The sequence below is a fragment of the Stenotrophobium rhamnosiphilum genome (genome assembly GCF_003052265.1).
In the GTDB taxonomy this organism is placed as follows: domain Bacteria; phylum Pseudomonadota; class Gammaproteobacteria; order Nevskiales; family Nevskiaceae; genus Stenotrophobium; species Stenotrophobium rhamnosiphilum.
Window position 1 is genome coordinate 57672 of the sequence record NZ_QANS01000008.1, and the last position, 57671, is coordinate 115342.

The window sequence follows — 57671 nt, forward strand, 5'->3', positions numbered from 1 at the left end:
GGTGGATTCGTCAGGCCATTACGCGTTCGATCGCCGATCAGGCACGCACCATTCGTATTCCGGTGCACATGATCGAAACGATCAACAAGCTCAACCGTATTTCGCGCCAGATGCTGCAGGAAATGGGCCGCGAACCAACGCCGGAAGAGTTGGCTGTGAAGATGGAAATGCCGGAAGACAAAATCCGCAAAGTACTGAAGATCGCTAAAGAACCGATCTCGATGGAAACGCCAATCGGCGACGACGAAGATTCGCACTTGGGCGATTTCATCGAAGACGTTATGGCAGTTTCGCCTTTGGAATCGGCAACGTCATCATCACTCGCAGAAGCCACCCACCAGATCCTCGCCAGTCTCACCCCGCGTGAAGCCAAAGTTCTGCGCATGCGCTTCGGCATCGACATGAACACCGACCACACGCTGGAAGAAGTCGGCAAACAATTCGACGTCACGCGTGAGCGCATTCGTCAGATAGAGGCTAAAGCGCTGCGTAAGTTGCGCCATCCTAGCCGTGCGAACTATTTGCGTTCGTTCTTGGACGAGTAAGCAACACGCGACAAATAAAAAGCCCCGCAATGCGGGGCTTTTTATTTGTCGTAGGGTGCGCCGTGCGCACCGAGGGTTCGTGCAAAAACCACCAACGCGTGCGCACAGCGCACCCTACAACTTTATGCAGAGGGCGTCGGTTTCGGCGCTGCCCCAATCAACGGCCCCAACTCATTCAAAGCCCTGTCATAAACATCGCGCTTGAACTCAACCACTTCCGTCAGCGGGTGCCAGTACTCCACCCAACGCCAACCATCAAACTCCGGCGTCTCGCTCGCTGCAAAGTGCACTTTAGATTCTTCCGCAATCAGTCGCAGCGCAAACCACTTTTGCTTTTGACCAATGCACACACGCCCGCGACGGCGGCGAATGTAGCGGCTCGGAAGTTTGTAGCGCAGCCAGTCCTTGGTCACGCCCAGCACTTCAACGTGCTCGCGCACCAAGCCTAGTTCCTCATGCAGCTCGCGGAACAGCGCATCTTCGGGCGTCTCGCCGTGTTTGATGCCGCCTTGCGGAAATTGCCAAGCTTGCTGGCCGATACGTTTAGCCCACAAGACCTGTCCGGTACCACTGATGAGGATGATGCCCACATTGGGGCGGTAACCATCCCGGTCTATCACGTGAAGGTGAATTAAGAAGATTTGTCCCGATTCTTCCACATGCGGCGCGACTCAACAATGCGAATTCCGCAAAATCGCTACGTAAAGATGCGCTGTCACATAAAATAGCAGTATGAACCTCGCGATCTTCGACCTCGATAACACCCTGCTTGCAGGCGATAGTGACTACCTCTGGGGCCAGTTTCTGGTCGAACAGGGCCTCGTCGATGGCAGCAGCTACGAGGAAGCGAACCATCGTTTTTACGATCAGTACAAAGCCGGCACGCTCGATATCTACGAATTCTGCGCATTCAGCATGGGTCCACTGACCCAATACGAACCCGCGCAACTCTACGCATGGCGCGCGCAATTCGTTCGCGAAAAGATTGAGCCGATTGTTGCAGCTGGCACGCCCGCTCTACTCGAACGTCATCGCGCACAAGGCGATCGCCTGTTGATTATGACCGCTACCAATCGCTTCATCACCGAACCGATTGCTGAGCTGCTCAACATCGGCGACTTGATCGCGACTGATCCAGAAATGAAAGACGGCCGCTACACCGGCCGCGTTGCAGGCATTCCTAATTTTCAGGATGGCAAAGTGCAGCGCTTAGAACTCTGGCGCGCAGAACAAACCGAAAAATTTGCACACACCTATTTCTACAGCGATTCACGCAACGACATTCCACTGCTGCTGAAAGCAGATACGGCAGTGGCGGTGGATGCGGATGAGGTGTTGTTGGCTGAAGCAACCAAGCGTGGCTGGCCAGTGATTACCTTGCGCGGGCCACAACCCGACTAAACTTGTAGGCTGGGTTAGTTTCATCAACCCAGCATGTCTTGCTTGTTAGATAGATGCTGGGTTTCGCTCGGCAACTGCTCCTGCGTTGCTCTACCTCGGGCATCCATGCCCTCGTACGCTTCAACCCAGCCTACGGACTGATTAGTGCACGTTCAACCGCCAATCAGGAAATCAGCAGCTTGCTGAAACACGCTGGCTTTTCCGTGATACAGCTCGCTGAACTTACAGCGCACACAAACGACCGCTGTAAATCTTTGGTTCTGAAGATTGAATGCTGCACTCAGAAAACCGCCGGAACTACGCAGCTGGACTAGCTCACACTCAGCGTGACCACACTTTCCGCATTTGTAATTGAGGTTAGGCACTCGAGTTTGCATTTCTGCTTCTAGCACGGGGATCACTTCTCGATACTCCTCGCTATTAATCCGAGCCAGCCGAATGTGCTCCGCAAGCGCTTCGAATGAAAGCGCAGGAATTTGGTCAATCGTAGGCTTCATCTCTTAGGCTCCAAAGCCAAATCAGATTTCTATTTAAGCAACGAATCCCGCAACGGCGTGAGCTGTTCCATCGCATGCCGATAGCCACGCTCAACCACTTCATCCATCTTTTTCCAATCAAATAGCGCGATGCCTGTGACAGGCATACGCACGTAAGCATCAGCACGTGCTGCACGCGCTGCGGTGCCACTTTCGCTAGTGAGGGTGGCGGTGCGGAAGATGATGCTGAACAGGCCTGGGCGCTTCGCTGGTGCGTTCCAGCGCAGCAGGCCTTCTGGGTCTGGGCCTTCAATACCGGGCGCGCTTAGGTCGCCGCCTGCGGTGCTGACGTCTGATGCGACGATAGGGCCGCGGCGCATGGCTTGCATTACGTCTGTTGGCAGGCTGTTGATGACAGCGCCATCGACAAACAACTCATTGCGATACGCAATCGGCGGCGCAACACCGGGCACGCACATGCTGCAGGCCAGCCACATATAGAGCGGCCCACGGTCGTGCACCATCGGCGTACCGCGGGTGAGATTGGTTGAGACACAGAAGAATGGCATGCGTAGATGTTCGATCTGGCGCTCACCAAAAACATCGTGCAGCCGATTTACAAATTTGCGGCCGCGAATCAGTGCAACCATCGGCAGCATGTAATCGTTGAGATAGTTGTGCGAAACAAAAGTTTCTCGCGCGATTTCGGCGATTTCGTTGTAGTCGTAACCACAAGCAACCAACGCTGCGAAGAAGCCGCCCATGCTTGAGCCGCCGGTTAAATCGACCGGGATTTTTAATTCATGCAGCGCGCGCAGCAGGCCGATATGCGCAAAGCCACGTGCGCCACCGCCGCCGAGCACTAAGCCGATGCCGCGCCCCGTGAGCTGTCGCACCATCTTCTCTAGATCATCCGCATTGCCGGGGCGCAAAAAATAATGCGCGCTGGCGTGCGTGCATTCACGCCATGTCAGCACGTTGCCTGCGTCAGCACCTTCTGGGCGCAGCAATACAAGATCAACCGGAACACGCGCGCTGCCGCCGCTGCGCAAACGCTCGAGCATCGGCGTCATCTGCGGTTCTTTTGATGCATCAACAACGACGATGATGCGATCTGCCTGACGCATGCAGCGCCGTGCCCAAGAATCCGTTTCACCGCCAGCGGCATAGACCAGATAACGATGCTTGCTCTCAATATCGCCCAGCATGGTCATCATGCGAGCGTTGGCTTCATCTTCCTGAAAGGGCTTGCGTGAGGAACCGTATCCGAGTTCCGCATCAATTAGCACGTCATCAATCAGTTTGACGGTGTCGTGCTGCGCGAGAGCCTGACTGAAGCGCTCTGCAAAATCGTGGGCATCGACGTCACCGCTGGCTGGAATCACTGCGAAGGTATGAACGCTGCGTGCGCTTTCCAAAGCCTTGTCGCGACTCGCTTGTCGCATGCGCGCAATCATCACGCGCGACATCTCGATCAGTGCCTTGGGGTGCGTCGAAATAAAGCGGATTAAATCAGCACGTACCAGCTTCAGAAGAATCGAATCACGCACGGCATGCACCGTGGCGCTGCGGCTTTCATCAGCGATGATTCCAATCTCGCCAACCGGTTCATAACGACCGATATCGCCAATCACTTCGCCACTGTCCAATACCGCGCGCAGACGGCCGGTTGCAACGATATACATGCAATCGGAGATATCGCCTTCATTGAAAAGCACGCCACCGCTTTTGATTTCTCGCACGGTGATGTGTTTGATCAGTGCGTCCATTGCCGTCGGCGTAAGCCGCGAGAACAAGCTGCACTGATAGAGGATCGGCTGTAAGTCCATTTGGTCGATTCTGCGATTTGTTCGAGTCTAACGGATGCGCTATTGATCGCGTAAGCCATTGACTCCAGAACTGACAGCCTGCGCTACAGGGCTAAGAAGCCCCGCTCCTGCGCATCCATGCGCCCGAGGGGTGCCGTACATCCTGTACATAAAAGCGGCGCAATCCTTGCGCCGCTAAGTACCCTGATGCCGCTCCCTTCCCCCAATTATTCGGTCACTGCAGGCGCCTCTGGCACCTTATCCGCAGCAGGCTCCCAGCCACAGCTTTGGTTTTGATTCTGCTGCTTCATATACGCCATCAGCGGCGTGAAGTATTCGATGATCGCTGACGCATCCATCTGGCGTGTGCCGGTCAGTTTCTCCAGCGTTTCCTGCCAAGGCTTGGATGCGCCGGTGCTGAGCATGTCCATAAACTTCTTGCCCGCATCCTTGTTGCCGTAGATATCGCATTCATACAGCGGACCCTTGAAGCCGGCCGCATCGCATAGCGCTTTCTGGAACTGGAACTGGATGATGAAGCTGAGGAAGTAACGCGTGTATGGCGTGTTGCCGGGCACGTGATATTTAGCGCCCGGATCAAAGTCTTCTTCGCTGCGTGGCAATGGCGGTGAAATGCCTTGGTACTGCTCACGCAGCTTCCACCAGCCTTCGTTGTATTGCGCGGGCGTAATCTCGCCGGAGAAAACCTTCCAGCGCCATTGATCAATCAACTTGCCGAATGGCAGGAAGGCGATCTTGTCGAGCGCCACTCGCATCTGTGTATTGATTGTCGCCTTCGGATCTTCTTTCTGCGACGACGCCAAACCCAGCTTGGCCAAATGCGCAGGCGTCAGTGACAAGGTGATGGTGTCGCCGATGGCCTCGTGGAAACCATCATGCGCCGCGCCTTGGAATAGCGGCGTCAGCGGGTTGTACATCAGGTCGTAATAGATGTGACCCAACTCGTGATGGATGGTCTCCAGACTTTCAGCATCAGGATCAATACACATCTTGATGCGCACATCGCCCTTCATGTCCATGTCCCATGCGCTGGCGTGACAAACCACATCGCGATCACGCGGGCGCAACAACATCGATTTTTCGTAAAAGGATTTCGGCAACGGAGGAAAGCCAACCGAGGTGTAGAAATCTTCTGCGATCTTGGTCATGCGCACGGCTTGAGCGGCGTCAGCCTGATGCTCAAGGTCGGAACGCTGCATCGGCGTTGGTGTGCCTTTGAACGCCTTGAGCAATTTGCGCAGCTCTTCATCGCGTTGTTTCTTCAGCGCTGGCGTCACATCAACACTGCGTACGCCTTTATACGGCTCGACCTGATCGTAGATATTGCTCCACTGCTGCGCCCACATATTGCCGAGCAGCTGCGCAGGGATGGTGCCGTTCTTCGACACCACCGCATCGCCATATTTCGCATTGAGCTTGCCGCGCACATAGCAGTGCAGTTCTTCATAGAGCGGCTTGACCTGCGCCCAAAGACGATCCGTTTCCTTCTCGAAATCTGCGGGACTCATGTCATAGCCGGAGCGCCACATTTCGCCAGTGTTGGCGAAACCCATTTCCTTGGCGCCTTGGTTGGTCAACTCGACAAAGCGTTGGTAATCCTTGCGGATGGATTTAGAAGTGGCGTGCCAACCGGCCCAAGCTTCTGCACGTGCTTGTGGCGTCTGCTTCGGATCGTTAAGGATTTTTTCAATCTGATTGAGGTTGAGACATTCCTCTTTGCCGTCGACGGGTCGGCACCATTTTCCGGAGCCATAATTCGCCTCCATGCTCGAAGCCAGTTTGGCGAGCTCTTCACGCTTGGCCGCATCACTTGGCGGTGGCATTGCGGTGCTGAGTTTGAGCAAGCGCATGCTGCGCTCCGTATCTCGCGACATCTCAACGCTATTGAATCGCTTGGCGTCTTCAATGGTCTTGCCGAGATATTCCATCCACTGCTCATTGGCGGTGGAGGACAACAGCTCTGTGTCGTCAGTGATGTAAGTGGATTGCACCCACTGCGCTGAATTCAGAAACGGCATCTTCTTGCGTAGATCAGCGTTTACATCGGCGATGAACTTGTCGGCATCAATCGCTGTGGGGCCTGTGTTCTTCAGCGGTGGCGCCGGAGGCGGCTCGTGCTTGCCGCAGGCAGCGAGCGTTGCCAACACGAGGGTTAAGGCCAATTTCTGATAGCGCACGTTTAACTCCAAAAAACGTATGACTTGATCATAACTCTATAAGCAAAAAGGCCACGCAACTTAACATTGCATGGCCTCTGTTTACGCCTTGCAAGAGTGGGTTTCCCCAGCCTCGCAATCAAATCTTTAGTGGATGCTCAGGGCGCCTGCCTTGATCACCTGGATGAAAGGCTCTGGGTAGATGCCGAGCAGCAGCATCAACAACATTAAGCCCAACACCATCACGCCACCCGCCTGCTGTGCCCAATGCAGCGGCGCGGAGAAGCGGCGACGCTGTGGATCAAGCAGATAGAGCGTGATCATGACGCGTAGGTAGTAATAGAGGCCAATCGCACTGCCCGCGACAACCGCAGCAAGCAGCAGCCACTGATGCTGATTAACACCGGTCGCGATGATGTAGAACTTGCCGATAAAGCCTGCGGTGAGCGGAATGCCTGCAAGCGACAACATCGCCACGGTCAAGATTGAGGTCAGGAAAGGGCGGCGCCAGAACAGACCACGATAGTCGTAGATCTGTGCAGCATCGCGCTCGCCAAACGGGCTCGACATCAAAGTAACCACACCAAACGCGCTGAGCGTGGTGACGACGTAAGTCAGCAGGTAAACACCGACGGCTTCAATCGCGAGCGGGCCGCCAGCAATCAGCGCGACCAACAGATAACCGAAGTGCGCAATCGACGAGTAGGCCAACATGCGCTTGATGTTGCCTTGGAACAAAGCCAGCACGTTGCCAACAATGATCGAAGCGATCGCAATGATCGTCAGCACATCGGTGAGGCCAACGTAGCGATAGAGGCCGCCATCAACGAAGAAGCGCAGCAACACGGCAAACACAGCCGTCTTGGATGCGGTAGCGAGGAAACCAGTAACCGGCGCGGGTGCGCCTTCGTAAACGTCTGGCGTCCACAGATGGAACGGCACCACCGACAACTTGAAGCCAACGCCTGCAAAAATCATTGCGACGCCGGTGAGCGCAATCACTGTGCCGCCGCCGGTTGCTGATGCCCAAGCTGCAAGCTGAGCAAACGACAGAACGCCCGACTGCGAATAGATCAGCGCCATGCCGAATAGCAAGAAAGCCGAAGCGACTGCCGACAACACTAAGTACTTGATGCCGCCTTCCAGCGAGATACGCGACTTGTGTGGGTACGCCACCATTGCGTAGAGCGGAACCGACATCAGCTCAAGGCCGATGAAGAACGAAGCCATGTGGCTAGCGCAGGCCATCACCACGCCACCCAGCGCAGAAATCGTCAGCAAGAGATAAATCTCTTCCTTATTGCCTTGGTAGCCTTCCATGTACGCGTGCAGCAAGGTGCCGGTCGCCAACGTCGTCGCAAGAATCAGCGACATATAGAACAGCGCGTAACCGTCAACGAGCAGCAAAGGTGTGATCTGTTGCGGCACGAACGGCGGCAACAATCCAACCATTGGGCCGAGCAAGAACGCAGCGCAGACCAGCAATGCAATGTTGAGTACGGAAACGCCGAGCGTGGCGTTCCACCAGTGATGGCGTTTAACCGAGATCGCCGCCATCACCACAATCGGCGATGCGCCGGTGATCAGCAGCGGCAACAGAGCGAGCCATTGAGCTTCAGTAAAGTTCATGGCAAGACTCCCGCTGCGGTATGCACAGCCTGCTGCGCTGGCAGATAGATCGCCTGCACAGAAGCCATCGACGCCGCCGAAGTATCCAGCACGATCTGCGGATACAAACCGAGGCCCAACAGAATCAGCATGAGTGACATCATCAAAGCGAGTTCGCGTTTGGAGAGATCCGCCAAAGCGTGATGCTCTTCTCTGGGTGCGCCGTGGAATGCGCGCTGCACCATGATCAGCGAATACACAGCAGCAAGGACCAAGCCGCTAGAGGCGAAGATCGTCACCCACATATCAACTTTCCACGTACCGAGCAGAATCAGGAATTCGCCAACGAAGTTGCCAAGACCTGGCATGCCCAGCGATGCAAAACTGAAGAACAGTGCAATCGGCGGTAGATACGGTAGTCGCGACCACAGGCCGCCCATCTTGCGTAGATCACGCGTGTGCAGACGCTCGTAAATTTCGCCGCAGAGCATGAACAGCGCGCCAGCAGAAATACCGTGCGCCACCATCTGAATCACGACGCCTTGCAGCGCCTGCGTGGTGCCGGCGTAAATGCCGATCATCACGAAGCCCATGTGCGAGATCGAGGTGTAAGCAATCAAACGCTTAATGTCGGTTTGTGCAAACGCCATGAACGCGGCGTAGATGATGCCGATCACGCCCAACCACATTGCGATCGGCGCGAAGCTGGCCGAAGCATTGGGGAAGAACGGCAGCGCAAAACGCAGCAGACCATAAGCCGCAGTCTTCAAAAGAATACCGGCGAGATCAACCGAACCCGCGGTTGGTGCCTGCGAGTGTGCATCTGGTAACCAGCTGTGCACCGGGATCAACGGCATCTTCACTGAGAACGCGATGAAGAAGCCGAGCATCAACATGTACTCAACCATCGGCGTCATCTGCGTTTTCAGCAGATCTTCGTAGTCGAAGCTCAGCACGCCGGTGCTCTGATAATTGACGAATACCAAGCCAAGAATCGCGACCAACATGATCAGGCCTGAAGCCTGCGTGAAGATGAAGAACTTGTTCGCTGCGTAGATGCGTCCTTTTCCGCCTGGTGCGTTATGGCCCCAGAGCGCGATCAGGAAGTACATCGGCACCAGCATCATTTCCCACAGGAAGAAGAACAGGAACATGTCGAGCGTGAGGAACACGCCAACAACGCCGCCGAGATTCCACAACAGATTGAGATGAAAGAAGCCGACGTTCTGCTGAATTTCTTTCCACGAGCAACCCACGGCCATCACGCCAAGGATGTTGGTCAGGATGACGAGAATCAGCGACAGACCATCCATACCCAAGTGGAAGGAAATGCCGAGGCTTGGAATCCAAGGTGCTTGGTATTCAATGGTCCAGTTCGGATGCCCCGTACCCACTTGCGCCAGCGAGTAATCGCCAGTCGCCCACAACCAAATCGAGAGACCGAGCGCCGTCAGCATCGTGAACAGCGCAATCCAACGCGGCACGGCAACGCCGAGCGCACGCTCGCTTATCCAGCACAACAGGCCGCCAATGAACGGCAGAAGAATCAGCCAGACCAGAATCATAGGAGCACCACAACAATCACAAGACAGGCGCCGACGCCCATCGCAAACGCGTAATTGCGCATGCGTCCGTTCTGCGTCGCGGCGAAGAAGCCATGTGCAGAGTGGAAGGCATTAGGAATTTTGGTGATGACGACATCGACGATGTCGTTGCGGTTGATGTGCACCAGCCAGAGGAAAGGCTGCACAAACAACTTGTCATAGAGCCAGTCGAAACCAAACGCGCTCTGCCAGAACTTGCCGATGTACTTCGTCACGGCGCCGTTCTTCAAACGCTCAGGCAGCGCCGGGTTCTTCAGGAACAGATACCAGCTCAGCGCGATACCCATCAGCGTCACGATCAGCGGCAGATACTCGATGAACGCGCCGCCCTTGTGGTGATCAGCAATCACGGCATGCGGCAACACACCATCCAACGGAAGATGGATAAAGCCGCCGAAGATCGCAAGCGCTAACAGCACCAGCAATGGGATGTGGTGATCCAGCGTTTTGGCGCCATGCGGATTTTCATTCGCGGCCAAGCCGTGGTGCGCTTCATCAGCGTGCGCGTCATGCGCATCATGATGCGCGTGTGACTCTTTGCGCCAACGCTCAGGACCAAAGAAAGTGATGAAGATCAGACGGAAGCTATACACGGCCGTGAGGAACGCGCCGAACAAACCAGCCAGCCACAGATCAGTGTGCCCAGTCAGATAAGCCTCGTGCAGGATTTCGTCTTTGGAGAAGAAGCCCGAGGTGAACGGCAGCGCCGTCAGCGCCATGGTGCCGATCAACATGCACCAGAACACCAGCGGAATATGTTTGCGCAGGTTGCCCATCTTGAAGATGTCCTGCTCGTGATGCATCGCCAGAATCACCGAGCCTGATGACAAGAACAACAGCGCTTTAAAGAAAGCGTGCGTCATCAGATGGAAGATGGCGGGTTGGTAAGCACCAACGCCGAGCGCCAAGAACATGTAACCGATCTGGCTCATGGTCGAGTACGCGAGAATTTTCTTGATGTCCGTTTGCATCAGCGCCGTGAAGCCCGCCATCACCAGCGTGACCGCGCCAACAACACCAACACACTGCAGCGCGAACGGCGACAGTTCAAACAGAACATGCGTACGTGCAATCAGGTAAACGCCTGCGGTCACCATCGTTGCAGCGTGGATCAACGCGGAGACAGGCGTAGGACCGGCCATTGCATCTGGCAACCACGTTTGCAGTGGCAGCTGCGCCGATTTACCAACCGCACCGCCGAGCAACAACAGTGCTGCAATCGTCAGCGTCGTCGAGCCCTGCGGCCAGACAACAGCCGCACGTGCCATCACGTCTTGAATGTTCAGCGTGCCGAGTTCATGGAACAGAATGAACAGGCCGATCGCCATAAAGGTATCGCCAACACGCGTCACCACAAATGCTTTGCGTGCAGCCAAACCGTTGGCAGGATCCTTGTACCAGAAGCCGATCAACAGATAGCTGGCAACGCCGACGCCTTCCCAACCGAAGTAGAGGAACAGCAGGTTGTCGCCGAGCACGAGGAACAACATGCTGGCGATGAACAGGTTCATGTACGAGAAGAAGCGCGCAAAACCTTCATCACCGCGCATATACCAAGATGCGAACAGGTGAATGAAGAAGCCAACGCCAGTGATGACCGACATCATCACCAATGACAGGCCATCGAGACGCAGTGAGAATTGCGGCGCGAAACCGCCAACGTTCATCCACGTCCACAGTAGCTGCGTGTACGCGCCACCTTCCGGCGGATGCGTCAGGAACTGGAAGCCGAGCAGTGCCGTCAATGCAGCCGACAAACCAATCGAGCCAACACCAATCACCGCTGCAGCATTTTCAGAAATGCGGCCACGCGAGAACGCCAGCGTTAAAAAGCCGAGCAGTGGGAATAGGAAGACTAAAAACAGGAGATTGAAACTCATCCGCGCATCTCCCCTGCAGCGTCGACATCCAGCGTCTGGAATCGACGATAAAGCTGCAGAACCAAGGCCAAACCAACGCTAGCTTCAGCAGCTGCGAGCGTCAGAATCAGAATGAACATGATCTGTCCGTCAGCCTGCTGCCAGCGGCTACCGGCCACAACAAATGCCAGCGCAGCGCTGTTCATCATTACTTCAATCGACATCAGCATAAAGATGATATTGCGGCGCACGAGTACGCCTGCAAAACCCAGTGCAAAAAGCACTGCGGCTAGTATCAGCCCATGCTCCATCGGTATAGCGGTCACTTCCGTCATCGTTCCCGGTTCCCGTTATTCGTGCTTGCCGAGGGCGAGCCGGAAAGAGATGAATGTCCAGTGGACATTCATCCCGGCGAGCGCACGGCCATGGATGGCCGGGCCGGACGCAGCGCCATGGACGGCTCGTACGAAATTATTTAGTTTCTTATTCATGCTTGCCCAAATGATAAGCCGCAACCAGCGCACCCAAGAGCAGCATTGATGCCAATTCCACTGCGAGCAGATAAGGCCCGTACAACACGATGCCAACCTGCTTGGGGCTGATCGTAGTCGCACCGGCCATGTGTAAATCACTCGGCACTAATACATAGAGCAGCAGTCCGAGCAGTACCGACGACAACAACGCAGGCCCGATCCAGGCGCGTGGCGTCAGCCAAAGTTTTTCTTGCTGCACCACGGCTTCACCGAGGTTGAGCATCATCACCACGAATACAAACAACACCATGATGGCGCCGGCGTACACGATGATTTCCAGCGCACCCGCAAACGGCGCGCCGAGCGTGAAGAAAATCATGGCAACTGCAAACAGAGAGACCACTAAGTACAACAGCGCGTGCACGGGATTCTTTCCGGTAACAACTAGAAAGGTCGACAGCACAGCCACTGCAGCGGCAGCGTAGAAACAAATTTCGATAATGGTTGGCATCATGTTCTTGCGCTCCGCATCAAGGCAGCAGCGACTTGACGTCGACCGGCTTGGATTCGTTCTGCGCAGCGCCTTTGGGTTTGCCCGAAATCGACATGCCTGAGACGCGGTAGAAGTTGTAGTCGTGATATTTGCCGGGGCCGCTGATCAGGAGGTCTTCCTTCTCATAAACGAGATTCTGGCGGTTGTACTCGCAGATTTCGTAATCAGGCGTCAGCTGAATCGCGGTGGTCGGGCAAGCTTCTTCGCAAAGACCGCAGAAAATGCAGCGCGAGAAGTTGATACGGAAAAATTCAGGGTACCAACGGCCATCATCCCGCTCTGCTTTCTGCAGCGAGATACAACCAACCGGGCAAGCCACCGCGCAAAGGTTGCAAGCCACGCAACGCTCTTCGCCATCAGGATCGCGCGTCAACACAATGCGTCCGCGATAACGAGGTGGGATGTAAGGTTTTACTTCCGGGTACGGAATAACGTCGCGCTTGCGCCAGCTGTGGCTGAAGATCATCGCGATGCTTCTGAGCTGGGTATAAACGCCGTGAATGAGTCCCACGATCAAACTCCCGAATTCCAAAGCACTACCGCCGCCGTCAACAACAGATTGACGAGCGTCAGCGGCAGGCAGAATTTCCAGCCAGCAGCCATGATCTGGTCATAGCGTGGGCGCGGTAGCGCTGCGCGTACCAAAATGTAGCTGCACATAAATAAGAAGGTCTTAGCGCAGAACCAAACCAAGCCAAGGATTGGATACTGCTCAGCGCCCGGGCCATGCCAGCCGCCGAAGAACAGCGTCGTTGTCAGGCCTGACACCATCACGATGCCAACGTATTCGCTAACCATGAACATGCCGAACTTCATGCCGGAATATTCAGTGTGATAACCCTGCACCAGTTCTGATTCAGCTTCTGGCAAATCGAAAGGCGTACGGTGCGTCACTGCGAGTGCGGCAGGCACCCATGCAAGGAACGCGAGGAACTGTGGAATGACATTCCACATGCCAGCCTGCGCATTAACGATATCGCGCAAGCTGAATGAACCAGCCTGCATCACCACGCCCATCAGTGCGAGACCCATAAACACTTCGTAGCTGATTGTCTGTGCGGTCGAACGAATACCGCCGAGCAATGCGTACTTGCTGTTGCTAGACCAGCCACCAAGCATGACGGCGTAAACCGACAAGCCAGCAATTGCGAGGAAGAACAACACGCCGATATTGAGATCAGCAACGCCAAGTGTCGGAGAAAGCGGAATCACTGCGAAGCCGAGCATCATCATGCTCATCGCGATCACTGGCGCGATGATGAAGGTTGGTTTGTCGACAAACGACGGCACCCAATCTTCTTTGAAGAAAATCTTGAGCATGTCGGCAACCACTTGGCCGAGACCAAACGGACCCACACGATTCGGGCCATAACGATCCTGCCAGAGGCCGAGCAAGCGGCGCTCCAACCAAATCATGTAGGCAGCGACGATCACCATGATCAACAAGATCGCGAGTGTGGTGAGGGCGGTGAAAATAAACGGCAGCCATGGTTCCAGCCACGCCATGATCGGCGCGAACCACGCTTGCAGCTTGGCAAGGAATCCTGACATCAGTGTCCCCCGCTCACTTGTGCGATGGACTGCGAATTCAGCATCGGCAGTTCAACTAGACCCGCTGGCAAACCGACAACGCCTTGCGGCAAGGTTTTGCTGATCTGCGTTGGCAGCGTGACGCTCACGCCTTCAATCGTGACCGTTGCCTTGCCATTGATGCCGAGGCGCTGTGCATCGGCAGCATTGAAGACAACCGTTGCAGGTGCAGCACGATCCTGAATTGGTTTTGCGCGCGACGACAATTCTTCAGCGCCGAAGTGGCGATGCAACACGAGTGCACGCAGACCATTGGCCGAAGGTGCAAACGCAGCAGGAATATTCTTGAAGTAAGACGGCTGACCCGTGCCAGAAACAAACACGTGCACGCCAGCATCGCCACCGCGCATATGGCCGCCAACTTCCGTCTGGAATTTGTTCCAAGCCGATGGCGAGTTCCAACCTGGTGCCCATGCGTAAGGCACGAGCGCGGCAGGGCGATCCAACTTGCCGGTGCCGTTGTAGCCTTCCATCGAGAAGTTCAGCGGGTTGTCGATGTCTTGCGGCTGACGTGGTTCATGCACGCTGATGTTGGCGCGCATGGCAGTGCGTCCGCTGTAACGATGCGGTTCGCGTGCCATCTTCATGCCATTGACGCGGAACTTGGCGCTAGGCGCAGCTTCCGTGATCTTGGCCAACGCTGGCAGCGCAGCGGCGACAGCAGCAATCACATCATCAACAATCACCGCCGAAGCGGAGTTCTTCAGTTGAGACAACCAACGCCAAGCTTCCGTCGAAACGAAGTCTTTGTTGTAGTACGCCGAGTCGTAGACCTGATAGTGACGCTGCGCGCGGCCTTCCATGCTGACGAAAGTGCCGTCGCCTTCAAACACGCTGGCAGCAGGCAACACGATGTGCGCCTGTTCAGCCGTTGCCGTCATTTGATGATCGAGAACAATCAAGCTCTTCAGATCTTTCAGTGCTGCATCGACCTGCGCTTTTGGCGCGCGGCGGTACAAATCATTTTCCAACACGACCAGCGTGTCGGCTTCGCCAGCATTGAGTCGCTTGAACGCAGCATCAATATTGCCGGCATCCATCATCGACAGGCCGAGGCTGTTGGCTTCTGACAGTGCGAGTGAAATATTCACTGCTGAGCCTTTGCTCTTCAGCGCAGTCGCAATGTTCGCAGCCGCTTCAATCACGGCAGCCGATTGCGCGCCAACGCCAGAGACGATCAACGGGCGCTGTGCCTTGCCGAGTACATCTGCGATTTCTTTAGCGAGTGCCTGCGATGCAGCCGACAGACCATCAACCTTCGGCGCTGCGCCATCTAACAAATTGGCGATAGCAAAGCCGAGGCGCGCGATATCTTCTGGCGCAGCCTGCGCGGTTTTCTGTGCAACGTCGTCGAGACGCGTTACGTCAGTGCTGACGATGAACAGCGGGTTCTTCTGCTTCTGCACGAGGTCAGCAAGTGCAATCACCTGCCAATCCGGCACGTTCTTCTTAGCGCCGAGTTCCTGCATCTTGCCGCGTACTGACTGACGAATCGCCAGTGCCACGCGAGCTGCAGTGCTGGTGACGTCTTCACCGAGCACAAGAACCGCGTCAGCCTGTTCAATCTGTTCAATGCTTGCAGCAGCGACCGCACCACTACGCAATACATTGAGTACGGCTGCAGTGAGATCGTGTTCCAGCGACGACATGCCGCTGTAGAAATTTTCTGCGCCGACCAACTCGCGCAATGCGTAGTTGGACTCCACCGATGCACGCGGCGAACCAATGCCGAGCACCTTCTTGGCGTTGCGAATCATGCTGCCGGATTGCGCAAGCGCTTCGCCGTTTTCAATCAGGATGTGACGACCGCTATGACGCAGCAGCGGACGACGTGGGCGATCCTTGTTATTGGTATAGCCGTAACCAAAGCGACCGCGATCGCAGAGGAAGTAACCGTTCACTTCACCGTTGTAGCGATTTTCGATACGACGAATTTCGCCATAACGTTCGCCGGGAGAAATGTTGCAGCCGACTGCGCAACCGGTGCAGATGCTTGGCGCAAACTGCATGTCCCACTTACGGTTGTAACGCTCGGAGTGCGTCTTGTCGGTGAACACACCGGTTGGGCAAACCTCGGTGAGGTTGCCGGAGAATTCGCTTTCGAGCGTGCCTTCTTCTGCACGGCCGAAATAAACATTGCTTGCCGAACCAAACACGCCAAGATCGGTGCCGCCTGCGTAGTCCTTGTAATAACGGACGCAGCGGTAGCAAGAAATGCAGCGGTTCATCTCATGGCCAATGAACGGGCCGAGATCCTGATTATTGTGCGTGCGCTTGCTGAAGTTGTAGCTACGGCTGTGGTGGCCGGTCATCACCGTCATATCTTGAAGATGGCAGTGGCCACCTTCTTCGCAGACTGGGCAGTCGTGCGGGTGATTGGTCATCAAGAATTCAACAACAGCACCGCGGAACTGTTTGGACTCATCATCTGCAATCGAGATGTAGGTACCGTTGGCAGCAGGCGTCATACAAGACATGACGATGCGACCCATCTTGTCGTTCTCGTCCTTGTACTGCTTCACCGCGCATTGGCGGCAAGCGCCAACCGAACCAAGCGCCGGGTGCCAGCAGAAATAAGGAATATCGAGGCCCAGCGACAGGCAGGCCTGAAGCAGATTGTCTGCTCCGCTGACCTCATACTGCTTGCCGTCTACGTGTATCGTCGCCATGTATTTCTAACCTGTTATGCCGCAACTGGCGTTTTAGCGACGCCAGCTTCCGTTGGCGTTTTCGCAACGCCCGCTTCGAATTCAGAACGGAAGAATTTAAGGGCCGACTGCAGCGGCTCCATCGCGCCCGGTGCGTGCGCGCAGAACGTGCGGCCCGGACCCAAGTAACGCGTGAGACGCTCAAGCTGTGCGATGTCTTCTGCACGACCCTGACCGCGCTCCAGCGCCATCAGAATTTTCACGGACCACGGCAAACCATCGCGGCACGGTGTGCACCAGCCACAAGATTCGCGTGCAAAGAATTCTTCAAGATTGCGCACAACAGAAACCATGTTCTGCTTGTCATCAACCACCGTCAGCAAACCCGTGCCCATACGTGAGCCCGCTTGGCCGATGGTGTCGAAGTCCATCGCCAGATCCAGATGCTCAGGCATCAAGAAATCGGTTGATGCGCCGCCCGGCAACCAGCACTTGAGCTTGTAGCCGTCTTTCATGCCACCGCCGTGATCTTCGAGAATCTCACGTGCGCTGGTGCCAATCGGTAATTCATAAACGCCGGTGCGCTTGGCGCGACCGGAAACACCGTAAAGCTTGGTGCCGCCATCTTTCGATTTGCCTTGCGACAAACCACGGAACCATTCAGAGCCATTCACCAAAATCGCAGGCACGTTGCACAGCGACTCGACGTTATTAACGACTGTCGGACGGCCCCACAAACCAGAGATCTGCGGGAACGGTGGCTTGGCGCGCGGATTGGCGCGACGGCCTTCGAGTGAATTGATCAGTGCGGTTTCTTCGCCGCAGATATAACGACCTGCGCCGGTGTGCACGAAGCAGTCGTAATCCCAACCGCTGCCAAGAATATTTTTGCCGAGCAAACCAGCAGCGCGCGCTTCAGCGAGCGCCTTGTTCAAACGCTCTGCTGCAACAACGTATTCGCCGCGTAAGAAGATGTAACCAGTGCAAGCGCCAACAGCGAATGCCGTAACGATCATCGCTTCGACGAGCTGGTGCGGCGCACCTTCCATCAACAGACGATCTTTAAACGTGCCGGGTTCCATTTCGTCTGCGTTGCAGACGACGTACTTGGCGCCAGAGTCTGGGCCCATTGGCACCAACGACCACTTCACGCCAGTAGGGAAACCCGCACCACCGCGACCGCGGAGGTTTGCTTCTTTAACTTTGGATTGCACTTCTTGCGGCTTGAGATCTTTGACCGCCGTACGCAGCGCGACATAACCGCCGCTTGCTTCATACGCTTTGAGATCCTGCGGCTGCGCGAGATTGACGCGCGCCGTCAGCGGCTTTACTAACAGGTCTTGTTCCAGACTCATGCGTACTTCTCCAAGAGTGTGGAAATGCCCTGCGGGGTGAGATCACCGTGCAAGTCGTCGTCGATCATCATCGTCGGGCCTTTGTCGCAAGCGCCAAGGCAGCAGATCGGCAACAGCGTGAAGCGGTTGTCGGTCGTGGTCTGGCCCATACCGATGCCGAGATTTTTTTCGAGCGAGGTTTTGATTTCTTCGTAACCGGTGAGGAAGCAAGAAATGCTGTCGCACACTTTGATTACGTGACGTCCAACTGGACGGCGATAGATCAGGCTGTAGAACGTCGCAACGCCTTCCAATTCTGCAGCGGAGATGCCGATCATTTCGGCAATCGGCGCAATCGCTTCATCCGGCACCCAGCCACGATGTTGCTGCACGATCTTCAGTGCACCAATGCTCGCAGCGCGGCCATCAGGATAGTGACCGAGCTCGTGCTCGATTTCGTGGCGCTCGGTCTCCGTCAACGCAAAAGGCTGTGCCTTTGGCAGATCAGAGAGCTTCACGGTTGAGTTTGAGTTAGCGGTCGACATCGGCCATCACGAAGTCAATAGAAGCGATGTAGGCAATAAGGTCCGGAATCATGGCGCCCTTAATCACCGACGGAATTTGCTGCAAATGTGCGAACGACGGCGTACGGATGTGCGTGCGGTAGCTCATCGTGCTGCCATCGCTGATCAGGTGATAGCTGTTGATGCCTTTAGTGGCTTCAATCATCTGGCTTGATTCGCCAGCCGGCATCACCGGACCCCACGACACGCCGAGAAAGTGCGTGATCAACGTTTCAATATCTTGCAGCGTGCGTTCTTTCGGTGGCGGGCAGGTCAATGGATGATCTGCTTTGTACGGGCCAGCCGGCATGTTTTCGAGGCACTGCTTGATGATGCGAATGCTCTGGCGCATTTCTTCAACGCGCACAACGCAACGATCGTAAACGTCGCCGCCGGTTGCTGTCGGCACTTCAAAATCAAAATTCTCGTAGCCGGAATACGGACGTGCTTTACGCAGATCGAAGTCGCTGCCGGTAGCGCGCAGGCCTGGGCCGGTGACGCCCCACTCCAACGCATCTGCGGTGTTGTACTTGGCAACGCCACGCGAACGCATTTTGAGAATGCTGTTTTCGAGTGCGGCCTTCTGGTATTCGTCGAGACGCTTCGGCAGGTACTCCACGAAGTCGCGCACCAAACGATCCCAACCCTGCGGCAGATCGTGTGCAACGCCGCCGATGCGGAACCATGCCGGGTGCATACGGAAGCCAGTGATGGCTTCGATCACGTCATACGCTTTCTGACGATCAACGAACATGAAGAACACCGGCGACATTGCGCCAACGTCCTGACAGTAAGTGCCGTAATACAGAAGATGTGAAGTGATACGGAAGAATTCGCAAAGCATGATGCGGATGGTTTTGACGCGATCCGGAACTTCGATGCCTGCGAGTTTTTCCACTGCCAAGATATACGGCAGGTTGTTCATCACGCCGCCGAGATAATCGATGCGGTCGGTGTAAGGAATAAACGTGTGCCAGCTCTGACGTTCGCCCATCTTTTCAGCGCCACGATGGTGGTAGCCGATGTCTGGCACGCAGTCGACGATCTCTTCACCATCAAGCTGCAACACGAGACGGAACGCGCCGTGAGCCGAAGGATGGTTAGGACCGAGGTTGAGGAACATGAAGTCCTCTTCTGCGGTGCCGCGCTTCATGCCCCATTCTTCTGGGTTGAAACGCAGGGCTTCCTGCTCCATGTCCTGCTTGGCGACAGTCAGTGCAAACGGATCAAACTCAGTCGCACGCGCTGGATATTCCTTGCGCAGCGGATGGCCCTGCCAAGTACGCGGCAGCATGATGCGTTGCAGATTCGGGTGACCATTAAAGGTGATGCCGAACAAATCCCAAACTTCGCGCTCGTACCAATTGGCGTTCTGATAAATGCCAACGATGCTGGGCAGCGATGGATAATCGCCGGTCAGCGCGACTTTCAGACGAATGTCAGCGTTACGCTCAATCGACAGCAGTTGATAAACCACTGTGAAGTCTGCCGCTGGCAGACCAAAACGATTCTTGCGCAAGCGCTCGTCCACGGCCGTGAGGTCGTAGAGCATCTTGAACGGACGTGAGATGGTGTTCTTGAGATAACGCAGCACTTCGCCGAGACGCGACTGATCAACCCAGAGGGTCGGTACGCGATCAACAGTGTTCTGCAAAACAAAAGGACTTTCGCCAAAACGGGAAAAGAGCTCGCGCACGATCTCGTGCGGAGTACCCTTATCAGCGTGGGGTGCGTTGCCGTCTGCGGTCATACTGAATCCGGCGTCCGAAGTTTGGTCACTGCCATGCGCTCTTCGCGATGCTTATCGCGCTGCGACGGCATGTTGGCTTTGTAGACGCCTTGATCGCCGATCACCCACGACAGTGGGCGACGTTCTTTACCAATTGCATCTTGCAACAGCATCAAGCCCTGCAAAAATGCTTCAGGACGTGGTGGGCAGCCGGGAATATAAACATCGACCGGCAGGAATTTATCAACGCCCTGCACCACCGAATAAATGTCGTACATGCCGCCCGAGTTGGCGCATGAACCCATGCTGATCACCCACTTGGGTTCCAACATCTGCTCGTACAAGCGCTGCACAACCGGTGCCATTTTCTGGAAGCAGGTTCCGGCGATCACGATCACGTCGGCCTGACGTGGTGACGCGCGAATCACTTCTGAGCCAAAACGCGCGAGATCGTGCGTTGGCGTAAATGCTGTCGCCATTTCGACGTAACAGCAGGACAGGCCGAAGTTGTACGGCCAGATTGAATTTTTGCGGCCCCAGTTCACGGTGCCTTTCAACATATCTTCGAGCTTGCCGAGGAAGATGCTGCGATGCATCTGGTCTTCCATCGGGTCACGTACCGGCTCGCGCTGTTCCTGCGGGTAGCGCGGGCCATCGGTGTCGATGCGGGTAAGGGTGTATTCCATAGGATTACTTCGTCTCGGACTGCTGCTGCTGCTTCAGACGCTTGCGCGAATCTGGCGCCCACTCAAGCGCACCAATGCGCCAGAGATAGACCAAGCCAGCAAGCAAGATCGTGATAAAGATGACTGCCTCAGCAAAGCCGGCCCAGCCCGCTTCTTTTACCGAGACGGCCCAAGCGTAGAGAAACAGCGCTTCGGCATCGAAAATTACAAAAAACATGGCGACCAGATAAAACTTGGCGGACATGCGCATACGCGCACTACCCACGCCAACGACGCCGGATTCAAAAGGTTCTTCTTTGGCGCGGCCTCTAGCACGGCCGCCGAGCAACCACGACATCCCAATCATCAATCCGCAGATACCAAAAACGCAGATGACATAGAACGCGAGGCTAAAGAGGTTTAGCGTGTCCCCCACGGGAACATCTCCTTCAAAGGAATTAGCATAGTTTAACGAATCGGATCGCAAATCAGCTATTCGTTTAATTATGTTTACACCCTTGACGCGAGCTTAATCTGACGGTGCAACTCGCTTTTTCAGAGGCCATTTGCGAGTCACTCTCATTTGGGCCGCCTTATCTCAGACTATGGGGGGCTCTTCCACTTCCCACATGCTGATCTCAGCTCGCAACAAACGCACGGCTTGAGCGGCGGCCTCAGGGTCTTCGAACCTTGCGACATGGAACAGCGCATCACCTTCGTTGACCAATGGCAGCTTGAGGCGGCCGATGACAATACCTTCGGCACCACTAACGACCGGCGTCTCCAGTTCTCCGAAGGGTTCGCCAACCACACCAAGCACTTGCCCCACACGCACCAGCTCGCCCAACTTCGTCTGCGCTCGCAGAATTCCACTGGCTGGCGACCGCACCCAGGCGCTGGATCGAGCCACAACGGAAGCCACTGTTCGCGAAGGCTCTGCGCTGACACGCGAAACCATGCCGAGCTCTGCCATCACATTCATCACGCCCTGCACACCGATGCGAATGCACTGCTCATCAAACCGCAGCGCCTCGCTGGACTCATATAAAAGGACCGGAACGCCCTTCTTCGTCGTGTGCTCACGCAGCGTGCCTTTGGTAGGCGTGGAATTGAGCATCAGCGGCACGCCGAAAACATGGGCAAGACGCAGCGTCTCTGGATTGCTCAAATCTGCACGAATCTGCGGCAAGTTGGGGCGATGAATCGCGCCCGTGTGCAAGTCGATCCCGTAAGCACTTTTGCCGACAACCTCTTTCAAGAATAGATTGGCGAGCCGAGCCGCCAAGGAGCCGGTTTCGCTACCCGGGAAGCTGCGATTGAGATCGCGGCGGTCCGGCAGATAACGCGATTGCTGCAGAAACGCCGGCACATTCACCACCGGCACCGCCAGGATCGTGCCGCACAATTCATCGCGCTCACGCAGTTCGCGCAGACGCAACAGGCGGCGAATGATTTCGACACCAATGATTTCGTCACCATGCAAAGCCGCGCTGACAAACATCACCGGCCCCGGCTTTTTGCCACGCACCACGCGCACCGGCAGGGTCACCGGCGTATTGGTGTAGGTGTTGGCAACAGGGATATGAACGATGCGACTTTCGCCAGGAGCGATGCGTTGACCTGCGATTTCGAAGGGCTCGGTCACTATTGGTCTTGTTGGTGATTCCACGTCTGCCATCCTCGGCGCAACTTCATATCAACATGTATTGCCGCGAGCAGTGCTCGCGAAGCGCGACGCCTTACCCAGTACCCCGAGTTTTGGTCTTACCCGGCGCGGCATTGTTCTCAATAAACTCAATAATCTGATCCGCAATATCAATGCCACTCGCGGCTTCGATACCTTCAAGACCTGGCGAAGAGTTGACCTCTAAGACCTGCGGGCCTTTGTCAGTGCGCAGCAAATCGACGCCAGCGACATTGAGACCCATGATTTTTGCAGCGCGAATTGCCGTGCTGCGTTCCTTGGCAGTGATCTCAACCGCACTGGCCGTGCCCCCGCGGTGAAGATTGGAGCGGAACTCGCCCGGCGTGGCCTGACGCTTCATCGCGGCCACCACTTTGTCGCCAATCACAAAGCAACGCAGATCACTGCCGCGCGCTTCTTCAATGAATTGCTGCACCAAGAAGTAAGCGTCGAGATTTCGGAAAGCCTCGATCACCGACTCCGCCGCCTTATCGGTTTCACAAAGCACAACGCCAACACCCTGCGTGCCTTCGGTGAGTTTGACCACCATCGGCGCGCCGCCGACGAGGTTGATCAAATCTCGTGTGTCATCTGGTGAATGGGCGAAACCCGTCACCGGCAAGCCTACGCCTTTGCGCGCCAACAACTGCAGCGCTCGCAACTTGTCGCGCGAACGCGAGATCGCGACGGATTCATTCAGAGAATAGACGCCCATCATTTCAAACTGACGAACAACGGCCGTTCCGTAAAAAGTGACAGACGCGCCGATGCGCGGAATCACCGCATCAAAGGTCGGCAAGCGCTTGCCGCGGTAATGCACCTGCGGATCGTGTGGCGCAATATTCATATAGCAACGCAGCACATCAATGGTCTGCACCTGATGGCCGCGTGCTTCGGCGGCTTCGATCAAACGTCGAGTCGAGTACAGATTTTTATTGCGCGAGAGCATCGCAATTTTCATTTTCGCTTACCCATCAAGAATGACGCGGCGGGATCAACCACATAGCGATCTTCCAGCGCCGTGCGTCCAAGCAGCATACGAAAAAGCATGTTGTCACGTGCGGTCAGTGTCACTTCAATTTGCCAACGATGCGGGCCGAGAATCAGCGGCGTGTGGATCACCGGTCGCAGTTCGCGATGACCACCCGAATCCGACACCCAACGCTCATCAATCAACTCCGCCTCGCACCAGATTTCTTCCGTCGATTTTTGCAGCGGCCGCACCGCAAAGCGCACGCGCTTCGGCGATGGCCGCTCAATCCGAACCGCATGGATCGCCGAAGTCCGTGCGCCGGTATCGACCTTGGCCTTGATTTGCCGAATACCCAATCCCGGCAAAGACACCCACTCACGCCAGCCGAGTGCAGGCAGCACCATGGCAACCTTGGTACTCCGCTTAGCCTTCAAAGGCCGCTCCCCCGCTTTGATTTTTATCGGCATGCGCTTTGTTTTTTATTATTGATTAATATTTAATTAAAAACACTTTTAAAACAATCGAGCCGTGAGCCAGATTTCCTGCCATCGCAGCAGCCATCGACTCCTATAATGAGTCCATCAGCCAGCCGGAGCCCATCATGACCGCCGCAGCCAAACCAACTTTCAACAGCTTCTCCGATTTCTACCCCTACTACCTCGAAGAACACGCCAACCGCACCTGCCGCCGCCTGCACTTCATCGGCACCACGCTGGTCATTCTGACGGCACTTTACGCGGTTTTCACCGCTAGCTGGGCTGCACTTTGGTTGCTCCCCGTTGTCGGCTACGGCTTTGCTTGGGTCGGCCATTTTTACTTCGAACACAACCGCCCCGCGACCTTCCAACATCCCTTCTACAGCTTCGCTGGGGACTTTGTGATGTACAAGGACATTCTTACGGGGAAGATTGCGTTTTAAGGATAGTAAAACGCTGCTGGAGCTAAGCGTGAAACAACTAGCGCTAATCGTCACTACGTTATGCATTGCAGCCTTCGTTACAGGATGCGTCACCATGACTGATCCAGTATCGATGGGAGAAAACCGCTATCTGGTCACTCTCAATGCTCGCGGTGGATTCCAAAGTGACGGAGAGTTACTTTCGCGCAGCATTACTAAGGCGAATGAGTTTTGCCAAGCCAAAGGACTGCGCGCTGAAATCGCTGATACGAAAAACACTGGAGTCCAGATGTGGACGCCACAAAACAACCAAGTCATCTTTTCGTGCATCTAACGCTTAACCCTTAGATTGAGCCCGTAGGCTGGGTTGAAGCGTAGCGAAACCCAGCATCTATCTAACCAACGGCACATGCTGGGTTGATGAAGCCAACCCAGCCTACGACACGCCAAACCACGTGTCCGAAAACGGCTAGTCACGGCCATCAGCCTGCGTATCATGCAGGCCATGTCACTCGATACGCAGACGCCGCAAGCCGACACTTACTACCTAGCCCTGACGGCTCGGGACGCGCGCTTTGACGGCTGTTTTTTTATTGGCGTGACCTCCACCGGCATTTACTGCCGCCCGGTTTGCAAAGTCCGCACGCCCAAGCGCGAAAACTGCCGCTTCTATACGCATGCAGCACAAGCGGAGAGCGCGGGCTTTAGACCTTGTCTGCGTTGCCGCCCAGAACTCGCGCCTTACTCGCTCACTTGGTCCACACAAGACGCCAGCACGATCCTCGCGCAGCAAGCAGCGCGCTTGCTAGATGAATCGCAGGGCTGGGGCGAGGCCGCACCTTCCGTACAAAAGCTCGCCCAGAAACTTGGCGTGACGGATCGCCATGTACGTCGCATTTTCGAAGCGCAGTTCGGCGTAACGCCGATGCAGTATTTGCAGACACGCCGTTTGCTCACCGCCAAACAATTACTGGCCGATACCAATCTGCCAATCACACAAATTGCACTTATCAGCGGCTACGCCAGCGTGCGGCGCTTCAACGCTGCATTCGCGCAGCACTACAAACTGAATCCAACACAACTACGCCGCGATGGCGCCAATCAAACCAGTGGCGACGGCACTCTGGTGCGCCTTGGCTATCGCCCACCGTATGACGTCCACGCGATGTTGGCTTTTCTAAAAACGCGACGCATCAATGACGTCGAGTTTGTCGCCAACACCGCAGATGACCTGCGCGTCGGTCGCACGCTGCGACTTGAAGCGAACGGCAACATCGCGAGCGGTTGGATCATGAGCAGCTTTGATCCAGTGCAACATCAGGTGCTGCTGCGCGTCAGTGATTCCCTGCGCAGCGTTTTGCCTGCGGTGATTTCAAAGCTACGCGCTGCGTTGGATCTCGACGCCAATCCGCAAACCATCAATGCCGTCTTGCATGACAGCTTCCCGAACGATGATGGCCTACGCGTGCCGGGCACAATGGATGGTTATGAACTTGCTGTACGCGCTGTGCTCGGACAGCAAATCACCGTTGCTGCGGCCCGCACCTTGGCGCAGCGCATCGTCGATAAGTTTGGCGAACCGATTGAAACGCCATACCCAGAAATGACGCGCCTGTTCCCTGCGCCTGCCGTGCTCGCACAAGCCGAAGGCGATGCACTCGGACAACTCGGCATCGTCAAACAAAGACAAGCCGCGATTGTTGGTATTGCGCGCGCTGTAGCGGAAAAACGCATCGCGCTTCATAGCGGAGTTGATGTGCCCGCAACCATTGAAGCCCTGAAAGAATTACCAGGCATCGGCGACTGGACCGCGCAATACATCGCGATGCGCGCGCTGCGTTGGCCTGATGCATTTCCCGCAGGCGATATCGCACTTCACAAAGCGCTAAACGTGAAGGAAGAAAAAAATCCAACCCGTGCAGCCGAAGCTGCATCGCAAATCTGGAAACCCTGGCGCAGTTACGCCGTCATTCGCGCATGGAATGGACTCAGCGCCACCAAGAAGGAACCGTCATGAAATTCGATCCCTCAATTGTTCAGACTCGTTACGAAAGCCCACTCGGCCCGATGATTGTCGCGGCGACGAGCAAAGGTTTGGCGGGACTTTGGTTTGATGGCCAACGTCATCTGCCGAACACGCTGGACTGGCCGCACGATGCAAATCATCCAGTGCTGATCAAAGCCGTGAAGCAATTGCGCGAGTACTACGATGGCAAGCGCACAAACTTTGATTTGCCGCTTGATCTGCAAGGCGGCACCGAGTTCCAGCAATCGGTGTGGCAGGCGCTATTGAAGATTCGCAGCGGCGAGACGACGAGCTACGGACAACTCAGCAAATCCATCGGCAAACCAGCGGCCGTACGCGCGGTGGGTTCAGCCGTCGGCCGCAATCCAGTCAGCGTAATCGTGCCTTGTCACCGCGTCGTCGGCGGTGATGGCTCACTCACCGGTTACGCGGGTGGACTTGATCGCAAAACGGCGTTGCTCAAACTCGAAGGCGCAACGCTTTTGTAGCCCGGGTGCAACCCGGGTTTCACCCGGACTACGGACAACTTACTTGCGTAGGCGCTGGATCAGCATCACCACTGCAAGAACAAGCGCACCCGCGATAACACCAAACACTGCTTCCAACACCGTGCCAGCGATTGCCTGCACCAACACATTAACGCCAGCAATCGAAGCTGAAATCGCAACAATCGCGTGATGCACAATCGGCAAGCCGTGAACCAAAATGCTGCCGCCGACCATGAACATGGCGGCGGTGCCGACAACCGATAAGGTCTTCATCAACATCGGCGCAAAAGCCAGCAATCCACGGCCGAGCAACTGTGCTGCGGCATTCGCTTTGCGACTGAAATAGAGGCCAGCGTCATCGAGTTTGACGATGCCCGCCACCAAGCCATACACGCCGACCGTCATCACCACTGAGATCAGCGAAAGCACAGCAAGTTGTTTCTCGAAGGTCGCACCTGCAACCGTGCCGAGCGCAATCACAATGATTTCGGCAGACAGCACAAAATCCGTGCGCACTGCACCTTTCACTTTGTCTTTTTCAAACGCGACGATATCGACGCTGGCATCTGCAATCGCTTTGAGGCGCGCCTCTCGTTGCGCCTGATCTTCATCCGCATGATGCAGAAACTTGTGCGCAAGTTTTTCCACGCCTTCAAAGCACAGATATGCGCCGCCCAACATCAGCAGCGGAATAATCGCCCAAGGAATGAACGCGCTGATCGCCAATGCTGTGGGCACCAGAATCAGCTTGTTGATTGCCGAACCTTTAGCTACTGCCCAAACCACGGGCAGCTCACGATCCGCATTCACGCCAGAAACTTGCTGCGCATTCAGCGCGAGATCGTCACCGAGTACGCCTGCGGTCTTTTTAGCCGCGACTTTGGTCATCACAGAAACGTCGTCGAGTATCGAGGCGATATCGTCAATCAATGCCAACAAACTGCTACCCGCCATACATCACCTTTTTGTAAAAATTATTTCTAGAGTGCTTCAAAAATTGTCTGCATCAGCGCGCGATAAAACGCCAAGCGTGGGAAGTCGTTATTCCCGAGATTAAAAGTCTTATAACTCACACCCCAGTGATGCGTACGCACGGCGCCGAGGTGGATATTATTTTGAGCAGCGATCTGAGGCACTTTCGGCACTAGGTTATCGCTGAGCACGACCTGACCATCGTTGTAGATTGAGACCGGCTCCGACACGAGCGCCTGACGATACATGGCGTAGTCATCGAGATTGAACTGCCACCAGTGCCGCTTGTAATCCTTCAGCGGCAACACCGCGCCAATTGAAAAGTATTTGAGTTGCGGCGGCAGCTTCGGCGCGTAGTCGCGCATGCGTGACTGACGCTCCTCGTGTGCAAGCGAGCCGATGCCATCGGCCATGTCTTCACGTAGCTGCGGCGTACCAAGACCGGCCAATTTTCCGATCAGCGGATGACGACTACAGAAGTCGATCACCTTATGAATGCTAAATAACTTTGGCTTGGGACTCAGCAAATCGTCGGCCAGATATGAGCCGCCGATATCGCCACACAGCCCAAGGAATCCACGCGTGTTTTTGAGAATGAAGCTGTCGGCGAAACGGCCCGCGTGCAGATCAGCCAGCAGTTCCAGCGCCAGAGGCGAGCCATAGGAATAGCCGATAAAGAAAAGCTTGTATCCCTCGTCTACCCACCCGCGCAGACTCGGGCTGTTGTGCAGCATCTCAAACAGCGGCTCATTGATATGCCGCATTGCTGCATTGGAACGCGGGTATTTCACATAGAGCAGCTTGAGGCCATCGCCGCACGCATAAACCTGCTCTTCTGGCGCATCGCTCGTTGGGCCCGGCTTGAGCATCACGACGTGATGCGGTGAATCCTTGCGTTCAATCGACTCATGCCATGAAAAATTCTTCAACGTTTCATGGGTAAACCCGGGCAGCATCACCAGCACGATTTTCTGCTTGTGATAAAGATCCTGATTGGCTGCGACGCCAGCAGTAGAGGCCAGCGCGAGTCTTTCGCGGATCTCGGTTGGACTCAATTCGAGCTTTGAATAGTCCAGGTCACGACCTGCACCCGTGATACGCAGCTCGTCCAAGCGATACGGCTTCCATGCCCATTGCGCGATTTGTTCGGCGCTAAAGCCCTGCGCCGCCAAATGGCGAATGAAATACTCCGAAAACCGCTGTGCCCAATCCGTCATGGTTCTGCCTTATTTTTTATTGCGCGCAAATTAGCACTCCGCAGGGCAGAAGTAGCCTGCATTGATCACTTTTTACTCAGATCAGCGTAAAATCCGCGCCCTTAGCGAGTTGACCCATGTCTGAACACCACCAATTTGATGTGATTGTCGTCGGCGGGGGCCATGCCGGCACCGAAGCCGCGCTCGCGCCTGCCCGCATGGGCCTGCGCACGCTGCTGCTCACGCACAACATCGAAACGCTGGGCCAGATGTCCTGCAACCCCGCCATTGGCGGCATCGGCAAAGGTCACCTCGTTAAAGAAGTCGACGCCCTCGGCGGCTTGATGGCTCGCGGTGCGGACCACGCCGGCATCCAGTTCCGCATGCTCAACGCCAGCAAAGGCCCAGCCGTTCGCGCCACTCGCGCTCAAGCAGACCGTGCGCTTTACAAAGCCTTTGTACGTCACGAACTGGAAAACACGCCGAACCTGACGCTGTTCCAACAGCCGGTCGACGATCTGATTCTGGAAGGTGAACGCATCACCGGCGTCATCACACAGATGGGCCTGAAATTTTACGCGCCTGCTGTCGTGCTCACGGTTGGCACCTTCCTCGCTGGCCGCATTCATATCGGCATGGAGAACATGCCCGGCGGTCGCGCAGGCGATGCGCCAAGCAATGCGCTGTCGGTGCGACTACGCGAAGCACTTCCACGCATCGGCCGTCTCAAGACCGGCACGCCGCCACGTCTTGATGGCCGCACGATTAATTGGGATGTGCTGACACCGCAGCCGGGCGACACACCGACACCGGTGTTCTCTTTCATGGGCTCGCGTGCGCAGCATCCACAGCAGATCAACTGCCACATCACGCATACCAACGAGCAGACGCACGACATTATTCGCAGCGGCTTTGATCGCTCGCCGATGTTCAATGGCGTGATTGAAGGCGTGGGTCCGCGCTACTGTCCGTCCGTTGAAGACAAGGTCAATCGCTTCTCCGACAAACTCTCGCACCAGATTTTTCTGGAGCCAGAAGGTTTGAGCACGACGGAAATTTATCCGAACGGCATTTCGACTTCGCTGCCTTACGATATTCAAGAACGCTTCGTGCGTTCGATCAAAGGCCTTGAGAACACGCGCATCGTGCGTCCGGGCTACGCGATTGAATACGATTATTTTGATCCGCGTGATTTGCAGAATTCCCTACAGAGCAAACACATCAAGGGTCTGTATCTCGCTGGCCAGATCAACGGCACCACCGGTTACGAAGAAGCCGCCGCGCAAGGTTTGCTCGCCGGCATCAACGCGGGTCTGCAAGTTAAAAACGAAGCGCCGTGGACACCACAGCGTCACGAGGCTTATATCGGCGTGCTCGTTGATGATCTGATCACGCGCGGCACCACCGAGCCGTATCGCATGTTCACTTCACGCGCCGAGCATCGCTTGCTGCTGCGTGAAGACAACGCTGATCTTCGTCTCACCGAACTCGGCCGCAACATGGGCTTGGTTGATGACGCGCGTTGGCAGCACTTCACACAGAAGCGCGAGGCCATCGAACTAGAACGCACGCGTCTTGATCAGCTCTGGCTCAAGCCAGCGCAGCTCAGCACGCCAGAAATCGTTGAAGTGTTTGGTCCCGCAGCCGTGAGCAGTGGTTTTTCCGCATTGGAATTGCTGCGTCGCCCTCAAGGTGATTACGCAACACTGGCGCGCTTAGGCATGGGCGCTGACGGCATTGATCCGGACGTTGCAGAGCAAGTCGAAATTCAAACCAAGTACGCGGGCTATATCGATCGTCAGCAGCTAGATATCGAACGCAGCCGCCGCCATGAAGATGCCCCGCTGCCGCTTGATTTGGATTACACCGCCGTGACAGGCCTCTCCAACGAGGTGCGCGTCAAACTCGTTCAGCATCGCCCACAAACCGTGGCGCAGGCTTCGCGCATTCAAGGCATCACGCCTGCGGCGGTGTCGCTGCTGCTCGTACACCTCAAAAAGACCGGCCAGCTCCGCAAAGCGTCTTAATGGGGGCAAACCCGGCCAATAAGCCGGGTTTTGGGCATATCGAAATAATGATTGTCAGATCGGCGACCTGATTCATAGATCGTTCAGAATTTGACCGTAATATGCATCCCGTTCCACCCGCATTTAGTTTCAACCACACCTATAACGAGGATCACTCACATGAAAAAATTCGCACTCGCTGCTGCCGCTGCTGCTCTGGCTCTTTCTGCTCCGATCTTTGCTGCCGGCCTCGGCGCTTCGGTTGGCCTCGACACCTCTGGCGTGACCGATGCCGCTAAGGGCACCGTCAGCGCAACCACCGACGCCGCCAAGGGCGCTGCTCACGGCGCTAAAGACGCTGCAGGCAAAACCGTTGACGCAACTAAAGAAGCCGGCCACAAGGCTGCTGACGGTGCCAAGGGCGCCGCTGCAGACGTTAAAGCCGAAGGCAAGGACGCTGCTGCTGAAGCCAAGAGCGAAGGCAAAGCTGCCAAGCACCGCGCCAAGAAGAACGCTGCCAAAGCAAAGGCTGATGCAGAAGCCAAGGCTTCAGCAGCAGTTCCTTCGGTTGACGCTAACGCCAGCGTTACCACGAAGTAAGCTTCACCCTTCAAACAAAAAGGCGAGCCTCGGCTCGCCTTTTTGTTGTCTGAAAGAAAGTGTTAGTTCGCGCTGCGCGAACTCGGCAAATACAAATGCAATCGCGCGCCCTGATCACGCAACCAAGTGCGGTGCGTATCAAAGTCTGGCATCTGTTGTTCGACCAACGCCCAAAATGCGTCGGAGTGATCGTGATGCTTGATGTGGCAAAGCTCGTGAATCACAACGTAGCGAAACACTGCGGGCGGCGCCATCACCAAACGCCAAGACAAGCTGATGCCACCATCAGCAGCACAGCTTCCCCACAAAGTTTTTTGATCGCCGATACGCGGTTCACCGACGCGAATACCTAGGCGCGCGGCTTCTTCGTTCATCATGCGTTGCGCGTCTTGCCGCGCTTGGCGTTGCAGTTCTTGCACCAACACACGCTGCAACTTTGTGCGATCGCCCAGTTGGGCAGAAGGAGAGAACACGCTGATTGCTTCGTCATCAACTCGCACGCTGATGTTGCGCATGCTGGTGCTGACAACTCGGAGCGGCAGATCAATGCCACGCAGTGGAATGCGATCGCGGTTGTCCCAATTCAAACGCTGCGGATCAAGTGGCGCATCCGCATGACGCTGACGCATCTCCGCAATTTTTTGTTGAATCCAACCTTCGCGACTTTTCAAAAAATCGCGCGCTGCATATTTGGGCGCATGACGTGGAATCACCAACACGACTTCGCGCGGCGAACGGACTTCGATGCGAATGTTGCGCGACTTGGCACTGACCCGCTCGATGACTTCGTAGCGGTCGTCAAACAAATCAAACTGGAGCTTCTGCACTTCCAAAACCGCCTCCAAACATCCACCCGCACTGCCGGTTGGCAGCTTTAGGGTTGTGTGCAAATAATATCATTACTAAAAATTAGTAAATACAAAAAAACAAACCGTGCTGCATTTTAATGCACCGAAACTGTCGCTACGGTTGCCGGGTCACATAACGGTAAAAAAATCGTCACGTGCGGAGCAAACCCTTTAACTACCTGCATTGCTGCGGTGAACATCAAAGCTTATCCACAGCTTTATCCCAACCTTCTGTCGATAAATACTACTCGTTTAGGTAGACCCTTTTGGTCAGCGACATGCCGACTGGCTCCACCCATCAATCTGCCGAATAGCCGACCTTTGCGAGCACGCCATCCAGCTCATCGAGAGAGTGAAACTTCACCTTCAGTTCACCCTTACCTTTTTTGTCTGCACTGACCAAAACGCTGCACCCGAGCAGGTCTGAGAGATCACGCTCGAGCTTTTTCCAGTCACCTGGCTTGGTAGGGTGAAACACAATCTTGCTATCGCGTACCGCCGCAATCTTGCGCTCCAACATGCGCACGGTGAGCTTGTGACGAATGACTTCGTCTGCCCAACGAATCTGATGTTCCAGCGGTTGGCCCGCCAACACTTTGGCGTGGCCGAGCAGAATGTGACCTTCATTAACCAGCGCCTGCACTGTCGGCGCGAGATTGATCAAACGCAGATAGTTAGAGACGTATTCGCGTGATTTGCCAACGCGCTCGCCAATCTGCTCATGCGTCAGCGTGAAAATTTCTGAGAGACGTTTAAGGCCCGCCGCAGTTTCCATCGGCGTGAGTGACTCACGCTGCAAGTTTTCGATGAGGCCAACAACGAAGGCCTCGTCATCGGTCAAATCATCGCGAATGATCGCCGGAATATCGTGCAGGCCCGCTTGCTGCGCAGCGCGCCAACGGCGCTCACCCGCCAGTAGCTCATAACCCCAAACCTGTGTACGCAACACAATCGGCTGCACCACGCCGGACTCGCGGATGGACTCCGCCAGATCACGCAACGCATCCGCATCGAAATGCCGACGCGCCTGCTGGGACCCGGGACGAATCAGGTCGATCGGGACTTCTTTAATGACGGTATTTGGACGCTTGGACATGAACCACGAGCTGAGCAGGTATGGGACAATCTACGGCGAAATCAGAAGACGAGCGCCGCAATGGAAGCACAGTTTAGAGCCATCATCGAAGCCGTAGGGGAAAATCCTGAACGCGAAGGTCTCGTTCGCACGCCTTTGCGTGCCGCCAAAGCCATGCAGTATCTGACGCAGGGCTATGAGCAGGACATCAACGAGATCGTCAACGGCGCCATTTTCGAGTCTGAAAATGACCAGATGGTGATCGTGCGCCATATCGAGATGTACTCGTTGTGCGAGCATCATCTGCTGCCCTTTATCGGCAAATGCCACGTCGCCTACCTGCCGGATGGCAAGGTCATCGGCCTGTCCAAGATCCCCCGCATCGTCGATATGTTTGCCCGCCGCCTGCAGATTCAGGAAAACCTGACCAAGCAAATCGGCGAATGCGTGCAAAACGTCACCGGCGCCAAAGGCGTGGCGGTTGTCATTGAAGCGAAACACCTTTGCGCCATGATGCGCGGCGTCGGCAAGCAGAATTCGGACATGGTGACGTCCGTGATGCTGGGCCGTTTCCGCGAGGATTCCCGCACTCGCCAGGAATTCCTGGATCTAATCCGCTCTTAAAGCCGTATAAAGGCTGGTGCGGACTCAATTCGCGGGTTTACTGCACAAGTGTATATTGCGCGCCACTGCACAAGTGTATATTGTGTAAACATGCATCGGCTTTCGATGCGTGCTTTCCCTAGCTAGAGGCCTCAAGCCGATGTCAGCCGTTATGTCGTCCAGCCGCTTTGGCACACCCGACCAGATTGAAGTTCTGGTCCACCTGGAACCGCTAGTCCGCGAGCAGATCGAACTGCACAAGGGCGGCCGCAAGCTGTGGTTCCCGAATGACCTGCTTTGCGCCGACGAAAAAGCTGGCGAAGAAACGGAAGCCGAGATCCTTCGCACCCGCGACGCCGCACGCGGCATCCCGGACACGGTTCGCGTTGCACTCGCATTGAACCTGCTGACGGAAGAAGGCCTACCGCACTTCCATCGCCTGATCGCCGTGTACTTGGGCAACGAAAGCCCTTGGAGCACCTGGAACAATCTCTGGACCGCCGAAGAAGATCGCCACGGCTGCGCCATGCGTGACTACATCCGCGAAGTGCGCATCCTTGATATGAGCGCGTTCGAGCGTCGCCAGTTTCAGTACATCGACGCTGGCTTTGAACCGGAATGGGAAAACGACCCGTATCGCTTGCTCGCCTACACCTCGTTGCAAGAAAAGGCGACGCAGGTTTCGCACTCCAACACCGGCCGCATCTGCGGACAGTACGAACCACGCGGCCAACGCGTGCTCGCACACATCTCGGCAGATGAGTCACGTCACTACGCGTTTTATCGCGCAGCGTTCGACGGCATTCTGAAAATCGACACCAACCGCGCACTCAACTCGCTGCTCAAAGTCGCCACTGGTTTCGCTATGCCCGGCCACGCCATCACTGGCTTTGACGACATGAGCGAAGTGCTGCGTCGCGCCAACATCTTTGGCACGCGTCAGTATCAAAAGATTTTGGAAGAACTGTTGGAGTTCTGGAACATCGGCTCGCTCACCGGCCTCAACGACCTCGGTCGTCAGTGCCAAGAAAAGCTGATGAAACTCCCAGCACGTCTTGCACGTTTGGCCGATTACGCCGACGCAAAAACCGTGAAGCGCGGTTTTGCTTTCGACTTTATCTACAATCGCGGCATCGAAATCTAAGCAGTACGCTTCAAAGAAAAAGGCCCGCATTGCGCGGGCCTTTTTTTGTTACTGCGATGAATCAATCGCCGCCAAGAATAAACGACATGCTGCCGCGCACTGCTGCGCCGCCACCTTGTGGTGAATAACCAACACCAAGGTTCAAGGCGCTATGCCCGCTTTCATTGAAACGCGAAACGCTCAGACCCAAACCATCTTGTCCACGATAGTGGCCATAGCCTGTCGTCACCGAATACTGACCCGGCTTGAGCATGATCGGATTCGGCGTCGTTGCCATCGCGATTGCAGTACCGCGATAAGCCGCATCGGCGACACGACCAATGAGTGCACCCGAGCCGCTCACAGCGTCTTGCAACTGTTTGAAGTTCACAGCATCTGTAGGGCCGGTGCCCGCAGCGACATTAGTGATGCGGCGTTCATTGCCAGCTGAGCCAATACTCAAGGTGTTCGCTTGATCAGCGATAGAGCCATTACCCAAGGCGATGCTGTTCGCAGCCGCGGCGGTGGTCTGGGCATTGTTGCCAATCGCGGTGGAGAGATTGCCATTGGCCACCGCGTTGTCACCTACCGCCGTGGTATTGGTGCCTAATGCTTGTGCGCCAGTGCCCACAGCGACGGAAGACTGCGCAACGGCACCGTTACCAATAGCCACCGAATTTGATGTCACCGCCCTAGCGTTGTTACCGATTGCCACAGCACCAGCAGCTTGCGTTGTGGCACCTGTACCCAGCGTGACCGTGTTGCTTCCGCCAGCACTCGCACCTTCACCTGCAGTCACCGTATTCACCGCTCCCGCCGTAATGCTGACGTTCTGAAGATGCAGCTTGGTTTCAATATCCTGATCCTTGGCTTGCATCGTTGTAATGCTAGTTTCGGCAGTTGTCAGACGCGTGCCTTGCGATGAAACCGTGCCCTGCAGTGTCGTGATATTGCCCTCGGCAGTCGTCACACGTGTGGCCACTGCGTTGACTTGGCCAACGTTGGCAGCATCGGCGTTTTCGATGCCATCAGCGACATGGACGATGCGGCGTTGGTTGCCGACTCCACCCACCGAGAAAGTATTATTTTCAGTCGCAGTACTGCTATTGCCGATGGCAACCGCATTGGTCACTCCATTCAGCACGATGGAACCATTGCCGATGGCAACACTGTTGGTCGCACCTGACTGCACATTCGCACCAGAGCCAATGGCGACTGCGCTCACCGCGTTAGCGGCGGCGTTAGAACCCAAGGCAGTACCGGCCGTGCTGCTCGCGCGACTATTAAATCCAAGCGCGATGGACGAAGAACCTGCTGCGACTGCAGAGTCACCCACCGCCGTTGACGAAGTCCCTCTGGCCTCACTCTCCACGCCGAGTGCGCTAGAACGATTGCCCTCAGCAACGGCACCACCATTGGTGTAGCTACCATCCGGCTGAAGCACGGCAAACGAACTGCCGCCACCGACGGCTGTACTTAAACTTCCCTTAGCTTCTGCGTAAGTACCAAAGGCGCTGCTCGCAACACCCGAGGCATTCGATGATGTACCGACCGCCGTCGCATTGCCTTGGGAAGCGTTGCTACTGGTGCCATAGGCCGTGGAAAAATCCGCAGTCGCTTGAGCAGCGCTACCTGTCGCTGTAGCGTTGGCGCCGGCGGCTTTAGTCAGGCGTCCAATAGCAACGGAATCTTGACCACTCGCAATACTGCTACTACCGACGGCACTAGCGCCGAATTTTGTCGCTGAGGCGCCATTGCCGATGGCTGTCGAGCCTTCGCCTTTAGCAGAACTGGCATTGCCAAAAGCACTGGCTCTCAGCTCGGTCGCTTGGCTACCAAAGCCCACTGCCGTGGCAGCACTCTCTGTCGCTTGGCTATGCGCACCCACGGCAACAGCGCCGTAGGCGCCCGTGGCACGCGCGCCTTTAATCTGATTAGTCCCATTAATCGGGTCATTACCATTCTCAAACCCGCCACCAATCGCGACATTGCCCAGTCCACTAGCGGAAGCAGGATCAATCTGAGTCCCACCCTGTGAAGTTGGACCGCTTCCGATTGCGACAGCCCCTTCCGCAAGTGCCGTCGTGCTGTTTCCTATTGCGATTGAATTTTGGTCCTGAGCTATTGCACCTGGCCCTACGGCGACAGAACTGGGATCGGCGGGGACATTCGCGCCATCGGTCGCACCTGCAAACACCGCCGGTGCAAAAAAGCTCATTGCAATAACCGTGGCGACCAGATGGCGCCGAAATGTTGGCGCAGCGTCGCGCGAACTCTTTGTTTTTATTACGTGCTGATTCGTCATGACCATCTCCCTGAAAGTTGAGTTAGCCGCGACAGGTGGATGATGCAATTTGCTCATTCCTGTCCCGCGGCCGCGTCATAGAGATAGCCTTGCATCGACTTTTGCGCCCCATAAGGGCTAATAGGGATTGCTTAAAGTCCTTGTAAAAGCTACTAATACAAGCAAGCTCAAATGGATAAATGAGCTACCAGAGGGAAGGACCCCCGGCAGAAATGCCATTGGTGATTTGGGGAATGTGATGTCGATTCTCAAAGCCGCGACGCGTGCATCAGCGCGGATTCGGCAATTAGCAACGCTTGATATCAGTGGCCCGCAACTCGCGCCGCTGGTACTGCAAGAGCTGCATGCGCTGCTGCCGTTTGAAGTGGGCATCTATAACCACACCGCAGCGGATGGCAGCTATCACTACTTTGTAGACGAGCAGAATGCGGATCAGGTTTTAACGCCGATGAGCGTTGATCCCTATTTTTTTCAGCTCGAAAATGAAGTGGTGCGCCCAGAGAGTGAGTCTGTGCTTTGCGAATTCGGCCCCACGCCGATGACAGAAGCCTTGCGCATCTCACGCTCGGAATTTCTACAGCACCCTTACTACAACGAAGCATTGCGCCTCGCCGGTGGCGATGATGGCGTAAGAATGTTGCCGCGCTCACGCGATGGCCAACCCGTTGGCCGAATCCTGATTGGCCGCGACTCGCGCAAGCATCACGATCAACTGATTTCACGCGCAGATTTGCAAGCAATGACACGCGTACAACATTGGATCTCGCACGCGCTACAACCGCGCGAACTTACACCAACGCTCGAATACGATACAAACGATGTCGCCCTGCTCGTCGTTGGACACGATATGCGCTTGCAGCACTTATCTCCCAATGCAGAGCGCCTCGTATCGCTAGCCTTTGGTGGTCGATGGAGACGCCAAGGCAGCTTGCCTGAAGCACTTGTGCAAGTTCTGCGCGGCCTGCGCCAGCTGAACAAATCAGAACATCACGCTTGTCCGCCAGTGCTAGACAAAATCAGTCCCTGGGGACGTTTTAGTTTCCGCGCGCATCTATTGGATGCGACGCCCGCAAATGTCTCCGAGCTCATTTCAAACAATTCACATATCAGTGCCTACGGCATCACCGTGACGCATGAAGTGCCGAAAGCATTGCGCTTGATTACCGCCGTGCAAAAAACCGACCTGCCGCAACGACAAGCCGAAGTTTGTTATTGGCTCGCGAGTGGTTACACGCATCAAGACATTGCAGACCGCAACGGCATCAGCATCAACACCGCGATTTATCACAGCCAACAGATCTACTCGCGATTTAACGTTAGCAATCGCAAAGAATTGGCTTTGCAGTTATTAACAACGAGTGCGACACAACATTAAACTGCACCAGGCCCCACCCCTCTAACCGTTAACACCTCCGCTGGCTTTACGGAAGATCGATGTCAAATTTCAGAGCAACTGCCCGCGCCTCTGCACGGTTGAAACAATTAGCAACACTAGACATCAGTGGCCCACAACTGGTGCCGCTTGTTATGAATGAGCTGCATGGGCTGTTCTCGTTCAACGTCGGCATTTACGACCACACGACAGCCGATGGTGACTATCACTTTTTTATCGATGAGCAGAATGCGGACAAGGTTCTGACGCCGATGATCGCGCATCCTTATTTTCTGCAACTTGAGAATGAGGTGATGCGTTCGCGGCGCAATTCTGAGCTCTATGAATTTGGCCCGACTCCGATGACGGAATCCATGCGGATTTCACGTTCGGAATATCTGCATCATGCATTCCACAACGAAGCGCTGCGCCCCGCTGGCGGCGACGATGGCGCTCGCTTGCTGCCACGCTTACGTAACGGTCAACCACTGGGCCGATTGATTCTGGGACGCGACTCTCGCAAACATCACAACCAGCTCGTCAGCCGCGCCGAACTACAACCGATGGCGCGCGTGCAGCATTGGATCGCTCACGCACTGGAGCCACGCGCCCCGACAGCAACACTCGAATACGACAACAAGGAATGTGCGCTGCTCATTGTGGGTGGCGATATGCGTCTGCGTCATTTATCACCGAACGCTGAGCGGCTGATGACGCTCGCATTTGGTGAGTACTGGCGTCTGAAAGGCTCACTGCCAGAGGACCTGCTGCGAGTTCTGAGCTCAATACGCCAGATCAATCATCAGGATCATGCCGGGCAGCCGCCCGCTCTGGATAAAAATAGTCCTTGGGGGCGATTTAACTTCCGGGCGTACATTCTCGATGCAACGCCGGAAAATGTCGGAGAACAAATTTCTAACGGCAATCACGTCATTGCCTACGGCATCACCGTGACGCATGAAGTACCCGTTGCATTGCGTTTGATCGAAGCGGTGCATCACTCCCGACTGACGTCACGACAAACTGAAATTTGTTATTGGCTGGCGCGCGGAGCGCAGCATCGAGAAATTGCCGATCGCTGCGGCATCAGTATCAACACCGCGATTTATCACAGCCGCCAGATTTACGCGCACTTCAACGCCAACAATCGTCAGGAACTGGCGACACAATTATTGGCGAAGAACGCGACTCGCCATTAGCTTCAGCGGCGCACTTCAAATCCAAGCGCGTCCGGCTGGGTGTCGTTGATGATCCACTGTATGCCATCGACTCGCGCTAACGTCGGGCCGTGGCGCATCCAGGCTTTCAAGGTTTCCAATGCAGGCCCGGGGCCGCTGACCAAGCCCTCGACGCGGCCATCCGGCAAATTACGGACCCAGCCATTCAGTCCTAACTGGCGCGCCTGTTCTGCGGTGGACTGTCGGAAATAGACCCCTTGCACGCGGCCGGTGACGATAAAGCGGTAACATTCGTCTGTCATTTTTGTGAAAGCTGCTTTGGTCTTATCTCATGGGCATTTTAAACCGCATCCGCAAAGGTCTTGAGGTCATTGGCGTTCGCTCGTCCGAAGACGACCTGCCGATGAAGGATCGCGAAGAACTCTCGTTTGCTGCCGAAGTACCGGTTGACGGTGCTAATGCGCCCCTGTGGCGCGTTAATGTGCAGCTGGTCACGGAGCCGCATGGCGATGGCGAACGCGTGCGTTTGCGTGCACATGTGCAAACCAATTTTGCTTCGCTGCGCCCGGCACTCACCGCGACGAGCGGCAAGAGCGACACAAAGGCGATTGGCAATGGTCGCAGCGGAAAATCGCTAAGCCTTACTCAACGCACCACCGCATTGGCGCAACGCGCGCTGGAAAATCCGGTGGTTAACTTCTTGGCGCAGCCGCTGCTCAAGCACGATTTCAATACCTGGATTGATTTGCAGGCCTCGACCGCTTCACTCGACGCTGGCGCTCACGCGCTGGTTCCGCAAAGCGAAAAGCTCACCGCAATGGGTATCCGCCCTGCACGCAGCAAAGATGGTGGGCCGGTTGCGGAGTCGTGGTCGGGTCAGTCACCCAACGGCTCGGGCTTTGCACAGGTCTCGATTATTCAGATGGAAAAGAAACATCTGCCGGCACAGCTGGTGAAGATGTTGGGCGACAAGCCGTTTCAGATGGCTGGGGCGATTATTAATACCGTCGAAGAGAAATAGTTGTTCGTAGGAGCGCCCGCTTCTGCGCTGCCTTTTAAAGCCAGCATCTCTGCACAAACACCTCCGCTCCTGCGCATCCATGCGCCCGCGAAGGTACCGTACATCCTGTACATAACTTAACCCTTATATAACGCGGCTTTGCACGCGCTTTACATTAATCTAGGCCCCTAAGTGCGGGCCTGCGTTCAGACGGCATCGATCTGAACAAAATCCTGTCATTCGTTTGATGCGCATCCAGCCAAAATCGGCGGCGCACTATTTACTGATTAGGATTTCCTCAGATGAGCGCAGGACCGGACCAAGCCAACTCGTATCAGCGCGCCACTGGCGCCCCACGCAAACGCCGCAGCAAATGGTGGTGGCTGGTCGTTGTGGTGGTGATCGCCAGCATCGGCTGGATCATCTGGTCTGCCAAGCATCAGCCCGCACAAGCAGCCGGTGGCCGCAAAGCCGGCATGGCTGGCAAGGCGATGACCGTGAACGTCGCTGCCGCGCGCAGTGGCGATATCAATCTGTATCTCTTTGGACTCGGCACAGTCACGCCGCTGGCAACCGTTACGGTGAAGCCACGTGTTGATGGCCAACTGATGCGCATCCTGTTCAACGAGGGACAGGAAGTGAAAGCAGGCGACCTGCTCGCAGAAATTGATCCACGCCCTTTCCAGGTTCAACTCTCACAAGCACAAGGCCAGCGCGCACGCGATCAAGCCCAGCTCGAAGCAGCGCGTCTTGATCTGGAGCGTTACAACACGCTCTACACGCAAGACTCCATCGCCAAGCAGCAAGTTGATCAGCAAGCGTCTTTGGTGAAGCAATACGAAGGCACGGTCAAAACAGACCAAGCCGCAGTCGACGATGCCAAATTGCAGTTGACGTATTCACGCGTCACCGCGCCAGTGAGCGGCCGCGTGGGTCTGCGTCAGGTTGATCCAGGCAATATCGTCAGCACTGGCGATGCCAATGGCATTGTTGTGATCACACAGCTCAAACCAATCAACGTTCAGTTCTCGCTGCCAGAAGACAATTTGCAAAGCGTGCTTGAGCAAATCCGTGCAGGCACCAAGTTGCCCGTCGACGCATACGATCGCGCGCAGACCACTTTGCTCGACAGTGGCTCGCTACTCACCATCGACAATCAAATTGATCCGACTACCGGCTCGGTCAAACTCAAATCTACCTTTGCGAACAAAGCGGAGAAGTTATTCCCGAATCAGTTTGTCAACGTGCGCATGCTGTTGACCACTAAGCGCGGCGTCACGCTGATTCCGAGTGCGGCGATTCAGCAAGGCGCAAGTGCGGTCGGCACTTATGTCTACGTGCTGCAACCCGATTCAACAGTGAGCGTGCGCAAAATCAAAGCTGGCACAGTTGAAGGTGACAACACCGAAGTAGTCAGTGGCCTGAAAGTTGGCGAGCAAGTGGTGATTGATGGCGTCGACAAATTGCGTGAAGGCGCAAAGGTCGCGCTGCCCAATGCCAAGCCTGCTGATGGCGCGCCAGCGACCGACGGCAAAAAGAAGAAGCGCGAAGGCGGCGGTGACAAGCCACGCCACAAACGTCCTGCTGCTGAATGATGGCCGCGCCTTTCGCGCTCGCCCTCATCCATAGCCGACTCTGATCATGAATCCTTCACGCCCCTTCATCCTTCGTCCCGTCGCCACGACGCTGATGATGGCTGCCATTCTGATTGCGGGCGCGCTCGCATATCGATTGCTGCCGCTTTCTGCATTGCCAGAAGTGGATTACCCAACGATACAAGTTGTAACGCTTTACCCCGGCGCCAGCCCAGAAGTGATGACCTCATCCGTCACCGCGCCATTGGAGCGTCAGCTTGGACAGATGCCAGGCCTCAATCAAATGTCGTCGACCAGCTCCGCTGGCGCGTCGGTCATCACGCTGCAGTTCAATCTGGAATTGAGCCTCGATATTGCTGAGCAAGAAGTGCAGGCAGCGATGAATGCTGCAGGCAATTTGCTACCGGCCGATCTGCCCGCGCCGCCGATTTACAGCAAGGTGAATCCCGCAGACACGGCGATTCTGACGCTGGGCCTCACCTCTAAAACCTTGCCACTCACCGACGTCGAAGATATTGCCGACACCCGCCTCGCACAAAAAATCTCGCAGCTCAGTGGCGTCGGTCTTGTCACCATCAGCGGCGGCCAACGCCCTGCCGTGCGCGTGCAAGCCAATGCCAAAGCATTAGCCTCTTATGGTCTCAACATCGATGACCTGCGCACTTCGATTGGTAACGCCAATGTGAATGGCGCCAAGGGCAGCTTTGACGGCCCAACTCGCGCTTACACGATTGACGCTAACGATCAGCTCAAATCTCCAGAGGAATACAAGAACATCGTTGTCGCTTATCGCAACGGCGCGCCGATTCATTTGTCGGATGTTGCAGACGTTATCTCCGCTGCCGAGAATATTCGTCTCGGCGCGTGGATGAATAAAACGCCTGCGGTGATTTTGAATATTCAGCGCCAACCCGGCGCCAATGTCATCGAAGTGGTTGATCGCATCAAAGCCTTGTTGCCCGGCTTGCGTGACAGCTTGCCGAGCTCGGTCGATGTCAGCCTGATTTCGGATCGCACCACCACCATCCGCGCATCCGTGCATGACGTGCAGATTGAATTGCTGTTGGCCGTGGGCCTCGTCATCGCAGTGATCTTCGTATTCCTGCGCAGCGTTCCTGCCACCATTATTCCGAGCTTGTCGGTGCCGCTGTCGCTGGTCGGCACGTTTGCTGTGATGTATCTGGCGGGCTTCTCGCTGAACAACCTCACTTTGATGGCGCTGACCATCGCGACCGGTTTCGTCGTCGACGATGCCATCGTGATGATCGAAAACATTTCGCGTTACATCGAGAAAGGCGACACGCCGATGCAGGCTGCGCTCAAAGGCGCGGGCCAGATCGGATTCACGATTGTGTCCTTGACGGTGTCACTGATCGCCGTGCTGATTCCTCTGTTGTTCATGGGTGATGTGGTTGGCCGCTTGTTCCGCGAGTTTGCGATCACGCTCGCCGTGACCATTGTGATCTCCGCAGTTGTGTCGCTGACGCTGGTGCCGATGCTCTGCGCCAGACTGCTGCATCACACGCCAGAAGCACAGCAAGGTCGCTTCTATAAAAAAGCGGGCGCTGTGATCGACGGCATGATCGAGCACTACAGCCGTTGGCTGACGTGGGTTCTGGATCGCCAGAGCGCAACGCTGTGGGTTGCTGTCGGCACCTTGGCACTCACCGCGCTGCTCTACATCGCAATCCCTAAAGGCTTCTTCCCGCTGCAAGACACTGGACAAATTCAGGCAATCACCGAAGCGCCACAATCCATCTCTTACGCGGCTATGGCGAAGCGTCAGCAAGCCTTGGCCGAAGTCATCCTTAAAGATCCGGATGTTGATGCACTGTCATCCTTCATCGGCGTTGATGGTGCCAACAGCACATTGAACAGCGGCCGCATGTTGATCAGCCTCAAGCCACATGATCAACGCGATGGCGCGCCTGAAGTGATGCGTCGCCTTCAGCAAGAAGCAGAATCTGTCGCGGGCATCTCTCTGTATCTGCAGCCCGTACAAGATCTCACCATCGAGAATCGCGTCAGCCGCACGCAGTATCAGTTCACGGTTGAAGATCCAAACCCTGACACGCTCGCGCTGTGGGTGCCGAAGTTGCTTGAACGTTTATCCGAGCTGCCGCAGCTGGCCGACGTTGCCAGTGACTTGCAACAAAACGGCCTCGCCGCATACATCAAGATTGATCGCGACGCCGCAGGCCGCCTCGGCATCACACCAGCCGCAGTCGATAGCGTGCTCTACAGCGCTTACGGCCAACGCTTGGTGTCGACCATCTTCACGCAAGCTAATCAGTACCGCGTGGTGTTGGAAGCCGCAAAGGGCCAGCGTGAAGGTCCATTAGCGGTCAACGAACTCTACGTCGCTGCTTCTGACGGCCAGCAGATTCCGCTTAGCGCGATTACAACCATCACCGAACGCGCCGCACCGTTGGTGATCAATCACCTCAGCCAGTTCCCATCGACCACGGTGTCGTTCAATCTCGCACCGGGCGCTTCACTCGGCGATGCCGTTCAAGCGATTAAAGACGCTGAAGCTACGATGGAAATGCCCGTCAGTATGCAGACCAGCTTTCAGGGTGCGGCATTGGCGTTCCAAGCTTCGCTCAGCAATACGCTGCTGCTGATTCTTGCTGCGATTGTCACCATGTATATCGTGCTCGGCGTTTTGTACGAGAGCTTCATCCATCCGATCACGATTCTGTCGACGCTGCCATCGGCGGGCGTTGGTGCATTGTTAGCGCTGATCATGTTTGGCAATGATCTGGGCATCGTCGCGATCATCGGCATTATTTTGCTCATTGGTATCGTCAAGAAAAACGCGATCATGATGATCGACTTCGCGCTCGATGCTGAACGCAACGAAGGTAAATCTGCACGCGATGCAATTTACCAAGCCTGCTTGCTGCGCTTCCGTCCGATCTTGATGACGACGCTGGCCGCGCTGCTCGGCGCATTGCCACTGATGCTCGGCACAGGCGTTGGTTCTGAACTGCGCCATCCGCTTGGCGTCAGCATCGTTGGTGGTTTGATTGTGAGTCAGGTGCTGACACTGTTCACCACGCCTGTGATCTATCTGGCTTTTGATCGACTAGCGAAGCGTTACGGAAGTAAGGCTTCGCCAGAAAACGAAGCCAGCCTTGGTGATTCGTCGCTGTGAGTATTTCTGCGCCCTTCATCAAGCGCCCAGTAGCAACCACGCTACTGACAGCAGCGATTGCTTTGGCGGGCGCGCTCGCGTTCCGCTTGCTGCCAGTAGCGCCATTGCCGCAGGTAGATTTTCCAACGATCTCAGTTCAAGCCTCATTTCCGGGCGCGAGTCCGGAGACGATGGCCAGCAGCGTCGCGACGCCGCTAGAGCGTCAACTCGGACGCATTGCTGGCGTCAGCGAAATGACTTCGTCGAGTTCACAGAACTCGACGCGCATTACGCTGCAGTTTGAGCTCGACCGCGATATCGATGGCGCAGCGCGTGATGTGCAAGCGGCGATTAATGCGGCGCAAAGCCAATTGCCTACCGGCATGCCGAATCGCCCGACGTATCGCAAGGTGAATCCTGCGGACGCGCCGGTGATGATCCTGACGCTGACTTCCAGCACATTTAGTCAGGGCCAAATTTACGACGCGGCTTCCACCATCCTCGCGCAAAAGCTTTCGCAGGTATCAGGTATTGGTCAGGTTCAAGTCGGCGGCAGTTCTTTGCCAGCCGTACGTGTTGAACTGAATCCGACCTCGCTCAATAAATACGGCATTGGCCTTGATCAAGTTCGCAGTGCGATCTCCACCACCAATGCCAATCGCCCCAAAGGTTCGGTTGAAGAAGGCGATCGTCACTGGCAGCTTTACACCAATGAACAGTCACGCCAAGCCAGCGACTATCGCTCACTGATCATCCGCTATCAGAACGGCAGCGCCGTTCGTGTATCGGATGTCGCAGAAGTCACCGACTCGGTTGAAGACCTGCGCAACCAGGGCTTCGCGAATGGAGCGCCATCCGTTCTCGTCATTCTTTCTCGCCAACCCGGCGCCAACATTATTGAAACCGTTGAGAACGTCAAAGCGCTGTTACCCGCGCTGCGCGCTTCAATTCCCGGTGGCATCAGCCTGAATGTGGCGATGGAGCGCACTGCGACGATTAAGGCATCGCTGCACGATGTTGAACGCACTTTGGCGATTTCAGTCGGGCTCGTGATTCTGGTGGTGTTTGTATTTTTGCGGAACGTACGCGCCACACTCATTCCTGCCGTCGCGGTGCCAGTGTCTTTGATCGGCACTTTCTCCGTGATGTATCTCTGCGGCTACAGCCTCGATAACTTGTCGCTGATGGCACTCACCGTCGCTACGGGTTTTGTCGTCGACGATGCGATTGTGGTTTTGGAAAACACTTCGCGGCATATGGAAGCGGGCATGTCGCGCATGGAAGCCGCGCTGCTCGGCGCCAAAGAAGTCGGCTTTACCGTACTGTCGATGAGCTTGTCGCTGGTTGCCGTCTTCATCCCAATCTTGTTGATGGGCGGCATTGTCGGTCGCTTGTTCCGTGAATTCGCGGTGGTCTTGTCTATCGCCATTGGCATTTCATTAATCGTTGCGCTGACCACTACGCCGATGCTGTGCTCGCGTTGGCTACAGTCACCGAAGGAATATGAGCACGGTCGTTTCTACCGCGCCAGCGAGCGCGTGTTCGTTTCGATGCTGTCTTTCTACGAAGACACTCTGCGTTGGGCCTTGCGCCACGGGCGCTTCATGATGGTGCTGTTGCTCGCAACCGTCTGTCTCAACGTTTATCTCTACACACTCGTGCCCAAGGGATTTTTCCCGCAACAAGACACCGGCCGCATCATGGGCGGTATCCGTGGCGATCAAAGCATTTCGTTTCAAGCGATGCGCGGCAAGCTTTCCGAGTTCATCGGCATCATTCAGAAAGATCCGGCAGTCGCTGATGTCGTCGGCTTCACCGGCGGCGGTCAGCGCAATAGTGGCAATATTTTTATTTCGCTCAAACCACTGAGTGAACGCAAAGTCTCTGCTGATCAAGTGATTGCGAGACTACGACCGCAGTTCACCACCGTCGCCGGAGCCAGCGTGTTCCTGCAAGGCGCGCAAGACATTCGCGTCGGCGGCCGCATGGGAAATTCTCAGTACCAATACACGCTGCAAAGCGACAGCCTTGATGAACTTCGCACCTGGACACCCAAACTCGCTGAAGCATTGCAGAATTCAACAATTGTCACTGACGTAGACAGCGACCAGCAGCAAGGCGGCCTCGAAACCATGCTGACGATTGATCGCCCCACCGCGACACGCTTGGGCATCAGCACGCGTGATATCAACAACGCGCTCAATGACGCTTTCGGCCAGCGCCAAGTCGCCACGATCTACAACGCGTTGAACCAATATCACGTGGTGATGGAAGTCTCGCCACAGTATTTGCAGAGCCCGGAATCACTCAGAGGCGTTTATGTGAAAACCAGCGATGGCACGATGGCGCCGCTGATGTCCTTCGCGAGTTTCCAGCCCGCCAATGGTTCCCTGTCAGTCAATCACCAAGGCGAATTCGCGGCATCGACGCTGTCATTTAATCTGCCCGAAGGCGTGGCACTGAGTGATGCGGTTGCTGAAATCAAGCACACGATGGATAACATTGGTGTACCGACACCAGTGCACGGTAGCTTCCAAGGCACCGCGAAAGCATTTCAAAAATCGCTTGAGAGCCAACCTTGGTTGATTCTCGCGGCCTTTATCGCGGTGTATATCGTGCTCGGCGTTTTATACGAGAGCTACATCCATCCGCTGACGATTTTGTCGACGCTGCCTTCTGCTGGCGTTGGTGCGATTTTGGCTCTGCTCGCTTGCAAGAGTGAGTTCAACATCATCGCCATGATTGGCGTTATTTTGCTGATTGGTATCGTCAAGAAAAACGCGATCATGATGATCGACTTCGCACTCGATGCCGAACGCACGCGCAATTTGACGCCTGAGCAAGCAATCTTCGAAGCCTGCCTCAAGCGTTTCCGCCCGATCATGATGACGACGATGGCGGCGCTGCTGGGCGCACTGCCACTGGCACTCGGCACCGGCGTTGGTGCTGAACTGCGCAAGCCACTCGGCATCTCGATTGTTGGCGGCTTGATCTTTAGCCAAGTGCTGACGCTCTACACCACGCCCGTGGTTTACCTTTATCTCGACCGCTTCAGTAACTGGTGCTCACGCACTTGGGCGCAGCGTCGTGGCAATCATTATTCAAACAGCGCGCAGGATGCAGCGCTGTAATGCGAGGCCCCATGAAACACCTTGACCTCAAACCTCTTCTGCTCGGCTTGCTCGCGTCTTCGCTGACAGCCTGCGCGATTGGTCCTGACTATAAGAAACCAGACGCGCCTATCGCGCCTGCATACAAAGAAGCCGGTGATTGGCTCAGCGCCACGCCTAGCGACGAAGCGCAGCGCGGGCCGTGGTGGGAAGTTTTTCAGGATCAGCAGCTCAATGATTTAGAGCAGCAGGTCAACATCTCCAACCAAACGCTGGCACAGGCTGAGGCGCAGTATCGCCAAGCCACTGCACTGCTGCGCCAAACACGTGCAGGCTTTTTGCCAGAAGTATCTGTTGGCGGCTCCGCACAACGCTCGGGTGATGGCGGCGGATCGACGGCTGTCGTTGGCAATCGTTATTCCTTGTCGGCGGATGCCTCATGGGAACTCGATCTCTGGGGCCGCGTACGTCGCAGCGTAGAAGCCAGCGCCGCGAATGCGAAAGCGAGTGCCGCTGATCTCGCTTCCGTGCGTCTCAGTACGCAAGCGCAGCTCGCGCAAACTTATTTCCAGTTGCGCGTGACCGATGAGCAGAAGCGTTTGCTTGACGACACCGTTTCTGGTTTCGAACGCTCGATGCAGCTCACGCAGAATCAATACAACGTCGGCGTCGCTGCTAAATCCGATGTCGTGCAAGCACAAGCGCAGCTCAAATCTGCACAAGCACAAGCGATTGATGTGAGCATTCAGCGCGCGCAGCTTGAGCACGCGCTTGCTGTGCTGGTTGGTAAAACGCCAGCGGAATTCTCCATCGCACCGGCACCGTTGCTGGCCGTCATTCCGCCAGCAACACCACCGGGCGTGCCATCAACGCTATTGGAACGTCGCCCAGACATCGCGTCTGCTGAACGTCGCATGGCTTCTGCCAATGCACAGATTGGTGTCGCTAAGGCCGCGTATTTCCCATCGCTGACGATCTCCGCCAGCGGCGGCTTCCAAAGCTCTAGCTTTTCAGATTGGATTAGCCTGCCTAGCCGCTTCTGGTCGGTGGGTCCGTCCGCAGCAATGACACTGTTCAGTGGCGGCGCACGTAGCGCGCAGACCGATCAGGCGATTGCCGCTTACGATCAAAACGTCGCTGCGTATCGTCAGACCGTGCTCGGTGCTTTCCAGGAAGTTGAAGATAATCTGGTTGCGTTGCATCTGTTAGAGCAGCAAGCACAGGTACAGAACGAAGCCGTTATTGCCGCACAACAGTCGGCAACCATCGCAACCAATCAGTACAAGGCTGGAACGGTGAGTTATCTCAATGTGGTGAGCGCGCAGAACACGGCATACAGCAATCAGCGTAGTGCGCTGACGATTCTGAATTCACGACTCGCTGCGAGTGTAGCTTTGATCAAGGCACTGGGCGGCGGTTGGCACGCGGATGACGACAGCGCGAAGCCCGTTGAAACGAAATAATTCGTAGGCTGGGTTGAAGCGAAGCGAAACCCAGCATCTATCTAGCAGAACAAAAGCTGGGTTGATGAAGCCAACCCAGCCTACAAATTCGATTAAAGTCCCGGCAAACCTGATTTAGCCTGCGCCGATGTCGGGCAAGTTGATGCATCTGCCTCGACCTTGCCGACAAGCAACAAGAAGCTTTCAAACGGCACCATATTGTTCATCGCTTCAATCATTGGGCCTTTGAAGCGCAGACGCGTGGTCATCATTGCCTTCATCGGGCCGTATTCGCCCTTGCCCATTTCAACCCAGTTCTGGGTTGATGCATTCATCACGTAATCAACGCCGGAAGTCAGCTTGGTGGTTTTGATCTTGCCGCCGTAGATGCACTGCGCGAGTTCGCCCTTTTGTGCGATCTGTAGTTCTACCCATGCGCTGTTTTCGCAATCGTTGCGATAGATCTGGATGGCTTTGTAGCCGTGGCCGCCGTCATTGCTGGCCCACTTGGATTTGACCAGTTCCTTGGTCAGGATCGGGTCCTTATTCCATGCATCACAGGCTTGGGCGGCCCATTCCGGCGACAGCAATGTCGTTGAGGCCTGTGCCGATGTCGCCAACATCGCTCCCGCGACCAATCCCGCAATCCCTAGCTTGCTACACATATCCATCTCCACTCTTATTCAATTTCGTACTCGCCCCAGTCTAGGCAAGCATGCGAAGATCACTAACGAACTTCGGGCAATATCCTTATAACCGACCCCATGGAATCCAATCGCAACCGCGAGGTGCTGAAACTAGCGCTGCCAATTATTGGCGGCATGGTTTCGCAGAACCTGCTGAATCTCGCAGACGCGTGGATGGTCGGCTCACTCGGCCCTTCTGCACTTGCTGCCACCGGCCTCGCGAACTTCCTCAACTTCATGGCGGTTGCGGCGATCACGGGCATCTCACCTGCCGTGCAAGCGATTGCGGCGCGACGCGCTGGCGAAGGTCGCATCGGTGAAACTGCGGTGTCACTCAACGGCGGCCTAATGCTGTCTTTGATGATTGGCATTCCGCTAACAGTGATCTTCATCCTGCTCGCGCCTGCAATCTTCCGAGCAATGAATAACGATCCTGCGGTTGTTGAGCAAGGCACAGAGTATTTGCAGTGGCGCTTGGTAGCGGTTGCCGCCATCGGCATGAACTTCTCGTTCCGCGGTTATTGGAGCGCGATGAAGATGACGCGCATCTACATGATTACGCTGATCGACATGCACATCCTCAACGTCATCTTCAGCTATAGCTTGATCCACGGATTATTTGGTCTGCCTGCCATGGGCGTGAAAGGCGCAGGCATCGGCACGACGATGGCGATCATGGTCGGCACTGCCATTTATTTTTGGATGGCGAGCAGACACGCCAAGCCGAATGGCTTTCTGGAACGCCTGCCAACCGGCATCGAATTCCGCAGTCTGCTGAAACTCGGTCTACCTTCTGCAATTCAGCAGCTGTTATTTGCTGGTGGCTTCACCGTTTTGTTCTGGATCATCGGCCACATCGGCACCGCGGAGCTCGCCGTATCGAACGTGTTGGTGACGATTTCGCTCACCGCAGTGCTACCCGGCATTGGCTTTGGCATTGCAGCAGCAACGCTATGCGGACAAGCCCTTGGCCGCGGTGACGCAGTCGATGCCAAGCGTTGGGCTTGGGATGTCTATCGCGTGAGTTTGTGGTTGTTCGTTCCACTGGCCGCAATCATGTTGCTGTTTCCATCGCCAGTGTTGTCACTGTTTGTGCACGGTGACGCAATGCTGATTGAGATTGGCCGCCTGCCATTGCAAATGGTCGGCATCAATATTCTGCTCGACGCGCTTGGCTTGATCATGATGCAAGCACTGCTCGGCGTTGGCGCGAGTCGCCTCGTGATGATTGTTGCGGTTGGCTTGCAGTGGCTGGTGTTTCTGCCTGTCGCGTATTTACTCGGCCCCGTCTACTCGATGGGCTTGATGTCGATCTGGATTGCGATGGGCATTTATCGTTTACTGCAAACCGTTATCTTCACTCGCGCATGGCAGCGCGAGGGTTGGACCCATCTCAAAGTTTAAGAACCGCTTCTAATATGCCGAGCATCCGCGCCCGTTTGACCATGTTGTTCTTCAGTGTGCAGAAGAACTTTCTCTTAAGTCGAGGCGACAACACACGCTTGATGCGTCGCGTCACCGAATTCGCCGGTTCGCGTATTCGCATGCCGCGCAATATCCGCATGGAACGCAGCAGCGCGGGCGGCGTCACCGCGGCGCGCCTGACCAACACGCACGTCTCCGCGAAGCGCCAACGAATTTTGGTTTATCTCCATGGCGGCGGTTATGTCGTGGGCAGCCCGATGACGCATCGCGCATTCGCGGCTCGTCTGGGACAGCGCGCTGGCGCTGGAGAAATCTGGATGCCGGACTATCGCTTGGCACCAGAGCATCCCTTCCCGGCCGCAGTTGATGACGTTGTGAATTTTTGGCGCGCGCTGGTTAAACAGAATCCTAAGCACGAATTTATTCTGGCGGGCGAATCAGCAGGCGGTGGGCTTTGCGTTTCGCTATGCATCACTTTGCGCGAGAACCAGGAACCATTACCGTCACGCATGTATCTGCTCTCACCGTGGCTTGATCTCAGCCTGAATAGCCGCACGCATACTTCGCAAGGTAAGCGCGATCCGTTCTTGAATCGCGCATTGCTTGAGAAACACTTCGCCCGTTTCTACGCAGGCGAAACACCGCGCGAGCACCCGCTGCTATCGCCCTTGTTTGCTGATCTGCACGGCCTACCACCCACACTGGTGCATGTCGGGTCGCGAGAAGTTTTGCTAGACGATAGCCGTCAATTTGCAGATAAAGCGCGGAAGCAGAATGTCGATGTGACGCTAGAGATTCACACCGGCCTCTGGCACGCATGGCCGGTGTTTCAGACAGCACCAGAATGTACGGTCACCATCCGTCACGCCGGTGAGTGGCTAGCTAAGGCGAACCGTAAATAAATCTTTAGAACGACGCCAGATATAAGCCACCGTGCCCAACGTGGCGACGCCACCAAAGACAACGGAAGGCACCACGCCTAGTAAGCGTGCAGCAACGCCTGATTCAAATGCGCCGAGTTCGTTCGACGAACTAATGAAGATGCTGTTGACCGCAACCACGCGGCCGCGCAGATGATCAGGCGGCATCACTTGCATGATGGTCTGGCGAATCACCACGCTGATGCTGTCGAAGGCGCCAGTGAAAAACAGTGCCAGCACTGACAGCCAAAAGTTTTTAGACAGCGCGAAGACCAAGGTCGCGACACCAAAACCCAGCACCGCTAACAACAGATTGCGCCAGGCTTTATTCAGCGGCGGGTTATACGTGCAATAGATCACCGTGAGCATGGCGCCGACGGCAGGCGCAGCGCGCATCAGGCCTAAGCCCTCTGCACCAACATGCAGAATGTCTTCCGCGAAAATCGGAAGGATCGCGACCACTCCACCAAACAACACGCTGAACATGTCCAGCGAGATGGCGTAGAGAATGATCTTGTTACTGAAAACGTAGTCGAGTCCTTCACGCAGACTCACCCAGATACTTTCATGCGGTGGCGCCACTGGCACAGGCTTTTTGGCGATGCGAGAGATCAGGACGAAGTTGAGCACGAGCATGCCCACTACGATCATCATCGTTGTGCTAAATCCAAAACCTGCGTAAAGAAAACCCGCAGAGGCCGGACCCACAATCGCGCCTGCCTGCCAGAACGTGCTGCTCCACGTCGACGAGTTGCCGTAAATTTCTCGCGGAACCAGAAACGCTTTGAGTGAAGATGAAGCTGGCGAATAAATGCCGCGCGCCAAACCCAGCAGCGCGATCACGCCATAGATGATCAGCAGCATCGTGGTTTGCGAAAGCTGTACGCGTGTCGAGGGCAGTGTTGCCCAAGCCAGAATTGCCGAGCCTGCAATGATGACCAGCAATGACTGCTGCATCAGCGTGCGCTTATCGCGACGATCCGCAAGATAGCCGCCGAAGAGCGCAAGGCCGATGAATGGAACGGCTTCTGCCAAGCCAATCAAGCCGAGCACGAGTGGATCGTGCGTCATCTTATAAAGCTCGTAACCCAACACCACCATCTGAATCAGCAGCGCAGCGCTGGTCAGAAAAGTACCGATGATAAGATTACGAAACTCGGGATATCGAAGTGCAGCGTAAGGATCGTAGGCTTTGATAGGACTACGATCCTCATTCATGACTTAGCGCTGCTCGCGCGTATCGGAGAAGCGTACTTCAGGATGACGCTCTTTCGTCATGTTCAAGTTCACGCTGCTCGACGCCAAGTACACCATCGTGCCGTAGTGATCCTTGGCCAGACGCGTTTCGTTCTTGTCGATGAACTCGCGTAGCTTCTTCTGATCGTCGCAATGCACCCAACGTGCGTTGTGAACCTGCACAGGTTCAAACACGCAGTCGACGCTGTATTCGTCTTTGAGACGGTACTGCACCACTTCAAACTGCAGCACACCGACGGCGCCGAGAATGATGTCGTTGTTGGTCATCGGGCGATACACCTGCGTGGCGCCCTCTTCGCACAACTGATCCAAGCCCTTGTTGAGCTGCTTGGCCTTCAACGGATCTTTCAGAATGACGCGACGGAACAAGTCTGGCGCAAAGTTGGGAATACCGGTGAAGTGCAACGCTTCGCCTTCGGAGAATGAATCGCCGATGGAGATGGTGCCGTGATTGTGCAGACCGATGATGTCGCCCGGCCATGCTTGTTCAACGTTCTCGCGATCCGCCGCCATGAACGTCAACGCGTTGGAGATACGCACGGGGCCGTTGAGGCGAACTGAGTGCAACAACATGCCTTTGCGATAACTGCCTGAGCACACACGCAAGAACGCCACGCGGTCACGATGCTTAGGATCCATGTTCGCCTGAATCTTGAACACGAAGCCGGTGAACTTCTCGTGATCCGGATAAACCTCGCGATCAATGCCATTGAACTCGGCATTGCGCGGCTGCGGTGGTGGCGACCACTCGGTGAATCCATTCAACAATTCGCGTACGCCGAAATTGTTGATGCCTGAGCCGAAGAACACTGGCGTGAGCTTGGCTGCGCGATAAGCGTCGAGATCAAAACCATCGCCCGCCATCGACACAAGGTCAATTTCGTCGAGCAGAGTTTGGTAATCCTGACCAAAGCGTTCGTGCAAACCTTCGGCGCGCAGACCATCAATCGTTTCAATTTCAGAAACGCGATGCTTGTCACCGGAGTAGATGTAGAAGCGATCTTCCAACAGGTGATACACGCCTTTGAACGCGCGACCCATACCAATCGGCCAGGTGATCGGCGTGCAACGAATGTTGAGGATGCGCTCGATTTCGTCGAGCAGCTCCAACGGCGGACGGCTTTCGCGGTCCAGCTTGTTGATGAAGGTGACGATCGGCGTGGCGCGCAGGCGCGTCACTTCCATCAATTTGATCGTGCGCGGCTCAACGCCTTTTGCGGCGTCGATGACCATCAGTGCGCTATCCACCGCGGTGAGCGTGCGGTAGGTGTCTTCAGAGAAGTCTTCGTGACCCGGCGTATCGAGCAGGTTGACAATTTTACCGTTGTACGGGAACTGCATCACCGAGGTGGTGATCGAGATACCGCGCTGCTGTTCGAGCGCCATCCAATCGGACGTGGCGTGGCGCGTGGCCTTGCGGCCCTTAACCGTACCGGCGAGCTGAATCGCTCCTCCGAACAGCAAGAGCTTTTCCGTCAGCGTGGTTTTACCAGCGTCCGGATGGGAAATGATGGCGAATGTGCGCCTGAGCGCGGCCTGATCTGCAGCTTCGGTCATGTGTACGGGAACCCTGAAGGGCCGCGATTTTAGCCGCTATGGGGCTTTCGCGCTTGGGGCTTCGGGCGATTCGGGCAAATTAACCGGCGCTTCGCTGGGCACAGGCGCAATCTCTGGCGCGGGGACCGTGTCCTGCGTGGGGATTTCGACTTCCTGAGCGACAGGCTCAAGCACAGGAACCTGCTGCGGTGTCGGCGGCGACGCCGGGATCAGCTCGGGTGGCGGCATCGGGACTGGGACTGGCGCAGGCACCTGTACTTGCGGCGCGGGCTTGCGCCCCGGCAATCGCAGCCAACCTAAAACTCTCGGGTGGTTCACGGTGACGCCGTTGTCGCTACGCCGCAAAGCTAGGGTCTGGCGACTGCGGCCACTCGAGCCGGGGTTCTGCTGAATGAATTCCAACGAGCCCTCGGCGACCGCTGAAACAATGACGATATGGCCGTAAGGGTTTCCGGGTCGCGGCCCGAAAATCAGAATGTCTTCCAACTGTGGCGCCGTCGGCGACCCGTTTCGATATTGCAGCAAGCCGCGGCTTTTATTGAGCCCGCCATCCGCAACCTTCGCATCGAAATACTGCACGGCGTTGCCCGATGCATTCGGCATGCGATGTTTTAAGCGCTGGTAGTAATAGCGCTTAACGAATTCCACGCATTGATAACGCAGGCCGAGGTTGTAGCCGTCGACCGTGATGTTGCGGCCGTTGCTGTGACCAATCGCGCCGTTGAAATAAACAGGGATGCCATTGAGGCGATCGACGACATCGCCGACTTTTGGTGCGGGCGCAGCGCTGACCTGCGCGAGCGCTGCAGGGATAGCTAAAAGCGATGTCGCTATAACGAGGGCCGCGTATAGATGACTACGAACGCTCAAGCTTTAAATCCTTTAAAGCGGCAATGGATGCATTGATCATATGCCTTCGTGTTCGCTTAATACCCTACCCGGTTATGTAGGGCTGATCGCGGTTCGTAGGGTGGGTAGAGCGCAGCGAAACCCACCGTTCGTTCGATGACAGCGGTGGGTTTCGTTTCACTCTACCCACCCTACAAAAGACTATCGCCGAGTACCGAGCAAAATATCCCGCTCACGCAAATCACGAAGAATCTCCGCACCCGCATCCACCACAGCTTGCGGTTGTGGGTGACCTAGCTCAGTCGCAATTTGAG

The 57671-nt window shown here is 55.8% G+C and carries 49 protein-coding genes and 1 pseudogene (2 of these 50 cut by a window edge); 19 read left to right on the plus strand and 31 right to left on the minus strand.

The window, feature by feature from the left end:
• Window positions 1-545, plus strand: the 3' end of a protein-coding gene (rpoD, locus tag CJD38_RS17160; protein ID WP_107941614.1) for an RNA polymerase sigma factor RpoD. 1312 nt of this gene lie to the left of the window's left edge; the window shows 545 of its 1857 coding nt (coding positions 1313-1857); its start codon lies beyond the left edge, outside the window; the stop codon is at window positions 543-545.
• A 122-nt stretch (window positions 546-667) separates the two neighbouring features.
• Here rpoD and CJD38_RS17165 read toward each other — a convergent pair whose 3' ends face one another.
• Window positions 668-1165 carry an RNA pyrophosphohydrolase gene (locus tag CJD38_RS17165; RefSeq protein ID WP_107941694.1) on the minus strand — a complete coding sequence of 166 codons (498 nt, stop codon included), beginning with the start codon at window positions 1163-1165 and terminating at the stop codon, window positions 668-670.
• Between the two features lie 112 nt (window positions 1166-1277).
• Between CJD38_RS17165 and CJD38_RS17170 the strand changes: the two genes are divergently transcribed.
• Complete coding sequence (locus CJD38_RS17170) at window positions 1278-1946, plus strand: histidinol-phosphatase (protein ID WP_107941615.1); 669 nt, start codon at window positions 1278-1280, stop codon at window positions 1944-1946.
• A gap of 152 nt (window positions 1947-2098) precedes the next feature.
• Here the strand turns inward: CJD38_RS17170 and CJD38_RS17175 are convergent, their stop codons facing one another.
• The 19 genes from CJD38_RS17175 to CJD38_RS17265 all read right to left on the minus strand — a co-directional run bounded on the left by CJD38_RS17175 (window position 2099) and on the right by CJD38_RS17265 (window position 24094).
• On the minus strand, window positions 2099-2443 hold the full coding sequence (locus CJD38_RS17175) for a zinc ribbon domain-containing protein (RefSeq protein ID WP_206363060.1): 345 nt from the start codon (window positions 2441-2443) through the stop codon (window positions 2099-2101).
• A gap of 29 nt (window positions 2444-2472) precedes the next feature.
• Complete coding sequence (locus tag CJD38_RS17180; RefSeq protein WP_107941616.1) at window positions 2473-4251, minus strand: patatin-like phospholipase family protein; 1779 nt, start codon at window positions 4249-4251, stop codon at window positions 2473-2475.
• 206 nt (window positions 4252-4457) lie between these two features.
• A complete protein-coding gene (locus CJD38_RS17185) occupies window positions 4458-6428 on the minus strand; it encodes a M2 family metallopeptidase (protein ID WP_240783708.1) in 1971 nt (656 codons plus the stop codon).
• Window positions 6429-6554: 126 nt separating this feature from the next.
• Window positions 6555-8036: an NADH-quinone oxidoreductase subunit NuoN gene (nuoN, locus tag CJD38_RS17190; RefSeq protein WP_107941617.1), complete on the minus strand. Its 1482-nt coding sequence runs from the start codon at window positions 8034-8036 to the stop codon at window positions 6555-6557.
• On the minus strand, window positions 8033-9580 hold the full coding sequence (nuoM, locus tag CJD38_RS17195; protein ID WP_107941618.1) for an NADH-quinone oxidoreductase subunit M: 1548 nt from the start codon (window positions 9578-9580) through the stop codon (window positions 8033-8035). Before nuoM ends, nuoN begins: the two co-directional genes overlap by 4 nt.
• Window positions 9577-11499: an NADH-quinone oxidoreductase subunit L gene (nuoL, locus tag CJD38_RS17200; protein WP_107941619.1), complete on the minus strand. Its 1923-nt coding sequence runs from the start codon at window positions 11497-11499 to the stop codon at window positions 9577-9579. The genes nuoM and nuoL overlap by 4 nt, the downstream gene beginning before the upstream one ends.
• Window positions 11496-11804, minus strand: a complete 309-nt coding sequence (gene nuoK / locus CJD38_RS17205) for an NADH-quinone oxidoreductase subunit NuoK (RefSeq protein WP_107941697.1) — start codon at window positions 11802-11804, stop codon at window positions 11496-11498. The genes nuoL and nuoK overlap by 4 nt, the downstream gene beginning before the upstream one ends.
• A 157-nt stretch (window positions 11805-11961) precedes the next feature.
• Entirely contained in the window at window positions 11962-12450 is a 489-nt protein-coding gene (gene nuoJ, locus CJD38_RS17210) for an NADH-quinone oxidoreductase subunit J (protein WP_107941698.1), read from the minus strand.
• Window positions 12451-12481: 31 nt separating this feature from the next.
• Window positions 12482-13021 carry an NADH-quinone oxidoreductase subunit NuoI gene (gene nuoI, locus CJD38_RS17215; RefSeq protein WP_301331377.1) on the minus strand — a complete coding sequence of 180 codons (540 nt, stop codon included), beginning with the start codon at window positions 13019-13021 and terminating at the stop codon, window positions 12482-12484.
• The gene (gene nuoH, locus CJD38_RS17220) at window positions 13018-14010 is read right to left on the minus strand and encodes an NADH-quinone oxidoreductase subunit NuoH (RefSeq protein WP_107941700.1); all 993 of its coding nucleotides are present in this window, start codon (window positions 14008-14010) and stop codon (window positions 13018-13020) included. The genes nuoI and nuoH overlap by 4 nt, the downstream gene beginning before the upstream one ends.
• Window positions 14011-14054: 44 nt before the next feature.
• Window positions 14055-16763, minus strand: coding sequence for an NADH-quinone oxidoreductase subunit NuoG (gene nuoG / locus CJD38_RS17225; RefSeq protein ID WP_107941620.1), 2709 nt, complete (start codon window positions 16761-16763; stop codon window positions 14055-14057).
• A gap of 14 nt (window positions 16764-16777) precedes the next feature.
• Entirely contained in the window at window positions 16778-18097 is a 1320-nt protein-coding gene (gene nuoF / locus CJD38_RS17230) for an NADH-quinone oxidoreductase subunit NuoF (protein WP_107941621.1), read from the minus strand.
• Window positions 18094-18621 carry an NADH-quinone oxidoreductase subunit NuoE gene (gene nuoE, locus CJD38_RS17235; protein WP_107941622.1) on the minus strand — a complete coding sequence of 176 codons (528 nt, stop codon included), beginning with the start codon at window positions 18619-18621 and terminating at the stop codon, window positions 18094-18096. Before nuoE ends, nuoF begins: the two co-directional genes overlap by 4 nt.
• Entirely contained in the window at window positions 18608-20389 is a 1782-nt protein-coding gene (gene nuoC / locus CJD38_RS17240) for an NADH-quinone oxidoreductase subunit C/D (RefSeq protein ID WP_107941623.1), read from the minus strand. Before nuoC ends, nuoE begins: the two co-directional genes overlap by 14 nt.
• Window positions 20386-21054 carry a NuoB/complex I 20 kDa subunit family protein gene (locus CJD38_RS17245; RefSeq protein ID WP_107941624.1) on the minus strand — a complete coding sequence of 223 codons (669 nt, stop codon included), beginning with the start codon at window positions 21052-21054 and terminating at the stop codon, window positions 20386-20388. Before CJD38_RS17245 ends, nuoC begins: the two co-directional genes overlap by 4 nt.
• Window positions 21055-21058: 4 nt before the next feature.
• Window positions 21059-21400, minus strand: coding sequence for an NADH-quinone oxidoreductase subunit A (gene ndhC / locus CJD38_RS17250; RefSeq protein WP_107941625.1), 342 nt, complete (start codon window positions 21398-21400; stop codon window positions 21059-21061).
• Window positions 21401-21631: 231 nt separating this feature from the next.
• A complete protein-coding gene (locus CJD38_RS17255) occupies window positions 21632-22678 on the minus strand; it encodes a succinylglutamate desuccinylase/aspartoacylase family protein (protein ID WP_240783710.1) in 1047 nt (348 codons plus the stop codon).
• Window positions 22679-22772: 94 nt separating this feature from the next.
• Window positions 22773-23678: a 30S ribosomal protein S6--L-glutamate ligase gene (gene rimK / locus CJD38_RS17260; RefSeq protein ID WP_107941627.1), complete on the minus strand. Its 906-nt coding sequence runs from the start codon at window positions 23676-23678 to the stop codon at window positions 22773-22775.
• Complete coding sequence (locus tag CJD38_RS17265; RefSeq protein ID WP_107941628.1) at window positions 23675-24094, minus strand: ATP-dependent zinc protease family protein; 420 nt, start codon at window positions 24092-24094, stop codon at window positions 23675-23677. Before CJD38_RS17265 ends, rimK begins: the two co-directional genes overlap by 4 nt.
• A gap of 197 nt (window positions 24095-24291) precedes the next feature.
• Between CJD38_RS17265 and CJD38_RS17270 the strand changes: the two genes are divergently transcribed.
• The 4 genes from CJD38_RS17270 to CJD38_RS17285 all read left to right on the plus strand — a co-directional run bounded on the left by CJD38_RS17270 (window position 24292) and on the right by CJD38_RS17285 (window position 27102).
• Window positions 24292-24609, plus strand: coding sequence for an Mpo1-like protein (locus tag CJD38_RS17270; protein ID WP_107941629.1), 318 nt, complete (start codon window positions 24292-24294; stop codon window positions 24607-24609).
• Between the two features lie 94 nt (window positions 24610-24703).
• Window positions 24704-24922: a hypothetical protein gene (locus CJD38_RS17275; protein ID WP_146166013.1), complete on the plus strand. Its 219-nt coding sequence runs from the start codon at window positions 24704-24706 to the stop codon at window positions 24920-24922.
• A gap of 171 nt (window positions 24923-25093) precedes the next feature.
• Entirely contained in the window at window positions 25094-26605 is a 1512-nt protein-coding gene (locus tag CJD38_RS17280) for a DNA-3-methyladenine glycosylase 2 family protein (protein ID WP_206363061.1), read from the plus strand.
• Window positions 26602-27102: a methylated-DNA--[protein]-cysteine S-methyltransferase gene (locus tag CJD38_RS17285; RefSeq protein WP_107941632.1), complete on the plus strand. Its 501-nt coding sequence runs from the start codon at window positions 26602-26604 to the stop codon at window positions 27100-27102. Before CJD38_RS17280 ends, CJD38_RS17285 begins: the two co-directional genes overlap by 4 nt.
• Before the next feature lie 39 nt (window positions 27103-27141).
• Here CJD38_RS17285 and CJD38_RS17290 read toward each other — a convergent pair whose 3' ends face one another.
• Together CJD38_RS17290 and CJD38_RS17295 are read right to left on the minus strand one after the other, a co-directional pair.
• Window positions 27142-28056 carry a DUF808 domain-containing protein gene (locus CJD38_RS17290; protein ID WP_107941633.1) on the minus strand — a complete coding sequence of 305 codons (915 nt, stop codon included), beginning with the start codon at window positions 28054-28056 and terminating at the stop codon, window positions 27142-27144.
• A 26-nt stretch (window positions 28057-28082) separates the two neighbouring features.
• Window positions 28083-29291 carry a hypothetical protein gene (locus tag CJD38_RS17295; protein WP_107941634.1) on the minus strand — a complete coding sequence of 403 codons (1209 nt, stop codon included), beginning with the start codon at window positions 29289-29291 and terminating at the stop codon, window positions 28083-28085.
• Between the two features lie 116 nt (window positions 29292-29407).
• On the opposite strand from CJD38_RS17295, the gene mnmG reads away from it, so the two are divergent.
• A complete protein-coding gene (gene mnmG / locus CJD38_RS17300; RefSeq protein WP_107941635.1) occupies window positions 29408-31297 on the plus strand; it encodes a tRNA uridine-5-carboxymethylaminomethyl(34) synthesis enzyme MnmG in 1890 nt (629 codons plus the stop codon).
• Between the two features lie 159 nt (window positions 31298-31456).
• A complete protein-coding gene (locus CJD38_RS17305; RefSeq protein ID WP_107941636.1) occupies window positions 31457-31876 on the plus strand; it encodes a hypothetical protein in 420 nt (139 codons plus the stop codon).
• A 62-nt stretch (window positions 31877-31938) separates the two neighbouring features.
• Here CJD38_RS17305 and CJD38_RS17310 read toward each other — a convergent pair whose 3' ends face one another.
• On the minus strand, window positions 31939-32703 hold the full coding sequence (locus CJD38_RS17310) for a M48 family metallopeptidase (RefSeq protein WP_161554276.1): 765 nt from the start codon (window positions 32701-32703) through the stop codon (window positions 31939-31941).
• Between the two features lie 319 nt (window positions 32704-33022).
• On the minus strand, window positions 33023-33820 hold the full coding sequence (locus CJD38_RS17315) for a ParB/RepB/Spo0J family partition protein (protein WP_107941638.1): 798 nt from the start codon (window positions 33818-33820) through the stop codon (window positions 33023-33025).
• A 51-nt stretch (window positions 33821-33871) separates the two neighbouring features.
• Here CJD38_RS17315 and folE point away from each other — a divergent pair.
• Together folE and CJD38_RS17325 are read left to right on the plus strand one after the other, a co-directional pair.
• Window positions 33872-34423, plus strand: a pseudogene (gene folE, locus CJD38_RS17320) (GTP cyclohydrolase I FolE); the annotation flags it as partial.
• Between the two features lie 139 nt (window positions 34424-34562).
• On the plus strand, window positions 34563-35546 hold the full coding sequence (locus CJD38_RS17325; RefSeq protein ID WP_107941639.1) for an acyl-ACP desaturase: 984 nt from the start codon (window positions 34563-34565) through the stop codon (window positions 35544-35546).
• 61 nt (window positions 35547-35607) lie between these two features.
• Here the strand turns inward: CJD38_RS17325 and CJD38_RS17330 are convergent, their stop codons facing one another.
• On the minus strand, window positions 35608-37830 hold the full coding sequence (locus tag CJD38_RS17330; RefSeq protein ID WP_161554277.1) for a YadA family autotransporter adhesin: 2223 nt from the start codon (window positions 37828-37830) through the stop codon (window positions 35608-35610).
• Between the two features lie 238 nt (window positions 37831-38068).
• Here CJD38_RS17330 and CJD38_RS17335 point away from each other — a divergent pair, with 238 nt between their 5' ends.
• Together CJD38_RS17335 and CJD38_RS17340 are read left to right on the plus strand one after the other, a co-directional pair.
• The gene (locus tag CJD38_RS17335) at window positions 38069-39205 is read left to right on the plus strand and encodes a helix-turn-helix transcriptional regulator (protein WP_107941641.1); all 1137 of its coding nucleotides are present in this window, start codon (window positions 38069-38071) and stop codon (window positions 39203-39205) included.
• A gap of 59 nt (window positions 39206-39264) precedes the next feature.
• Window positions 39265-40401: a helix-turn-helix transcriptional regulator gene (locus CJD38_RS17340; RefSeq protein WP_107941642.1), complete on the plus strand. Its 1137-nt coding sequence runs from the start codon at window positions 39265-39267 to the stop codon at window positions 40399-40401.
• Between the two features lie 2 nt (window positions 40402-40403).
• Here the strand turns inward: CJD38_RS17340 and CJD38_RS17345 are convergent, their stop codons facing one another.
• Complete coding sequence (locus CJD38_RS17345) at window positions 40404-40682, minus strand: acylphosphatase (RefSeq protein ID WP_107941643.1); 279 nt, start codon at window positions 40680-40682, stop codon at window positions 40404-40406.
• A gap of 29 nt (window positions 40683-40711) precedes the next feature.
• On the opposite strand from CJD38_RS17345, the gene CJD38_RS17350 reads away from it, so the two are divergent.
• From CJD38_RS17350 to CJD38_RS17370, 5 genes are all read left to right on the plus strand, one after another.
• On the plus strand, window positions 40712-41401 hold the full coding sequence (locus CJD38_RS17350) for a hypothetical protein (protein WP_107941644.1): 690 nt from the start codon (window positions 40712-40714) through the stop codon (window positions 41399-41401).
• 281 nt (window positions 41402-41682) lie between these two features.
• Complete coding sequence (locus CJD38_RS17355) at window positions 41683-42975, plus strand: MdtA/MuxA family multidrug efflux RND transporter periplasmic adaptor subunit (protein ID WP_107941645.1); 1293 nt, start codon at window positions 41683-41685, stop codon at window positions 42973-42975.
• Window positions 42976-43021: 46 nt separating this feature from the next.
• Window positions 43022-46132, plus strand: coding sequence for an MdtB/MuxB family multidrug efflux RND transporter permease subunit (locus CJD38_RS17360; RefSeq protein ID WP_107941646.1), 3111 nt, complete (start codon window positions 43022-43024; stop codon window positions 46130-46132).
• Window positions 46129-49242, plus strand: coding sequence for a multidrug efflux RND transporter permease subunit (locus CJD38_RS17365; protein ID WP_107941647.1), 3114 nt, complete (start codon window positions 46129-46131; stop codon window positions 49240-49242). The genes CJD38_RS17360 and CJD38_RS17365 overlap by 4 nt, the downstream gene beginning before the upstream one ends.
• Before the next feature lie 11 nt (window positions 49243-49253).
• Window positions 49254-50684: an efflux transporter outer membrane subunit gene (locus tag CJD38_RS17370; RefSeq protein ID WP_107941648.1), complete on the plus strand. Its 1431-nt coding sequence runs from the start codon at window positions 49254-49256 to the stop codon at window positions 50682-50684.
• A gap of 92 nt (window positions 50685-50776) precedes the next feature.
• On the opposite strand, the gene CJD38_RS17375 is transcribed toward CJD38_RS17370, so the two are convergent.
• On the minus strand, window positions 50777-51328 hold the full coding sequence (locus tag CJD38_RS17375) for an SCP2 sterol-binding domain-containing protein (RefSeq protein ID WP_107941649.1): 552 nt from the start codon (window positions 51326-51328) through the stop codon (window positions 50777-50779).
• A gap of 99 nt (window positions 51329-51427) precedes the next feature.
• Between CJD38_RS17375 and CJD38_RS17380 the strand changes: the two genes are divergently transcribed.
• Both CJD38_RS17380 and CJD38_RS17385 read left to right on the plus strand, forming a co-directional pair.
• Window positions 51428-52753 carry an MATE family efflux transporter gene (locus CJD38_RS17380; protein ID WP_107941650.1) on the plus strand — a complete coding sequence of 442 codons (1326 nt, stop codon included), beginning with the start codon at window positions 51428-51430 and terminating at the stop codon, window positions 52751-52753.
• 14 nt (window positions 52754-52767) lie between these two features.
• Window positions 52768-53676, plus strand: a complete 909-nt coding sequence (locus CJD38_RS17385; protein ID WP_161554279.1) for an alpha/beta hydrolase — start codon at window positions 52768-52770, stop codon at window positions 53674-53676.
• Here the strand turns inward: CJD38_RS17385 and CJD38_RS17390 are convergent.
• The 4 genes from CJD38_RS17390 to CJD38_RS17405 form a co-directional block, all read right to left on the minus strand.
• Window positions 53653-54912 carry an MFS transporter gene (locus CJD38_RS17390; RefSeq protein WP_107941652.1) on the minus strand — a complete coding sequence of 420 codons (1260 nt, stop codon included), beginning with the start codon at window positions 54910-54912 and terminating at the stop codon, window positions 53653-53655. The genes CJD38_RS17385 and CJD38_RS17390 overlap by 24 nt on opposite strands.
• A gap of 3 nt (window positions 54913-54915) precedes the next feature.
• Window positions 54916-56508 carry a peptide chain release factor 3 gene (locus tag CJD38_RS17395; RefSeq protein ID WP_107941653.1) on the minus strand — a complete coding sequence of 531 codons (1593 nt, stop codon included), beginning with the start codon at window positions 56506-56508 and terminating at the stop codon, window positions 54916-54918.
• 36 nt (window positions 56509-56544) lie between these two features.
• Window positions 56545-57378, minus strand: coding sequence for a CHAP domain-containing protein (locus CJD38_RS18605; RefSeq protein ID WP_206363063.1), 834 nt, complete (start codon window positions 57376-57378; stop codon window positions 56545-56547).
• Window positions 57379-57558: 180 nt separating this feature from the next.
• Window positions 57559-57671, minus strand: partial view of an HvfC family RiPP maturation protein gene (locus CJD38_RS17405; RefSeq protein WP_107941654.1) — the end only. Its footprint extends 661 nt past the window's final position; the window shows 113 of its 774 coding nt (coding positions 662-774); its start codon lies off the right edge, out of view — the gene reads right to left on this strand; its stop codon occupies window positions 57559-57561.

Coding starts and splice junctions, on each gene's coding strand:
- CJD38_RS17170 (WP_107941615.1), top strand. CDS start 1,278: ATGAACCTCGCGATCTTCGACCTCGATAACACCCTGCTTGCAGGCGAT.
- CJD38_RS17175 (WP_206363060.1), bottom strand. CDS start 2,443: ATGAAGCCTACGATTGACCAAATTCCTGCGCTTTCATTCGAAGCGCTT.
- CJD38_RS17180 (WP_107941616.1), bottom strand. CDS start 4,251: ATGGACTTACAGCCGATCCTCTATCAGTGCAGCTTGTTCTCGCGGCTT.
- nuoN (WP_107941617.1), bottom strand. CDS start 8,036: ATGAACTTTACTGAAGCTCAATGGCTCGCTCTGTTGCCGCTGCTGATC.
- nuoM (WP_107941618.1), bottom strand. CDS start 9,580: ATGATTCTGGTCTGGCTGATTCTTCTGCCGTTCATTGGCGGCCTGTTG.
- nuoL (WP_107941619.1), bottom strand. CDS start 11,499: ATGAGTTTCAATCTCCTGTTTTTAGTCTTCCTATTCCCACTGCTCGGC.
- nuoH (WP_107941700.1), bottom strand. CDS start 14,010: ATGGCGTGGCTGGAACCATGGCTGCCGTTTATTTTCACCGCCCTCACC.
- nuoG (WP_107941620.1), bottom strand. CDS start 16,763: ATGGCGACGATACACGTAGACGGCAAGCAGTATGAGGTCAGCGGAGCA.
- nuoF (WP_107941621.1), bottom strand. CDS start 18,097: ATGAGTCTGGAACAAGACCTGTTAGTAAAGCCGCTGACGGCGCGCGTC.
- nuoE (WP_107941622.1), bottom strand. CDS start 18,621: ATGTCGACCGCTAACTCAAACTCAACCGTGAAGCTCTCTGATCTGCCA.
- nuoC (WP_107941623.1), bottom strand. CDS start 20,389: ATGACCGCAGACGGCAACGCACCCCACGCTGATAAGGGTACTCCGCAC.
- CJD38_RS17245 (WP_107941624.1), bottom strand. CDS start 21,054: ATGGAATACACCCTTACCCGCATCGACACCGATGGCCCGCGCTACCCG.
- ndhC (WP_107941625.1), bottom strand. CDS start 21,400: ATGATTGGGATGTCGTGGTTGCTCGGCGGCCGTGCTAGAGGCCGCGCC.
- rimK (WP_107941627.1), bottom strand. CDS start 23,678: ATGAAAATTGCGATGCTCTCGCGCAATAAAAATCTGTACTCGACTCGA.
- CJD38_RS17265 (WP_107941628.1), bottom strand. CDS start 24,094: ATGGTGCTGCCTGCACTCGGCTGGCGTGAGTGGGTGTCTTTGCCGGGA.
- CJD38_RS17270 (WP_107941629.1), top strand. CDS start 24,292: ATGACCGCCGCAGCCAAACCAACTTTCAACAGCTTCTCCGATTTCTAC.
- CJD38_RS17275 (WP_146166013.1), top strand. CDS start 24,704: ATGACTGATCCAGTATCGATGGGAGAAAACCGCTATCTGGTCACTCTC.
- CJD38_RS17280 (WP_206363061.1), top strand. CDS start 25,094: ATGTCACTCGATACGCAGACGCCGCAAGCCGACACTTACTACCTAGCC.
- CJD38_RS17285 (WP_107941632.1), top strand. CDS start 26,602: ATGAAATTCGATCCCTCAATTGTTCAGACTCGTTACGAAAGCCCACTC.
- CJD38_RS17290 (WP_107941633.1), bottom strand. CDS start 28,056: ATGGCGGGTAGCAGTTTGTTGGCATTGATTGACGATATCGCCTCGATA.
- CJD38_RS17295 (WP_107941634.1), bottom strand. CDS start 29,291: ATGACGGATTGGGCACAGCGGTTTTCGGAGTATTTCATTCGCCATTTG.
- mnmG (WP_107941635.1), top strand. CDS start 29,408: ATGTCTGAACACCACCAATTTGATGTGATTGTCGTCGGCGGGGGCCAT.
- CJD38_RS17305 (WP_107941636.1), top strand. CDS start 31,457: ATGAAAAAATTCGCACTCGCTGCTGCCGCTGCTGCTCTGGCTCTTTCT.
- CJD38_RS17315 (WP_107941638.1), bottom strand. CDS start 33,820: ATGTCCAAGCGTCCAAATACCGTCATTAAAGAAGTCCCGATCGACCTG.
- CJD38_RS17325 (WP_107941639.1), top strand. CDS start 34,563: ATGTCAGCCGTTATGTCGTCCAGCCGCTTTGGCACACCCGACCAGATT.
- CJD38_RS17330 (WP_161554277.1), bottom strand. CDS start 37,830: ATGACGAATCAGCACGTAATAAAAACAAAGAGTTCGCGCGACGCTGCG.
- CJD38_RS17335 (WP_107941641.1), top strand. CDS start 38,069: ATGTCGATTCTCAAAGCCGCGACGCGTGCATCAGCGCGGATTCGGCAA.
- CJD38_RS17340 (WP_107941642.1), top strand. CDS start 39,265: ATGTCAAATTTCAGAGCAACTGCCCGCGCCTCTGCACGGTTGAAACAA.
- CJD38_RS17345 (WP_107941643.1), bottom strand. CDS start 40,682: ATGACAGACGAATGTTACCGCTTTATCGTCACCGGCCGCGTGCAAGGG.
- CJD38_RS17350 (WP_107941644.1), top strand. CDS start 40,712: ATGGGCATTTTAAACCGCATCCGCAAAGGTCTTGAGGTCATTGGCGTT.
- CJD38_RS17355 (WP_107941645.1), top strand. CDS start 41,683: ATGAGCGCAGGACCGGACCAAGCCAACTCGTATCAGCGCGCCACTGGC.
- CJD38_RS17360 (WP_107941646.1), top strand. CDS start 43,022: ATGAATCCTTCACGCCCCTTCATCCTTCGTCCCGTCGCCACGACGCTG.
- CJD38_RS17370 (WP_107941648.1), top strand. CDS start 49,254: ATGAAACACCTTGACCTCAAACCTCTTCTGCTCGGCTTGCTCGCGTCT.
- CJD38_RS17375 (WP_107941649.1), bottom strand. CDS start 51,328: ATGTGTAGCAAGCTAGGGATTGCGGGATTGGTCGCGGGAGCGATGTTG.
- CJD38_RS17380 (WP_107941650.1), top strand. CDS start 51,428: ATGGAATCCAATCGCAACCGCGAGGTGCTGAAACTAGCGCTGCCAATT.
- CJD38_RS17385 (WP_161554279.1), top strand. CDS start 52,768: ATGCCGAGCATCCGCGCCCGTTTGACCATGTTGTTCTTCAGTGTGCAG.
- CJD38_RS17390 (WP_107941652.1), bottom strand. CDS start 54,912: ATGAATGAGGATCGTAGTCCTATCAAAGCCTACGATCCTTACGCTGCA.
- CJD38_RS17395 (WP_107941653.1), bottom strand. CDS start 56,508: ATGACCGAAGCTGCAGATCAGGCCGCGCTCAGGCGCACATTCGCCATC.